Source organism: Chryseosolibacter histidinae, assembly GCF_018598225.1.
Classification (GTDB): domain Bacteria; phylum Bacteroidota; class Bacteroidia; order Cytophagales; family Cyclobacteriaceae; genus Chryseosolibacter; species Chryseosolibacter histidini.
Genome location: NZ_JAHESF010000026.1, coordinates 1 through 57671, shown reverse-complemented (window position 1 = coordinate 57671; position 57671 = coordinate 1). Strand labels below are relative to the sequence as shown.

Here is a 57671-nt window from a genome sequence, read left to right as displayed (position 1 = left end):
GCTCATGACAAACGGCTTGCCCGTGATCCTGGCGAGGTGAACGGCAACCTTTTCTGCATACCCGGGCGAAGCGGTGATGCCCGTGCCGATGGCCGTGGCACCCATGTTCTGCTCGCACAGGTATGTCTCCGAAGCACGAAGGCTTTTGATCTCGGCATCGAGCTGGTTGCCGAAGGCATGGAACTCCTGGCCCAACGTCATGGGTACTGCATCCTGCCCTTCGGTGCGGCCCATCTTCAGCAGCGACTTGAACGCATCGCCCTTTTTATGGAACGACTGCGAGAGCGCTTCCAGTTCGGTGATGAGCTTGTCATTGTGCAGCAACAGCGCCACCTTGATGGTGGTGGGGTAGGTGTCGTTGGTAGACTGCCCCATGTTGAGGTCGTCATGGGGCTCTATGTAGTGGTAGTCGCCCTTTTTATGACCGCTCAGCTCGAGCGCGATGTTGGCCAACACTTCATTGGTGTTCATGTTGGCCGACGTGCCGGCGCCGCCCTGGTACAGGTCAACGAGAAACTGGTCATGGTATTGGCCGTCCATCACGGCCTTGCATGCTTTTTCGATGGCGGCCAGCTTCTCCTGCGATAACCTTCCGTTCTCCGCATTGGCACGGGCTGCCGCAAGTTTTACGATGGCAAAGGCCTTCACATAGTCAGGATAGAATTTTGTAGGCATGCCGCTGATGGCAAAGTTCTCCAGTGCCCGCGCCGTTTGCACTCCATAGTAGGCGTTGGCCGGGATCTCTTTCTCTCCCAACAGGTCTTTTTCTTTCCGGTTCTGAGCGCGGGCGTTGCAGAGCCACAGCATCATCACAACCAGGCACAGCATTTTGAAGATCCGAAGTTTTTTCATGCGTGATGTGTTGGTGTGGTTCAGAGGCCAATAAAGGAAAACCCGACATTGAGCGCGAAATATGATTGCGGGTCAGACAGCTCGCTTCCCGCCTCAAAGCCGTGGTAGTACTTGCCTGAAACTGTAAAGGCAACGCCCTCGCCGATCATTGCCTGAACGCCCACTTCCGGCTGAAGCAGGAAATGCCATGCTTCCTGTTCCATGGTATACACATTCATGTCGGTATTTCTGCGCGTATACATCGTGCCGATACCGATCGTTGCAAAAGGATTTACAGGCCCGTCGGGTTGCGAGAAGTAGGTCAGGGTTGCCAGTATCGGCACCTGGTTGCTGTAGCGAAACTGCTTGCCGGTGAGCGATTGGTTCTCGGTGCTGTAAGTGTCGCGCCCTTTCTCCTCGTAGAAGGTGGTCCAGGCCACGCTGAACCCTGCGGCAATGTTGGGCTGGAACGCGTACCGGTAGTCCATGGACATGCCGCGCCAGCTTGTTTTGTCTATGAAATCGCCAAGGTCGCCGGTGCCGAAACCTACCGAGTAGAAAAGGGTGAAATTGCTCTGTGCCATTACGGTAGCACAGGCATTGAAGCAGAATATGATGATCAGTAATTTTTTCATAACGTGTTATTTAAGGTTCAGATAAGGTGACTGTGTAAAAGCCTGATCGATTCCCTCGCTGACCCGTGACAGGTCGTAGCTGTACGTGAGCAGACCGTTGGCGGCCGCGATCCACAATGCGGGCGACCGGTTGATAGGGCTTTGATTGGCCTGGTTCGGGTCTGCCACCACCATCAGCAGCGTACCGGTAGTGTAGGAGCTCACCGTATAATAAGGTGGATAATACCATCCATACCAGCCCCAGTATCCGCCATACCACCAGTCGTACCAGTAGCTGTAAAAATACGTGGTGGTGGAAAGCCCGGCGGGTGTCAATACGATGTCAGGATTCTGATCCACGTTCACCCGGCTCCATCCGTAGTTCTCCATATTCCGCTGGATGGCTTGTAGAATTGGCGTTGCATAGATCGGGTTCATGTATTCGATCAGGGTGTCTTCGCTGGTGACCTCAACGCTTACCGCGATCTTGTCAGGCATGGCAAACGTTTTTTGCGTCTTGAAATCATACGCCTGGTCGTAGACAGTGTATACCACATCGATGTCTTCAACATAGTCCGGGCCGTCTGGATAGCACCCGGCAAGCAATGCTGTTGTAAAAATGATAAGGAATTGTTTTTTCATAGATAGATCTGTTATGAATTCGTTTTTTTGCTGATTTGTTTCAAACTGCGTTTCTGGCCATGGCTTACGGTGGCTGACTGAAACACACGGCGTATATGCATAGCGTTGACATGATTTGAATTTTTTATTTAGATCCCGAAACGATACTGCAGCCCGCCCAGCAACTGCTGCCTTGACCCGAAGAACCCGATCTCCAGGCGAAGCATCCAGTGTTTGTTATACTGGTACTGGCTGCCCACAATGAAATTCCACATGTTCTTCTGGCGTTTGTCGAGCGAATACTGAACGGAGGCGTATTGTTCGTCATTGAGCGCCTGATCCAGGCTGTTGATGAACCTGCCCGCGGCATCGAGCGCGCGATTTGCTGTTTCATATTTAGCTGCGTTCACCGGATTTTTCTGCTCGGCGGGTGTCAGGCCACCCCACCAGGTATCTACCTGCTGACGACTGTCTTCAACCCTGACGGCCCCGTTGTCTACCTTTTGCTGCAGGTCCTGCGTGGGAAATATTTCGTTCAGCTGAACAGACCCGTTCGTTCCGGTATTGATGTGCAGCCTGAATCCGCCGACCCAGATCGCTATATTCTGATCCGGGCGCCTGAATTTGAACGATTTGCCCATGCGCGGGCCGAGCACTGTCGCAAAGGCCGGATCCTGAAGCTCCGGTATGTCGCTCCAGGTGAAGTTCATGTCGAGGGCGATCCATCCACCGCCAACGCCTATTGTGGGCGTGACCCCGAACCCGAACGTTGTGGCATTGAAGTTCGCCTCTGTGTTGAGCGACAATACATTGTTCCAGTTGCCATCCGCGTCAGGAACGTAGATGCCGAAGTCAACCTCCGTGGAAGGATTGCTCCTGGCGAAGATCCCATAGATGTTCAGAAAGGGGAGCAGCCAGAAGTCGGGCCTGATGTTGACGGCATTGGCGTTGGAGGTGGCGTCATCGAACCGTATGACCTCGCTCAGGTCATGCATAGGCCCATGGTTGAATCCTACCCGGAGATTCTCGATCACAATGTCTGAACGCTGCCACAGGTAGTTCACATTGATGCCCATGGGGTAGGGCAGGTTGAATCCCGCGCTGGTCGCTTTTTTTCCCAGTATCGGTAATGCGTAAGGCCAGGTGGTGTTTTTGATGCTGTCGATGAGAACCTCATTCTTTTTGCCAACCTCCTTGTTGGAATACACCTGGGCCACCAGGTTGCTACCGGCCAGCAACATGAGCGCTGTGACCATGATCTGTCTTATATCAGCCTTGAGGATGGCAATGTTCACTTTCATTGGTTATTGTGTTTGGTCTTGGATGGAAGCCGGCCTGGAGGGATTGAAGAACATCTTATACCGGAGCTGCACCACATTGTCTGTGCTGGTGAAGTCATCGTGGATCTTGTTGCGTGACGATTGCAGGGTGAAGATCAGCTCGAAACGGTTCCTGTAGTCCAGGCGGTAACCTGCGCCCAGCCGTGCGCGTCTCTTGTTGGAGTACCGCTCATTCAATTCCTGGTCGGTGACGAAGAACTCCTCGTAATCCACAATGGCGTACCAGAGCTTGTCGCGATAAAGATCCGGCGCATTGATGCTGATGGTGGCTTCTGCCTTTACCCTCGCCCGCGTACTGTTTTCCCATGCATCTTCGTCCACATTCAGGAAGTAGCGCTTTTCACCTTTCAATACGAGGCGGGTGTTCACCCGCTTGTTCTGGGTGAGGTGGATCCGGCCCTCGAATGATAACCGTGCCTCGAATGAATCGTAATCTTCGGTCTGCGCCGTATAGGCGAGTGGCACTGAAAATATCAGGTCTACGTTGTTGAAGAACTGGTACTCTAACGTTGGCGTAAAGTTGATGCTGCGCCAGGTCGAGTCGTTTGTTAACAGCCGTTGATAACTTGCCTCCATTTCAAATAAGTATTGGTTTGCAAAAGGATAATCCATGACAAGGTCCAGCCACAGCTGCGTATGTTGCGCGCGTACTGTACTGAAACAGGAACAAGTGATGCAGGCAATGCTTATCCATGGGCGCAGTCTTTTCAATTGGTGTCTTTGTAAAACGATTGCTCGAAGTTGTACTTGAAGGTGAACTGAACCTTGGTGATGGACGCGGTGAAGTCGTCGCGGAAATTGTGGCGGTCACCCCACTGGAGCTCGACGCCCGCCATCGCATTTTTCGTTGGGTAATAGAGCAGGTTTGCAACAATGTATTGTCCTTTGCTGAAGGCATTGTCTGCCTGCGCATCGGAGTTCTCGATGTCTATCATGGAGTAACCGACGGCGGTGGAGAATCTCTCGTTCCAGGTGTGATCGAGGAATGCCACAATACCAACTAAGGGCAGTGCCACGCCTTTTACGGGCGAGACTGTATTACCCGGTTGATTTTCTATGCCAACATCTACCGGGGCATCGTTCATGTAGTTCTGTACACCTTCGCCATAGAGGATCGAGCCGCGAAATACATCTTTGGTTCCGATCTTAACGTTGGTGCTCAGGTTAAGGCCCCAGCCGAGCGCATCGCCACTGAGCTGAAGGCTGTCTGTATTCTGATCTTCCCATTCGATGCGTCGTGCAATACCTGCGATCTCCACATAACCCCATGGCATAGCCCTGCGGTATTCTGCCGAAAGGTCGGGCACGCGAAATCTTGGCACAACGCCCTGCAGCTCCACACGCCCGGCATATACACCCTGGTCGGCACTGGCACCGGGCCTTTCCAACGCAATGGTTAAGCGCGTGTCACCCTTAATGGGCATCCATCGCACCTGTACGTTCCGGAAGAAAGCCATACCCGTCGGCCCCCAGTATTCTACTGTGTTGGGGAATACATCGATGTCCATGAACGGGCTCCAGTATTGTCCGGCGCCAAATTGTCCGAGCTCTCCGTAAGCATGCCGCAGACGGATGGTGGTTTGTCCTGCATCCACACCGGTACCGAACATCTCGAATTCGAAATGGGTGCGCAGTTGCCCCATCGGTGTCTCAAAATAGTTCTTGAAACCTAAACGCGTCTGGCGCACGCTGAAGTAGAAGTTGCCATCGGCCCCGTATTGGTTCTTGAATGACGGAAGCTTTGTTGGGCGAACAACGTCGAACCAGTTCGGGTCGATCTGGTCGAAGTTGTAGCCGGCATCCATCATGATGAATCCGTAGATGTCCATGGTTTTTTCTCTTTGCTGCGCCAATGTTGTGAAGCCGAGGAGGCATGCAGCGAATGTCATGAGATAATAGTTCTTTCTCTTTTTCATGTTGGCTTTTAGTTAGAGCTGTTGTTGGTATTGCGTTTCAGGTATTCATTTTACAGATCGATCTCAATTGCTTCGAACAGCTGGACATCGGCCAGGCGCCCCGTTGTTGTGCTTTCATACGACCCGAGGGTTTGGTAAGATCCTTTCACCAGCTGGTATTCCTTACTGCTCTTGAAAGCTGCAAGTGCTGCATCTGAATTCCACATCGAGAAAAGGTGATAGACGTTGGTTGCGAAAACGTCGCGGGCAAGATCATGAGCAATGCATCCGGCAGGCAGATGGTTAAATACGAATTGAATGGTTTGCTGAAATTCAGTATGCTTTCCCCAGCTGATGGTTCCGGTGATCTTAAGAAAATAGGTGTTGTTGGCCATGTTAACAAGGATTTCATATTGATGCGAGTTATGAGAATGCTGCCTGTATTCTTTACCAATGCTGTACCGGGCACCGGTTATCACGAACCCGCCAGGCATGCTGCGCTGCCACTGGCCATTTTTTGAGCTGTGAGCACGGGTAGCAAAAAAATACCCTGGCAAGCACTAGAAAAATTTGGCAACGCTGCTCACGACCCTGCGTGACGCTCACGAAATATCGTTGTGCAGTGTCTACTCCGTTGTTTCCCCTGAGCCGTTCCTGTGCTGGGGGCGCGTGATGCCCAGCCGTTTCATTTTCGAGCGCAATGTGTTGGGGTGCATGTTCAGGGTCTCCGCGGCGCCGTTCTCGCCGTTTATTTTCCAATGACACCGGGTCATTACAGACAGGATATGATCTTTTTCGATCCTTTCAAGTGTCTGGTCGGCATTGGCTGTTTCCTTACCACCCTGTTGCCACCAGTCGAACCTGATCTGCCGGCCTTCACTGGTAATAACGGCGCGCTCGATCACGTTCTTGAGCTCCCGGATATTGCCAGGCCAGGGGTAATCGATCAGGCGCTGCAGGTCTGCCCTGGATAACTGCTCGATCGATTTATTGTACTCCCTGCATTTGTTTGTAATGAAGTGGTTGATAAGATCGGTGAGGTCTTCTTTTCTGTTCCTCAACGCAGGGATGGTGATGGGGAAGACATTCAGGCGATAGTACAGGTCTTCACGAAAATTTCCATTGCTGACCTCTTCCGCAAGATTACGGTTGGTGGCTGCGAGCACCCGTACATCGACCTTGAGTGTTTTTTGTCCGCCCAGCCTCTCGAATTCTCCGTTTTGCAAAACGCGGAGCAGCTTGGGTTGCATGTCGATGGGAAGCTCTCCGATCTCGTCCAGGAAGAGGGTACCGCCGTCGGCGAGCTCGAACCGTCCTTTGCGCGCCTGCAGTGCCGACGTGAACGCGCCCTTCTCATGGCCGAAGAGCTCGTCTTCGATGAGATCTTTGGGCAGTGCGCCGCAGTTCACTTTGATGAAAGGTGTGCTGCGCCGCAAGCTGTTTTGATGAATGAGATTGGCAAATACCTCTTTTCCCACACCCGTCTCGCCTTCGAGCAATACAGGCGCATGCGTAGTGGCTACCTGCATGGCCCTTTGAAGCGCATACATGAAGGCTTCACTTTTGCCGATCACATTGTTGTCAAGCTCAAACTGTACAGGCTCCGTAGCCGTGATCTTCTCCTTTTCCAGCTCCTGCTGAAGCTGCGCCACCAGCCTGGCAATACTTTCCTCACCTGAAACATCACGGCCAATGCTCATCATGCTTTGGATCTCGCCGTCAGCTTCCTGTATGGCAAAATTCAACCAGCTCACGCTGAGCTCGGCACCATCCCTGCACCGCACCACGGTTTTGAAGGTATACGTGTGGAGCTTTCCGTTGAGGATCTCGGTGTATAGTTTTCTTGTAAGGGAAATGTCAGGGGCGAGCAGAAAGTTCTCAAACCAGCTGAGACCAACGAGCGCTTCAGGCGTGTAACCCAGCAACCTGGCGCCGAACTCGTTGATGTACGTCACGTGCCCCGCACAGTCGAGCTCCATCACCACAAGGGAGATGTTTTGCATAAACGCCTTCAGCCGTTTTTCATGACTGCGTAACTTTCTTTTGAGCCTGAATCTTTCAACATAGCTTGTTACCAGCATGATGACGAGCATCACGATCAGGAAAACAAAGGGAGCAGGTGTGGTTTCGATTTCGGCTGTCATATGGGGATGAGATTTTGATGTTTAATTCTTTCCGGCATTTTGAGCCTTGCCGGTGCCAATGGGAATGGATATGTTGATTTGAAGCGCCTGGTTTACCTGTTTTCCTTCCCGCGATTTCCAGATGTCGTTCAGCCCGTGGAAATATCGCAGCCCGAGGCCCATGCCCTTGTCCTTTTTCAGCTTGCACTCGAGGCCACCCGCCAGGCCGACCTCGAATCTTGTGAATTCATTCTTCAGCTCTGTTTCATAGGTAAGCTCGTTGCCGTTGATCTCAGCTGTGTAAACATCCCTGACCCGCAGTATCCAGTTGATCTGTGGCCCGGCTTCGGCAAACAGCAGGCCCTTGATGCGGTACTTGCATAAAAGGGGCAGGCTGATGGCCTTGAGCTTGCGATTAACCACACCGTTGACAAATAGAGCGTCAAGGCTGTCATTGCCCGTGGAGTAGGGGCTAAGGCCGTCTACGCCGAGCGACGCCTTCGGAGCAGCTTCGGGATGTAAAAAGAAATTTTTCGAGATCTTGATATCGAAATAGAGGCCCAGGCCGAGGCCGCTCCTGTAGTCGCCTGAAAGATTGGAGATGGTGCTGAAGGTAGGCGACACCACCAGCCCGAAAGTAAGCTTCTCGGTTTGCAGTTTATCTCCAAAGACCAGGGCGATCAGTACCTGCGCACAGGCCGGTGTTTTAATGCACAGGATCGATAAGATAACGGTGAGCTTTTTCATGGATGCTTGAGATTTTTCGGGTTCGCGATTGGGTGCGTGATAAACTTACCGGTGCATGATCCCGATATTCACAGAAAGATAGGATTGATCGCAGAGTGCGTTTGTCTCGAGGTTGTAGGTATACCGCAGTGACAGGTAGGTAGAGAAACTGAAGTCGTAGCCGATGCGGACCCCCGCTTCCGGCGCAAGCGTAAACTGCCATGCGTGAAGCCGGGTTTGATACGGGCCTGTTTTTTTGTCTATTCTATTGTACGTGGTGCCGATGCCAAGCCCGATGAACCGGGAGAGGAACCGTTCCGCATGCATGTAGTGGTCGATGGCCAGCAGAAATGGCACACTGTTCAGGTAACGATACTGCTTTCCTGAAACAGTAAGCACCCCGTTGGCGACGTCATGCGTATCGCGCATCTTCCTGTCAAAGAATGCCACCCAGCCGGAGCTCACGCCGATCCCTGTTTCCGGGGTAGGGTGGTACCGGTAATCCAGCGCAATGCCACGCAGGCTCATGTTGTTGATGAAAGCGTTTGTCCTGTCGAGGGGCAGGCTGATGGCATGCTGCACGGCAATGCTGTTCACACTCTTTTGGCTGTTCGCATTTGTGAGCGCGAAGCAGAGTAATAGAAAGGACGTGACAATAACCTTCATGCCGACGAATTGTAGAATGGAGCGCTGCAACCAGTAGTATAAAATTGCGCTTCTACAATGAGCCGGAAAAGTGTGATACGGTTATTTACGGTTGATGAGAATGGGGCAAGACCTCAGATGTTGTTTTTCTTATCATTCGTGAGCCGCAACTTTCTCAGGAGCCGCCTGATCATGGAGGCATCGGCAGAGTCTTCCACCATTTGTTCGCTCAAAGGATTTTCATCTTCATCGCCGATCAGCTTTCTGCCCTGGGCGATCGTTCCCACCACCAGGTACAATCCTGGCACCACAATTACGCCGAAGAGTGTGCCGAGTAACATGCCACCCAGGGATGAGGATCCAATGGTACGGTTTCCGATGGCACCCGGTCCTGTTGCAACCACCAGGGGGATGAGGCCTGCAATAAAGGCGAACGAGGTCATGAGGATGGGCCTGAAACGAACGCGGGCTCCCTCGATGGCGGCCTCCAGCACACTGGCACCCTGCTGATGTTTTTGAACAGCGAACTCAACGATGAGCACGGCGTTTTTGCCCAGCAAGCCTACCAGCATGATCAATCCCATCTGGGCGTAGATGTCGTTGGCAAGACCCATTACCTTCAGTAACAAGAATGAACCGAATACGCCGGCCGGGAGTGACAGGATCACCGCCAGGGGTATGATGAAGCTCTCATACTGCGCCGCCAGCACGAGGTAAACGAAGATCAGCACCACGATAAAAATGTACAACGCCTCACTTCCTCTTTTCGCTTCGTCGTAAGAGAGACCTTCCCATGCAATGTCATAACCCACCGGCAGCGTTTGTTCGGCTACCTCCTGGATCGCGCGGATGGCATCACCGCTGGTGTAACCCGGGGCGGGAAGCCCGCGGATGGAAGACGAGTTGTAAAGATTGAAACGTGTGATCTCGTTAGGCCCCTGCGTTTTTTTCATACGCATGAATGACGAGTAAGGCACCATTTCATCACGATCATTTTTGATAAAAAGATTGAGGATGTCAGAGGGTAACCTTCTGTATTCGGGTGCGGCCTGGGTGTAAACTTTGTAGAATGTACGGAACCGCGTGAAGCCCTGCTCATAGGTGCTGCCGATCAAAATATCGAGGTTCTCCATAGCCTTGCCAATGGAAACACCCTTCTGCATGGCGAGCTCGTTGTCGATGATGAGCTCATACTGCGGATAGTTGGCCGCAAAGAACGTGAACAGGCCGGTCAGCTCTTTTCGCTTACCCAGGGCATGCATGAACTCCGTATTCACCTTATCAAATTCCTGGTAGTCGGTGGTGGCGGCTTTGTCTAACAAACGCAACGAAAAACCGTCTGACGAACCATAACCAGGCACAGCGGGCGGCTCAAAGTACTCTACCACCGCGCCGAGATCTTTTGATTTCTGCTCGAGCTCTTCCACGATCTCATGTACGGATTGTTTACGCTCCGACCAGTCTTTTAAGTTGATGATACAGGTACCTGCATTTGAGCCGCGGCCTTCCGTCAGGATCTCATAACCGGAAAGGGATGACACGGATTGCACACCCTCTACGTCTTCCGCAAGCTTCTGCAGTCTTCTCGACAGGTCGTTGGTCCTTTCAAGGGTACTGCCGGGAGGCATCTGAAGAATGGCGTAGATCATGCCCTGGTCTTCACTGGGAATAAACCCGGCCGGAACCGTCTCGTTCATCAAAAAAGTTCCGATGGCAAAGAGGGCAAAGCTTCCATAGGTCACCGACCTGCGATTGACGATGTAGGCAAGCAGACCCGTGTATTTGCCTGTGACGTATTCGAACCGGTTGTTAAACCAGTCTATGAACTTATCCACCGGAGATCTGCGCCTGGGCTTACCGTGGTTGTTTTTAAGGATGATCGCACAGAGCACCGGCGTGAGCGTGAGCGCAACAACGCCCGAAAGCACGATCGCGCTGGCCATGGTAATGGCAAACTGCCTGTAAAAGACCCCGACCGGGCCCGTCATAAACGATACCGGAACAAAAACAGCTGTCATGATCAGCGTGATGGCAATGATGGCGCCGCTGATCTCGTCGAGTACCTTCACCGTTGCTTTATAGGGTGAAAGATTGTCCTCGTGCATTTTAGCATGCACTGCTTCCACTACCACAATGGCGTTGTCTACCACAATGCCGATGGCGAGCACCAGCGCGAACAGCGTGATCAGGTTGATGGTCAGCCCGAACATCTGCATGAAGGCAAACGCGCCGATCAGCGATACGGGAACAGCGAGTGTGGGGATCAGTGTTGACCGCCAGTCGCCGAGAAAAATGAACACCACAAGCGCCACAAGGATGAACGCTTCTATGAGGGTATGCATCACCTTTTCGATGGATGCATCCACGAACTTGGAGACGTCGTAGTTGATGTCGTATTGCATTCCCGGAGGAAAATCGCGTTCCAGCTCTTTCAGCTTGGCCTTCACGCCGTCAATCACTTTGGAGGCGTTGCTTCCAAAATTTTGTTTCAACACAATGGATGCTGACGGAAATCCATCCTTGTTGGAATAGATATCGAAAAACTCGCTTCCCAGTTCGATCTCGGCAACATCCTTAAGCTTCAGGATCTCACCTTCGGCGTTCGCTTTTACAATGATATTCTCATATTCTTTTGGCTCATTGAACCTTCCTTTGTACGTCAGCACGTACTCGAGCGACTGCGGTGTTTTTCCCGACGCCTGCCCCAGGCGCCCGGGTCTTCCGATAACGCTTTGCTCGCTCACCGCCTCCATCACCTCTTCTGTAGAGATGTTGTAAGCGCGCATCCGGTCAGGCTTCAGCCAGATGCGCATAGCGAACTGGCGGCTTCCCAGGATCTGGGCACGACCCATACCGCTGATGCGCTGAAGCTCGGGCAGGATGTGAACGCTGGCATAGTTGTACAGGAATTTTTCGTCGGCATTGGTGTCTGTGCTGTACAGGTTCACATACATCAGCATGCTGGGCTGGATCGGCGAGATGATCACACCTTCGCGCTGAACAAGCGGCGGCAGGTTATTCATCACCTGGTCAACCCGGGTTTTAACGTTTACAACGGCGGCATTAGGGTCGGTGCCAGGCTCGAACACAATTTGAACCGTAGCCTCGCCTGCGCTGGTGGCGTCAGAAATTATATACTGCATACCCTGCACGCCATTGATGGCACGCTCGAGGGGAATGAGTGTGGACTGCACCAGCACATCGGCACTGGAGCCCGGATAGGCTATGAAGATGTTCACCCGTGGCGGAGCGATCTCGGGGAACTGTGAAATAGGCCTTGTATACACGGCCAATAGTCCTATAAAAATAATGGCCAGTGATAGGGATATAGCGAGAACCGGTCTATGGATAAATTTGCTGAACATATTTTTTCCCTTTCATTATGCTGCGTGTGGCATCAGGTCTGCCACGCGGAGTTTGATCGCTTCGCTACAAGGATTTTGGCCTTGTACCAGATCGATCCTGCCGTTTTCTCCTGTACGAGAATGGGCGCAACAACGGATACGGACTTAGAAAACAGAAAAACTACACGAGTACTTGGGCCTTTGGCGAAGTCTCTTGACTATGAAAGTGGGGGAAAAGATCAAATAAGTAGTACGCAGTTGAGCTGGTGCACCGGCGGCCTCGCATCATACCGGAGGGTATTTACCGCAAGGTTGAGATCCGGAGAATGATACGCGGACAGAGACAGCGTGATCTGTGAAAAGTCTATCAGGACCACACGCAACAGGTATTTCTCCTCTTCAGTCTCTTCACTTTCCTCTTCGGCTTTTTCAAAAAGAATGGCATCGAGAACGGAAGACGTGAGTTCCTCTGAATATAGCGTAGCGCCCTGAGACCAGGGCAGAACCGTTACCGACGCCCCGAGGATCTCGAGGAGCATCAGCACAGCTACGAGCAAATTGATCGTTTTGGCTACTTTAAAATACATCTAAACCTGTTTCTAAGTAAAGATGTGAAAAAAAAATGGAACATTATTGCAATTTGTGTGCAGCGGTAGGCCAAACCGGTGCACAATCAACAGGATTGGCTAAGTCGATCAGGAAGAGGGGTAAACCTGATGCCGGCGCAACGAAGGTGATAGCAGGTGTCAGGCTTACCCTTAAGCAATAGCGCCGTTACAGCTTTTCGGCCTGAGCAGCCAATAACTCGATCTCTTCCTGGAGGCTTGCCAGCATTTGTTGTTTTGTAGATACCTCAGAAGCCTTGTAATCTTTCAATGATGCAACGAGCTTCGAAGGTTCCAATTTGCGCAGCAGCTGGTAACGAACCGAAGCGGCCGCTTGTGAAATGCGCCGCAGGCTTTCTTCATCGCTGGCGCCTTTTTCGATTGTCAGATCCTTCAATTGGCCGTCAATAGCAAGTGAAGATTTGGACATTTTTGCGATCACGGTTTGAAGATCGTTTCTCATAGTAGTGATGGCAGCCTCTTCTTTGTTGCCTGCGCCTGCTGTGCATAATTTTTTGTCGCAGGTCTGCGTGCATGACGGCGGGCATGGAGACGGGCATGACGGCGTACACGACTGTGCATGCGTAATGTAAGACGATACTGCAAACACGATCAGGGCAATGAGCTTTTTCATATTGAAATGGTTTAAATTGAACATGTGCAAATTTACGGCGGGGCACTGCCTGGGGTGAGCCAACGAAAAGTTAGAAGAGTGTTAATGAAAAGTTAAAATTCCGGCGAGGTCATCAAAAACGGTGTTCCTGCGAAAATTTGTGGGTATTTTTGCCCTGTAAATACAGCATTCTATGTCAAGGAATCGCGTTTGGATCTATGCCGTTGTCTTGTTCCTGCTGGTGGCAACCATTCTGACAACGCAGGTCACGTGGCTGATGCAATCGGCACGGATCGAGGAGAGCTTTTTGAAACAGCGTGTAAATATGGCGTTGTGCAGCTCCATGGACGTACTGTCTAAAGACTGCGGGCTGTGCACGAATGTTGAAAGTTGTATTTCCCGCGGCGCAGGCACGTTTGAAATTGCTTTCACAAAAGGTGATAAGGCAAAGATCGATTCTGTTATCGGGCGCCATCTGTGGGCCCAGAATATTCAAGTGCCCTTCCAAACCACATTGTCGCCCTACACCGGCGATACAACGGCGAGCCCCTTGTCATTGAGCCAGGCGTTGCTCTTTCCCGCCAAAGCAGGCAGGCAAAATGTATTGGTCCATATCGAGGTACCCTCACAGGCACAGCTGATCCGTTCGCAGATCAACGGCACCTTCATTCTCTCCATTATAGTGTTGATCTTATTGATCTGGATCTTCATCAGCACGGTGAGGGCATTGATCCGTGAGCAGAAGATCAGGAAAGAAACGGTGGATTTCATTAACACCATGGCCCACGATCTGAAGACACCCATTTCGAATATCTCCTTTGCCGTCAGCTTGCTGAATCGCGAGCAGGAGAGCAGCCATTCGCCAAAGAACCAGTTTGTTTCTATCATCGAAGCTGAAACGGCAAAGCTCAAAGACAGGGCAAAAAAGATCCTGGGAATGGCTTCTGTCGACGCGGTGCTTGAAGATTCCACTGACGAAAAAGAGATAGACATCCATGCGCTGATCGATCATGCAATAGATTCCTTCAAAATGAAATTGCAGGAAACACATGGGCGCGTGGAAAAACACCTGGAGGCGAGCCGTACCATGGTGAAAGGAAGCCAACTTCAGCTCTCCAGCGCCATCATGAACATCATCGACAATGCCATTACCTATTCACAAGCCGGCGCGGTGATCAGCATCAGAACCCGGAATGAAGGCAGTGGCATCAGCATCGAGATCGAAGACAACGGCCCGGGCATACCTTCTAATGAGCAGGAGCTGGTATTTAAAAAAGCATATCGCGTAAGGGCCGGAAACAAACTGCCGGAAGGCTTCGGGCTGGGGCTTTACCTTGCCAGGACCTCCGTTGAAAAAAATGGCGGTAAGTTGTCCCTTTCCAGTGATGGTGTTTCAGGAAGTTGTTTTGTGATCCAGCTTCCCTTGTTCTAGTCGGGTTATGGTAGATAAAATACTCATTGTAGAAGACGATGCCAATGCGGGGCTGCTGTTGCAAAACTTCCTGGCATCGGAGGGATACGAAGTAAAGCTGGCGGTAAATATAAAAGCGGGCCTTCAGGCTTTCCTCGGAGATGCGTATAACATGTGCATCCTGGATTGTTCGCTGCCAGACGGCGACGGCTTTTCACTGGCCAAAGAAATAAGGCACAGAAATGAACATGTGCCCATCATATTCCTCACGGCAAGATCACTGCTCGATGACAAGATCAGGGGCTTTCAATCGGGTGCCGACGACTACATCACAAAACCCTTTGAGACCTTTGAGCTGCTCTATAAGATCAAAGCCATCCTTCGCCGCTCTCAAGTCCAGATCACTGGAACAAAGGATTCGTGTTTCAATATCGGTGGTTATCACTTCGATCCTAAGAATCAAACACTCTCCATTGGCAATTCTGTGAAGCGCATCACCGCCAAAGAGAATGAGATCCTGAAGCTGCTTTGCCTGAAAAAGAACCAGATCACAAAGAAGGAGGAGATCCTTATTGCATTGTGGGGAGAAAGTGATTACTTCAAGGGGCGAAGCCTGGATGTGTTCATTGCCAAGCTCAGGAAGTATTTTGCTAATGATTCAAGTGTTAAGATCGAAAATGTTCACAGCGTAGGATTCATTTTATCGGATGGGGTAATTTCGGGCTAGCAACGCGGCTGAAAGGCAGGCGGTAAAATGAAGTTGCACAGGGAAAAGCATCAACATAGAGTTGGAGAACGGGACTGAAAGAAAAAAGATGGGTTTATATCAATTAGGCGCTTACAATCACAAGACCGATCTATCGGAACAGGCAATGATCATTCGGGATTTCGTTCTTAAAACGAATGACTATGACCCAATTAAAAAGTTAATAGAACAATTTGACTCTTTAGAGGAAGAATCGATTTTCATTTTGCGCGCCGCTATTCTTGCAGGCTTTTGGACGTCATATTATGGATTTAGCTGGACAGCAGATCAGGAAATTGAATTTTGGGAGATGGTTTATAACAAGAACCCAAATTCAGGAATTGCAATATTAACATTGGCAGAATCATATCGAGGAAATAAAGTAAAAGATCTTGAAGAAGTGATGCCTTTATATTTCAAGGCAATTGCGATAGATCCGATGCATTTTTATTCGCTTACGCAGGAGGGTGGTGAAGACCTGGAAAAATTAAGGAAGAATGTGGCGATGAATAAAAAATTATTGGGCCTGGAAATGGATATAATGAAGAATTTACACAATTACTCCAGGGAAGAATTCCTGGACCAGCAACCCTATCTTTTAAAGATGTGTTATAATGATAAAGAGCTTGAAGAATATGTTTCGATGAAGATCAACAGTTTGATTTCCAACCTTCCTTGAATAAGAAATTACGCAGACGAATACCCGCCATTTATTTTTGAATAGCAATGATGGTCTCCCAGACTGTTGCCGATGTCATTGAAATCGAGTCTTCACTCAGCCTGTTGAAGGTATCTGTTGGCTTGTGATAATGTTCAAAAACGGGGGCCTTTGAAAGGATCTCTACAAGGGTCTGCCTGTCAACCTCCAACGCCAGTGCCCTGAAATAATGTTGCGCGATCTCGAGGTCTTTGTCAGAGATGCAGGTGATGGTGAAAGCGTCTTGCAGGCCAGCCTCCCTGAAAGACAAATGGTCGGCGGTATTGGTTACGATGCGGTCAATTCTCCTGGTGACGATCTGCTTTTGTTTCGAAACCGATTCAAAGGTGTTCAGGATCTTTCCGCTGGCTTTTTCGTCTACAGGCCACAAGGCGAATTTATCGCCCAGACCAACCAATTCCATGTTGATCAGTCCCACCAGGTCATTTATGCCACGCTCCTTGGTGTATGCTGTCGAGCCTTTCAATCCTGTTTCTTCTTCGTCGAAGAAAAATATGCGGAGCCCGAGGTTGTCGTTTCCTGACTTTTTAAACTTTCTGATGATGTCGAGGCACACTGCTATAGCGGAGCCGTTGTCGTTTGCCCCAGCCGACTCCTGAACCCTGTCAAAATGTGAGCTCACGCCAATTCTTTTCCGGGCATGCCCCAGGTCAACGATCAAATTGGTGCCGCTGGCGTATTGTTGTTTGGAATAGGCAATCCCCAGCTGCTCGAGTTGCTGTATGATGATCTCGAGTCGCTCATCGTTGAGCTTGTTGTCTAATGCCTGTACCAGGTCGAGATGTTTCATAGGGTGATTGTGCGTCTGGAAATCCTCTGCTACCAAAACATGCAACCACGCAGGTGATGAGGATGCTGTTCCAAGATAATCAAAAGTTTTCCAGTTCCGCCACGGTAGTATGCTGCCATTCAGCGGAGAGCGATGTATCCAGTCAGGGCGATGTCACGCGCATCCACTAAAACGCTAAGAGAAAAGCTTGGAGAGGTTGGGTGTGCTCATTGTCAAAGGCAAGCTGATAGTCTTTGTTACTGATTTTAAGGTCATATTGAATAGTGATCAGTGAACGAAAAAACTATCATCATGCTGCGGCTATGTGATTCATCACCTTGTTTAAAAGATCTTTGGAATTGAACGGCTTGGGCAGCGCGTCATCGGCGCTGGCTTCTTGTGCCAGGTTGTTTATATCTGGGTTTGCGGAGATCATAATGACTACTGGCCGGCTGTTGGAACTCTCTTTTATTTTTTGACACAGGTCAAGCCCGCTTACTCCGCCCAGGTTGATATCAATAATGTAAAGATCCGCACCCTTGCCCTGCTTCAGAAAAGCATCTGCTTCTGAGAAACTTGTAACTTCAAACCTTTGTGCCACCAGCGCTAACGTCATCAGGGCACGCAGGTCCGGGTCGTCTTCAATTATTATGATCCTGATTTTTTCCATCGCACATTTCCCTTTCAAAAATAAAACACCAATCAGTTTCAACGCTCATCAAAAAAAATGCCTCGTCATGATCCGGGGAATCAGCCAGCATTACCTTTAACAAGCCTACCCTTGCGCTATGCGTCGGCCGGCTACTGAAAGACCCTCCCATTCATTACTTTTGGCAGCTGTAGCGTCGCTAGTGTGCAAAATCCAACCCTGTCGGTAGGCAACATCGTCAATTCGAGCTTAAATTGTGATGTTTTTCATACATCTACGGTCACTTTTAAGCCACCGTTTTTCCGCGTAATTATTTCTACATCGCATTTAATTCTATGGCTGTATCGTGCGGTCGCTTAGGCATACAGCTTTTATCATATAAGATTACCTGGCGATAAAATGCAGGAAGCTCGCCTGGATGGGAGTGATGGCGTACACGATCACTGAAGGTGCAAAAACGTTGGATTGCTCCTGAGCCGTTTGAGCGCTGCAGTTACAGGCGCTTGCTCAAAGATCCGAGCTCTTCCTTGAGAAGCTCTTTAGCACCCTCAGGGTCGGTAATGCTGAATTGATATAAGCACCAACCGCCGTTTTAAGTTTCGCTCAAGGTCTTAAATCGAAACGTTGACCTTAATAAAGCTATCTCAACGCAGTGCCAATCCGCAAATGTCAACTAAGGCAGTACCAGGAAAGGGAAACCAGTTACATCAGCGCATCAAAATGAATGGGTAGTTTATTAATACGCCGTCCTGTTGCATGGAATATTGCGTTGGTAATGGCTGCGGGCATAGCAATCATTCCGATCTCACCAACGCCTTTTACACCCAGTTCGTTAATAACTTCGTCTTTTTCGTCGGCAAAAATTACTTCGAGGTCATGTATATCCGCATGCACGGGAATATGGTATTCTCCAAGATTGGGGTTCATATATTTGCCCAGGTTTTCGTCAAGGATTGTTTCTTCGCGCAGCGCCTTGCTGATACTCCAAACCATTGCGCCTAAGATCTGACTCCGCGCGGTTTTTGGATTGATGATCTTTCCTGCTGCCACTGCTGTCACCGCTCGTGTCACGTTTATCGTTTTCAGGTCCCTATCAATTTCAACCTCAACGAAAGCTGCGCTGTGGGTGGCCTTGCTGTACTTTCTGAGCTTGAGAAAATGAGGTTTTCCCAAGTTGGTCGTTTTAATTTCCTTTCCTTTGTTGGCTGCAATAATCTCCCTGAAGGAAATAAGCGGTGCGTCGTCAGTTTTTAAAATGATATTTCCATCCGCGAATGAGATTTCATCATCTTCTAATTTTTTCAATCGCGAATTTGATATAGCTCTCGCTTTCTTCAGCAATTTTGCCTTTAACGCTTTTACCGCCATCACCACTGCTACGCCCGTGGATGCCGTTGTTGAGGAACCACCCTGAGAAGCAGAGAATGGGTTTTTGCTATCGCCATAACTAAAGATCACATCTTCGGGTAAGAGACCCAATTCATCCGCCGCGATCTGTGTCATGACTGTAAATGTACCAGTTCCTATGTCAGTAGTTGCATTGTGGATTTCCAATCTTCCTTCTTTGTTCAGGATTGCTTCAACCCGCGATGGGTATTGCTCGGCATCCCAAATTCCAGTTGCCATGCCATAGCCAATAAGCTTATTTCCATGTTGCATACTACCTGGCACCGGGTTTCGGTTACGCCAGCCGAATTTTTCTGCTGCCTTTTCATAACATTGTTTCAATTCCTTGCTTGTAAATGGCTTATCTTCTGCCGGATCATTTTCAGAATAGTTTATCAGCCGAAAATCGAGCGGATCCATATTCAGCTTGTAGGCCAGCGCATCCATTGTACACTCAATGGCGTGCATGGCGGTGCTGGCTCCCGGCGCGCGCATATCAAGTGGTGTGTGTACATTCAGCGGAGCGAGCTTATGCTGGAAAAGTGTATTGGGAGCCGGGTACAGCCGATGACTCCACGAAACCACCTCTTCGATCTTGTCTTCATATTCCGAAGTTTCACTGACAGCAATATGATTCATGGCCGTGATCTTGCCATCATTATTGGCACTGAACCGGGTTTTCTGATAGGTTGGTGGACGATGGCTGAATGGAAACATCTGATGCCTGTCGAGCGTCACCCGCACATTCCTTTTAAGGTGGAGCGCAGCCAGCACACAAAGGAACAGTTGATACTGCGGACGTAAGCCCGAACCGAAAGCTCCGCCAACAAAGGGTGCCAAAACACGAACATCTTTAAAGTGAAGCCCGAAAACATTCGCTACATAAACCTGGTTGTTTATGGTCCATTGGGTTTTATCATAGATCGTGAGCTTTCCTTCTCCTTCGTAAATAGTTGTTGTTGCAAAAAGCTCAATGGGATTGTGATGTTCTGTGCTGTGCAAATATTCTGCTGACACTTTAACGGGCGATTTTTCATACGCTTTTTCGAAATGGCCCGTGGGTTTCGGTGCGTTTTTTTGGTCGCGCGCTTTATCCAGGTTCGTTTCAAGACAGGTCTCGAAAGGTTCCGCCTCGTATTGAACACTGACCAGCGTAGCGGCATAACGCGCGGTTTCATAATCTTTCGCCACCACCAGGGCAATAGGCTGACCGCTGAATTTTATTTCCGCATCATGTAAAGGTTTCAACGCTGAGCCCGAGGGCGCGTCAATGTCCTTGTATTTGAGCTTCAGCCACGCAAGCTTGGGCCGGTTTTCATGCGTGAAGACTTCTACAACACCGTCAAACGCCTTCGCTTTTGTTGTGTCGATACTTCGGATTTTCCCCTTGGTAATTCTGCTGTTGACAACATACCCATAAAGCAGGTCAGGGACATTATACTCGCCCGCATACTTTGCTGCACCGGTTACCTTCGCCCTTCCTTCAAGACGATTGATAGCTTTTCCTACTGATAGCCCTGCCATGTTACGGTAATATTTTTTTCATGTAATAGTCTTTCTCCTGATCAAGGTTGCGCACCGGGTTTTTGTAACTCCGGGTGAAGGGACATCATGCAGTTTCGGATGATCGCTCGTTTTGCAAGCGCTATTTTAAATCGGTTGTATTTAAAACCTTGCGCTCCCTCGAGCATGAGATCCGCTGCCTGTTCGAAGCTCGTTTCGGTCACGGGCTTGCCACGAAGAGCGTCCTCGGCAGCTTTCACGCGCCACGGCTTATGGGCAACTCCGCCCAATGCAATTCGTGCCTCGCGGATCATGTCACCGTCCAGCGCGAGACCCGTTGCCACTGAGACAAGCGCAAAAGCATATGAATTTCTATCCCGGATCTTTAAGTACGCGTAGTTGGAAGAAAATCCGTTAGAGGGCAGGTCGATAGAAGTAATGAATTCACCGTGCTTCAGTGTATTGTCGACCTCAGGTGTACTTTCGGGTAGTCGATGGAAATCTTCGAATGGAATACTTCGCGTGCCATTCGCGTCAGACACATTGACAACCGCCTCGAGTGCAGCCAACGCCACGCACATGTCTGAAGGAAAAACTGCAATACAGTGTTCGCTATGCCCCAATATGGCATGCATCCGGTTGTAGCCGCTGATGGCTGGACAACCGGACCCGGGATGTCGCTTGTTACAGGGGACTTCCGCGTCATAGAAATAGTAGCAACGGGTTCGCTGCATAAGATTGCCCCCATTGCTGGCCATGTTGCGGATTTGCCCCGATGCCCCTGCAAGTATTGCGCTTGAGAGCAGGGGATAGCGCTGCTCGATCAAAGGATGGTAGGCAGTGTCTGCATTCGACACGAGCGCTCCGAGCCTTATACCGCCACCTTCAATTTCTTCAATGGTTTTATTTTCTTTTATTCGATTGATATCAACCAACAGCGCGGGATTAGTGACGTTATATTTCCAAAGATCAATCAGGTTCGTGCCGCCGGCGATAAAATTTGCCCGGTCGTTTCCGGTGACCAGTACACTCGCTTCATGCGTATTGGCTGCCTGTTGATAATCGAATTTATTCACGGGCACCTCCATCCTTCACTTCCATAATCGCATCGACGATACCAACATTCGCACCACAGCGACAAAGATTTCCGCTCATAAGCTCTTTAACGTCTTCCCGTGTTTTTGCTTTGCCTTCATTTAACATACCAACAGCACTGCAGATTTGCCCAGGCGTGCAATAACCACATTGAAACGCATCGTGATCGATAAAAGCCTGTTGAAGAGGATGCAATTGATCGCCGGTTGCGATCCCTTCGATGGTTGTTATTTCTGAACCATCTTTTATTACTGTAAGCGTAAGGCAGCTTAGAATCCTTTTACCATCACACAACACTGTACAGGCGCCACATTGCCCGTGATCACAACCTTTCTTAGTGCCTGTCAGGTTAAGACGATCGCGGATCGTGTCCAGCAGCGATACCCATGGTAAAACATCTACATCATACGGTCGCTCATTGATCTTTAGCTGGACGGTTGGCATGAGGAAATTCTGGTGTTAGTGTGAATGCGTAAAATTTAAAAAAAACAATACCAGTTAACCCGCGGTTAATGGGCTTTGGCTTTTTACAACCGCGCTATCCGGCCCAATCAACCTTTTCGTCTTCCAGTAGAACTTCCTCGCTGTTGATCGACCAGGGCACATGATTTTAACTTATAGGCTAATGGCCATGCGATCGGAAACAGGAAACTTTAAAGAAGACGGATACATCGAAGTTCAGGGAGCAAGCGAACACAACTTGAAGAATGTTTCGCTTAGAATTCCGCGCAATGCACTGGTGGTTTTTACCGGTGTCTCGGGCTCTGGAAAATCCTCGCTAGCCTTTGGAACCTTATATGCTGAGGCGCAAAGGCGTTATCTGGAGTCGGTATCACCTTATGCGCGCAGGCTCTTCCACCAAATGTCTGTACCCAAAGTAGAACAAATCACCGGACTTCCACCGGCTGTAGCCTTGCAGCAACAGCGCGGTTCTCCCTCTACGCGATCGTCTGTCGGTAGTGTCACTACACTGTCCAATCTTCTCCGGATGTTGTATTCACGCGCTGGCGATTATCCAAAAGGGCAATCCATTCTTTATGCTGAATCATTTTCTACCAACACGCCAGAAGGGGCATGTCCTAACTGTCATGGACTTGGCAGGGTGTACGATGTAACGGAGAAGTCGATGGTGCCTGACGACACATTATCGATCCGCGAGAAAGCCATTGCAGCATGGCCCTCGGCATGGCAGGGACAGAATCTCCGGGACATACTGACAACGATGGGCTACGATATCGACAAGCCATGGCGTGACATTCCCAAGAAAGACCGCGACTGGATCTTATTCACAGACGAACAGCCTGTGGTTCCGGTCTACGCCGGATTCAACGTTAAAGAGGTAAAGCAGGCAATAAAAAGAAAAATGGAGCCGAGCTATATGGGAACGTTCATCGGCGCGCGTAAATATGTGATGACCACCTTCGCGACCACGCAAAGTCAGCTCATGAAAAAGCGTGTTGCGCAGTTTATGACGAGCACGGAATGTCCGGTTTGCCACGGTAAACGACTGCGTAAAGAGTCTTTGCGTGTCAGGTTTGCTGGCCTTGACATCACCGAAATGTCCAGGCTGCCGATGATGCAACTTTCGGCCATCCTGAAAAAATTTGTCGCAGCGAAGGCCGGTGAAGAGGCGCAAGACCATCCGGAGAAGGTCATCGTTTCGCAGCGTATCTCGCAAGACCTGATCTCGCGATTGAACGTTGTGATCGATCTTGGGCTGGGCTACCTTACGCTGGAGCGCAGTACGCCAACACTGTCCCCAGGCGAGCTGCAGCGCCTTCGGCTTGCCACGCAGGTTCATTCTAATCTTTTTGGCGTTGTCTATATCCTTGATGAGCCCAGCGCGGGTCTTCACCCGGCCGACACAGAGGCGCTCCTTCGTGCACTTGACGGCCTGAAAGCATCGGGCAACTCCATCTTCGTTGTGGAGCATGAGATTGATGTGATCAGGCATGCAGACTGGATTGTCGAGGTCGGCCCCAAGGCGGGACAGGAGGGAGGGAAGATCTTATACAGCGGTGCTCCCGCAGGCCTCAAGGAAGTAGAAGCTTCACAAACCCGTCTTTTTGTTTTTGATAACAAAGCACATTACACCGACAATTTCAGAACACCATCTGCCTGGCTCAGGCTCAAAGGCGTGACGCGGAATAATCTGCAGAATCTTGACGTGGCGTTTCCATTGGGTGTGTTTACAAGCGTTACCGGAATTTCAGGCTCGGGAAAATCGAGTTTGGTAAGCCAGGTACTCGTAGAGCTGGTTGCTGCACAACTCGGATTGCAAGCGGTTCCGCTCTCTCATCCTGCCGAAGACAATCCCCTCGAAGAAAATATTGTCGAGACCCTGGGCGGAGAGATAGTTGGCGGTATGGAAAACATCAGGCGTATGGTGGTGGTCGATCAGAAACCAATTGGCAGAACGCCACGGTCAAACCTTGCGACCTACACCGCACTATTCGATCATGTCCGCAAGCTATTCGCCACCACCAAAATGGCGCGTGAAAGAAAATATGACGCGGGGCGATTTTCCTTCAACGTTGCCAAAGGACGCTGCGAGAATTGTGAGGGCGAAGGTTTTGTCATGGTCGAGTTGCTGTTCCTTCCCAGCGTATACGCGCCCTGTCCGGTATGTCATGGTGCGCGGTATAATTCCAAAACGCTCGAGGTAAAATATAAAGGGATGAATATTGCGGAGGTCTTGTCAATGACCGTGGATGAAGCATACGCGTTCTTTAACGAAGAAGAACATATTCACAGCGCACTGGGTGTTGTTCAGGAAGTAGGGCTGGGTTATTTACGTCTTGGACAGCCTGCAACTGAACTGTCGGGCGGTGAAGCACAGCGCATCAAGCTGGCGACCGAGCTTCAGCGCGGGCAGCGCGGCCACACGCTGTACGTGCTCGATGAACCCACCACGGGTCTTCATCCGAGTGATGTTCGGAAACTACTTATGCAATTGAACGGCCTTGTTGATGCTGGTAATACCGTGATCGTGGTAGAACATGACATGCATGTGGTAGCGTCCAGTGACTGGGTGATAGACGTTGGCCCCGGTGCCGGTGATGAAGGCGGTCAGATCGTTTTCCAGGGCACTCCTGCGCAGATGGCGAAGTCAAAGAAAGGATATACGGGCCAATATCTGGCGAGAGAAAGATAAAGGGACAGCAAAGTCCCTTTATTTTTTGCCCATAAGCACTCGTACCTCGTTATCATACTTCCTGACAATGGAGATACATTTGCCATCATGCATCTGGCAACCTCATCCGGTAGATCGCATAAGGGGTAGTCCTTTTATTTTCTCCTTCGTTATAATCCGGTTGTTTATTGATCTGCGAGCAACTGATGTACAGGTAACCATCGCCGGTGATTGCGTAACTGTCCGGCCAGATCAACCTTTCGTCTTCCACCAGATCTTCCTGCCTGCGTTCAGGCGTTATTTTTACCATTTTGTAGCTCCGATAGTCTCCGAGATAGAGGTTCCCATCTTTGTCAAAGATCATCCCATCCGTCACCGAGAATTTGCCCAGATCTTCTACCGCAGCCTTTCGTTCATCTTCTTCCAATGCTTCATCGCGCAAAAATTCAGTTTTGATCCGGTAGAGTTTGTTATCGGTAAGCGGTTCGTAATACAGCCATTCTCCGTCCCGGGTTAAGGCAATGCCATCGGATTGAAGGTGTACAGGTTCTCCGTTCTTTTGAAATTCTTTCCCATCGACTATCAGTCTAAAGGCCGGGTCGTGTTTCACCGAATAATGATTGCGCAGCAGTTCCCTGGCGGTTCCCGTTTCAAGATCAACCACAACAATTCCACCCTCATTGGAGTTGGTCAAATAAGCAACCTTTCTTTGTGTATCGACACGTACATCGTTGATATAACTTTTATTGCTGAGTACGCCATCGAACCTGTACACTTGTTCTATGCTATTGTTGGCAAGGTTGAACTTCACCAGCTTAAAACTGTTGTCATAGACTTCTTCCATGTTAGGGCAGGCCGGATCAACCACCCACAAATAGTTGTCATCATCCACATATACGGCCTGCACACAAACCCATTTGTTTTTTCCGTCATCGCCGTGCTTCCAGCTGTTCCACTTTTCATCCGGGTAAGGCGTGCATGCATCAGGCCCGACAATTTCAACAACGCCCCATTTGTGCGGACCGGGCCATAAGGGGTAGCAGGTAAAGACACGTCCTTCTTTTGATACGGCCACACCGGTCAGCTGATAAGTGTCGTCTGAGAACACGTGCTCTAATTCAACATGATTTATAGTTGCAACCGGTTCCGATTGAAAATTGCTTGTATTCATGATCGGTTAATTTAAATGTTTAAAATCGCGCAACACTAGGCCTGCCTTTTCTTCATAGAAGTATTTTCATCGTGTATTCCTTACTGAGGAGCTTTTATGACATGCAACGGCATCGGCGAAAAAGGGCAAAGAGATATCAACCCAAAAAGATTTTCAGGTGCCTTTTGAGTTGATACAACCTATGCTAGCTGTTCGCGAGCATTTTCTTACCCCTGCTTTTCCGCGTGATCAGCAGGATCCCGGCCGTGATAACCAACGTTGTAACTGCCATCCTTCCGAGAAAGGCAGGCCGGTTATGTTTCCATTCAGCCCTCCAGCCCCGTTCGATCCATGGATTAGGGAAAATGCCATGTTTCAGGTCGTTAAGCTTTCCTTGAATGACATCTACCCGATCCGCCAGTATGAGTGTCATCCAGTGCGTGGCCGTGGCTTCACTGAACTTATACGCATATCTGCGAATGGCGCCGCTCAGACCTGCGGGCGGCGTAGACGTTCCAAATACACGCGTAATATTAGGGCGCTCTATAGAACGCAAGACTTCGATGTTCTGACGCTGCTGCGGCGCCTTTACATAATTGAGACGCTCATGGTCCGCACCAGTCGAATGTTTCATCGGATAGGTGGGATCGTTGTCAGGATCTGCATCCATGCCCCAGCCCGGAATGTCCTGGACCCGATCGTTCATATTTCGATTTGCAATTTTCCGATCAACCGGGGGTTCAATAATATCTTCTAAAACGTTTTTCATAATTAAAAATTTAAGCTGCGAATGCGCGTGGTGGAATTAACAATGGTTTGATGATGTTGTCGAGCTTTTTGGAGAACATCCGGTAGGCATCTGACACTTCTTCGAGCGGAATGCGGTGTGAGATGATACCTTTTGGATTCAGCCTTCCGCTCATCACGTGGTCTATGAGCTTAGGCAGGAGGCGCTTGACGGAAGCCTGGTTGGCCCGCACGGTAATACCTTTGTTCATGATGCTTCCGATAGGAGCAAGGTTCCAGGGTGGACCATACACGCCGATGATGGATAAGATGCCACCTTTCTTAAGCGAGTTAACGGCCCAGTGCAGCGCGGTGCCACTGCCGGCCTGCAGCAGCATTCGACCTGTAATGTCTTGCAATCCATGGCCTACAGCCTCACATCCAACGGCATCGATACACACATCTGCGCCATACCAATCGGTGAGTTTTTTCACAAACACCACCGGATCATTCATTTCTTTAAAATTATAAGCCTCGCAGTAAGAATATTTTTTTGCAAACTCGAGACGATAATCAATGTGATCGATGATGATGACGCGTCCGGCACCAAAGAACCATGCGCACCGTGCTGCCATGATACCAATGGGACCTGCACCGAAGACTACCACCGTATCACCCTTTTGGATGCCAGCCTGTTCAGCTGCCTGATAACCCGTGGGCACCACGTCAGTCAATAGAACAGCATCTTCGATGTCCATGCCTTCGGGAATTTTTATCGGACTTACATCTGCATACGGTACGCGCACGTATTCGGCCTGACCTCCATCATAACCACCGCCGGTGTGTGCGTAGCCGAAAAAGCCGCCCACAGCTGTAGCTTCCGAATTCGCTTCATGACAATTTCCATAGAGCTCCTGCTTGCAAAAAGGGCAAGTACCGCAGGCAATGTTAAAAGGCACCAGCACATGGTCGCCAACTTCCAGGTTCTGTACACCTGATCCAATTTCTTCTACTATACCAGTAAATTCATGACCAAAGGTCATACCGACACGGGTATCCGGCACCAACCCATGGTATAGGTGCAGGTCTGAGCCGCAAACCAGTGACCGGGTGACGCGGACGATGGCATCATACGGATGCTCGATCTCCGGCATTGGCCTGTTGCGGTCGGGCCGGATTTGATACGGTCCGCGAAAATTCATTGCTAACATAGGCGTGTTTTTAAGTGTAACATTAAGGGCTTCCACGATTCGGGGCACGAATGAAAAATGTATGCCTGATTTTAAAAACACGCAGGCCTCATTGTACAAAAAACTTCAGCGTGCCGGCTTTATCCCGCTGTTTATGATTGTAAAGTGGTTGAGATCTGATGGCACAATTTCATGCCGGGCTTGGTTTGAGCTGCATAACTTTCAGGCGTAGCGGTCACGCAACAGCAAGTACCTCGAATTTTGAGGAGGGGCTGTAGCGGAACTCTGCCCAAACAATTGACCACAATATCATTTTGTTTTACAGCAGTATTATGCTCGCTGACATGATCTATGCAGATGCTGCGTCTGTAATTTTCTCACGGCACCCTGATCTGGCATCCCGCTCGTTATAAAAGATATATAGCTTGTCAGGAACGATCCTGAACGCTCCGAAATAAAAAAAGCCGCCCATTGTTGTGGGCAGCTTTTTTATCAATTGGAATTTTGTTCTTACTTATCCCACCAGGTTCTGGTGACAAGGTTGTCGGTACCCTGTATTGCAATAGCCGCATCATAATTTTTCTTATTCAACGACTTTTCAGGTGTTGGGTATCCTTGCCTTCTCGGTATTGATGAGATCGATCCATCTGCTGCCGGCGTAAGCACGGGGAAGCCGGTGCGTCTCCAATCAGCCCATGCCTCATAGCCGTTGAGGTACTGATGTACCCATTTTTGCATGATGATCTTTTGCAGGCCTTCTGCTGCGGAGTAAGTAACTGTTGCATTTGCAATGTAAGCGCTATATCCACTGGCCGTGTATACACCATTCTGCTCGAAAGATGCCTTAATAGCATTATAATAGTGAATTTCCGCTTGTGCGTCTCCGCCAGCAATATAACCTGCTTTGGTACCCTCCGCCAAAACGAAGAGTGTCTGAGCGTAGGTAAAGAGCGCAGCGGGTGAACCTGCACCGCGGAAGTCGTCGCCGATCCTGCTATAGGCGTTCGGAATGTTACGCGCGGCAGAAGAGCCGTAAGACAGGCCTTTTACCACGCCACCGCCGAGTACTTCGCCATAGAGGGGCAACCTGGGGTCTGACAAGGGTTGCATATAGGAGGTCATTGTCGTGCTGATGGCATAGTCGTTCCGGTTGCTTACCGAATAATTGGTATACCAGGGATTATAATTGTTAGGGTCACCTCCGATGTATTCATAGAAGATATTGTCGCTGTTGCTGCTCAGGATTCCGGCAGTGATAGCGGCATTGAATTCTGTCTTTCCCTTCTCATAATCGTTCTTGATCAGGCGCAATGCGGCATATAGCCTTACCGTGTTGGCAAACAACTTCCAGCTTTTGACATCGCCGCCTAACAGAATGTCGCCGACAGGGCCAGCCTTGGACTCGTCCAGCTGCGCAACGGCCTCGGTTAGCTCTTTAAAGATATCGTAGTAGATATCTTTTTGCAGATCGTAAGCCGGATAGAAATTCTTCGCTCCTGTGAGTGCCTGAAAATAGGGGATATCGCCATAGCGGTCGGTCAACCACCAGAAATAGTATGCTTTCAGGATCCTGGCTACCGCAATCTGGTTTGCCTTGGCGCCATTGACAACTTCATCTGCATTTGGATTATTCGCATTGTTATAGTCAATGATTGTCTGAAGGTTTGCCAGGGGGCCGTGGTACGTGGTGGCCCAGTCAAAATTCACAGTAGAATAGAGGGAAGCTCCGGGATACGGACCTTCCGACAGGTATTGTACGTAAAAATTGGATGTGTTATTGCCGAACATGGTTCCAGGCAAGCTTTGCAGTGCATTGGTGAGCAACGCCTTGGTGCTGGCGCTCGACACTTTTGTCGGGTCAACATTGAGATCTCCGAAGTCGCTGGGATCGCAGGCAACTGCTAAAAGCAGCACTGCGCCAACCAATAGTTTATTGAAATATTTTTTCATGATAATTTTTCATTAAATAAGATTCACTTGATCAATGCTTATAAGGTCAGCTTCAGGTTGAAACCAGTGGTGCGTGAAGACGAAAGCTGGCCGCCTTCGTACCAATAGTTTTCAATTTCTGAAGGATCAATGCCCCACTTCTTGGCCGGTGCCGCGATCAGCCAGGCATTGTTCACCATCACGCCAAAGTTTGCTTTTGATATGCCGAGCCTGGAAGTGATGGCGCTTGGAATGGTGTACCCCAAACGGATCTCCCGCAATTTGATATAGTCGGCATCCATAATAAAGTTGCGGCTATCCCGTTGCAGGTTTGTATAAAAATATCTCCTGGCGGGAACATACACTGTCAACGGAGTTTCAGCTGCGCCAATGACACCATCCATTCTCACACCACCTCCTGCTGCCGGATAGGTCCGTATATCATTGCCTAAATCGTTCACGCCGGTCGTGTATTTGGAAAGCCCTGCACCCACGTTATAAAGTTTGGTCAAAGAATAGAACATGCCTCCTTGCTGGAAATCAAGCGAGAATGAGAAGTCGAAGTTCTTGTAGCTTATTGTGTTGTACATGCCACCGGTGAGGGTAGGCTGGATGTTTCCGATCTTGTTTCCTGTTGTATAGGCAACGGTTCCATTACTGGATGAGAACACGGTCTGTCCGGCGGCGTTGGTCTGCCAGTTTCTGCCGTAGATATTTCCCCACTTTTCTCCTGCCTGTGCTTCAACACGAATGTCGGTACCGCTGGTAGCATACGTGTAGGTGCTCAATCCGTCGGCGAGCTCTTTTACGAACGAAGTATTGTGAGCCAGGTTCAGGGTGATATCCCAGTTGAATCCGCCCCTATTGACGGGTGTGGCGGAGACACTTGCTTCCCAACCTTTTCTTTGGATGTTACCTGCGTTGATCTGTGCATTAGAATATCCCGAGGTGGTAGATACGTCGAGGCTGAGGATCTGGTTGATGTTGTTGTCTTCATAATAGGCAAAATCAAGACCTACAAGACCGAACAATTTCATTTCAGTTCCAACTTCCCACGACTTGCTCAACGCGGGCTTCACTTCGCCCGTGCGATATTGGTTGCCGATCTCTACGGATGGCTGGCCATTGTACAGGTTTCCATTGGTAAGGGCCGTGTAAACCTGGTTATAGCCAAGATCCGATCCTACCTGTGCATACGATGCCCTTACTTTTCCGAATGACAATACACTCGAAGATGAAACATCGAGTAATTCAGAGAACACAAAGCTGGTGGAGATCGAAGGATACAAGTATGAGTTATTGTCAACCGGCAGGGTCGATGACCAGTCATTCCTGAGGGTACCATCCAGGAATATAAAATCTTTGTAGCCAAGGGATACTTTTCCGTAGACACTTCTCACTTCCTTCTCGCTCACTACCCGGGCCGTTGTAGGGCGTGCTATAGAAGCGGCGATGTCGAAATAATTGGGTGAAGAAAGGCCACCTTCCGTGCTGTTGAACAAATATTGAGACGAGTTCTTACGAAGGTTCGTTCCCACAAATCCGTGCAAGGAGATGGCATTGAACGTCTTCTTGAAATTCAGGTTAGCTTCATAGTTCGTCTCGTTGTCGTACATCTGATAGATCGAGTAGTCGTCAAGTTGCAGGCCGCCGGTTGCAATGCGCAGGTCGCCCACCGCATTGTAAGCGTTGATCCTGGCAAAACCTGTCAGGTTGAAGACTTCGCTCAGCTTATAGTTAAGACCGATATTGCCTGACAGCCGGGTTCTTTTTTCTGTCATGTAGTTTTCGTTCTGCACAAAATAAGGACTATCCCAATATTGGGGCTTCTGGATCTCCTTAAGGTCTCCGGAGCCGTTCGGGTCGCCAATATTCCATGACATGAGGTCGCCCTCAGGTGTTCTGTAATTTTTGAGGCGCGAGATATCGAGCTGACGCTGGAACCACTGGTTGAAGTTTTGAGTAACGTTCAAACCATCGTTCCTGTAAGTTTCCACGGGCCGGCCTTTTGTATAGCTGCTGGTGTACATCACGTCAGTAGACACCGTCAGCTTACCGATATCGTGAGAGCCGGTAAGACCGATCTGGTTCTGGTCACGATAAGCGTTGGGAAGCGTGAGTGTTCTGTGCTGATTGGCATACGTGATGCGGTATTCGGTGTTGCTGCTGCCACCACTTACCGAAACGGAGTTGTTGAAGTTCACACCTGTTCTGAAGAAATTTTTCACGTTATCCGGCCTGGCCACAAGCGGTTCGGTGGTGCCAAATTCGGATCCACTGTACCACGAATAATACGGCCTGTATTGCTGACCATTTATTTTTGGCCCCCAGCTCTCGTCTGCGCCGTATTCCAGCATGCGCTGCCCTTCAAAAGCAGCCCATGCATCGGGATGGATCGTGGGGTCGTAGCGGAAAATGTAGAAGCCCTCATCGTCGAGGTAGCCGGCACCAAGCGCGTTCTTGTTGGCGTATGACGACGAATAACCGCCGGCATACTCATTCTGATATTCCGGCATGATATACAGTTTCTCGAACGACACGCCAAGGTTCATCTCAACCTTGGGTGTATTGTTCCTGGTTCCGCGCTTCATGGTGATCACCACCACGCCGTTGGCAGCCCTGTTGCCATAGAGGGCGGTAGCTGAGGCACCTTTCAGTACGGTGATACTTTCAACGTTGTCCATGATGATGTTGCCCGGATCAGAAGGTGTACCGTCAACGATGTATAGCGGACCACTGGGTGTGTTGCCAAACGTGGTACCGCCTGCGCCCGTTGCGCTTGCCGGTGTATTCGAGCTGGCTACCGTTGGAGCGAGCGTGTTAACACCCCGGATGATGATGTTGGCGTTGTCAAAGCTCGAGCTGGGTGATCCGGTCAGCTGCACACCCGCCACCTTGCCCGCCAACGCGGAGTTGATATCGGTTGACTTGGCAAAGGTAAGCTTATCGCCCTTTACCTCCTGCACCGCATAACCGATGGCTTTCTTTTCACGCTTTTCACCGAGGGCCGTTACGATGACTTCGGTGAGTTGCGTGACGTCTTGTTCCATGTCAATGTTGATGGCCGTTCTGGAACCGATCTCTACTTCTTGCGTGGCAAGACCGATAAACGAGAACACGAGGATCGTACCAGAGTTTGGTACTGAAACTGAATAGCCACCGTCGGCATCGGTGGTTGTACCAACGGTGGTACCTTTTACGATCACGTTAATACCAGGCAGTGGTGAGCCGTCCTCTTTGGACGTCACCTTACCGCTGATTGTTCTGTCCTGTGCCCACAAATCGCTACCAGCGAATGAGAGCACCGCTGTTAAGCATAGCAGTACAATTCTCCTCATAGAGTTTAGGTTAGGTTTAGGTTATTAAAAATTTAGGTAACCGAAACTAAGAAGATTTTCTGAAGGTAATACCCCGTTTTGGAGGATGAGGTAGGGGCCGGGTTGGCGCAAACGAAATCACTGAACACTGCAACGATTGCTATGACTGAAAAAAAATTACGATGATCTTCTAATCTCGGCAAGTTCATCGTTGATCGCAGAAGCCTTCAACGTTCGTCCTGCTTCTTCGCTCCAAAATTTCGGATCAATAAACAGTTTGGGTAGCCAGTTCTAGGTTGCGGACCGCGTCCGCCGTAGCTCGCCTTACCAAAGCGCTATTTTGAAAATGTACTGGTGACCTCTCGCCGGCGCTCCCAGACGGAGCGGCTTCGTAAGTGTTGTTGCTATGGCGAGCGAAGGCGGAGAGACAGGGATTACCTTCGGTGATCCCTCGAAGGGGAGGCTTAGATCCAATATCAGCGCGGCACTGTCGTGCCTTTTTATTTTTTATTCCTGGGCTTTTGCTCGAGCAAAGCTCGGCTTAGCGTGCCCAACCCGTTGGATGACGAAGGGAACGCCCATCGAAGGACTTCAGGTTTACTGTGTATCGATCCCTATACAAAGCTGCTGTAAAGACTGTTGTCTGCAATTGCAATCGGTATTACAATGTTAGTTTAGTGACCGATATCCAACAGGCGTGAGACCTGTAATTTTTTTAAATGCTCTGGTAAAGTGTGCGGGATATTTGAACCCCAATTCGTATGCGATCTCATTGACGGTTTTCTTACTATCTAACAGTTTTTGTTTAGCAAGAGCCGTCACTTTTAATTGGATATATTCTAAAGCTGTTTTGCCTGTTTCTTTTTTGATTAGATCACCAAAATAGTTTGTAGACAGATTGAGTTGCTCCGCACAATAGGTGACGCTGGGCAAGCCTACGGTTTGCGGCTTATCGGATAGAAAGAATTCGTTCAATAACTTTTCAAACTGACTAAGGATGTCACTATTCGCTTCGTTTCGGGATATGAACTGGCGCTCATAAAATCGCACGCAGTAGTTCAGGAATAATTCAATATTAGCAGCAATCAACATTTTGGTATGCTTGTCAACACCACGTTCGAGTTCGTATCGGATTTTTTCGAAACAGTCCAATACAATCTTCCACTCTTTTTCAGACAAGTGCAGCGCTTCATTCGATTGATAAGAGAAGAACGAATAATCATCAATATGCTTCCCCAGCGGCGTGCCACGCAACAGGTCTGGATGGAACAACAACGCGTAGCCTTGAGGCTTGTAATCTTTGTTTATATCAACATGAATGACTTGGCCTGGAGCAACAAAAACTAAAGTCCTATCTTGATAATCATAGGTATGGCGTCCATACTTCATATCGCCGCACATTACTTCCTTTAAATACACGGCATAAAAACCGAAATTCATTTTAGACGCATAGATGTCCGGCACTCTACCGTCAAAATTCATAATGCTTATAAGCGGGTGTAGATTTTCTTTATGATAAAAAGCATCATGTTCACTAACCGTATCGATTCTTAAGATTTCTTCCATTTTAGTCGCTTATAAAATCATTCAAATTTAGCCTATTAGCCACTTCCTTGTAAGCCGATCCGTGAAGATCAGTGGAAATGGTAGCATTATCTGTGGATTGTATATGACCCACTTGTAAGCCAAATGTGACCTTTGTCAAGTCGATTTCCTCATGGGTGACCATTAGGTTCCGACAGTTCCAAATAACAAAATTTAAGACGAATTGATTTATGAGACTTATGGAAAACAAAGTAGCTCTCGTTACGGGGGCAGCGCAGGGTATCGGATTTGCGGCAGCAAAGGCATTTGCTGAAGCGGGTGCATCGGTTGCATTGGCCGATTGGGACAAAGAACTTGTAAACAAAGCAGCAGGTCAACTTAAAGCAGATGGGCATAAAGTGCTTGCCATTGCTTGCGATGTGTCAAATGATTCACAGGTGCAGGAAATGGTCAGTAAAACCGTGGAAGCCTTTGGGAAACTGGATGCAGCCTTCAATAATGCAGGTATTCAAAACGTCCTTGCTGATGCAGCTGACCAGACTGCAGAAGACTTCGACAGAGTGATGGGTGTGAACTTGCGTGGCGTATGGAGCTGTATGAAGTTTGAACTCCCAGCAGATGCGCAAGCAGGGCAATGGTGCGATTGTAAACTGTTCTTCGATCGGAGGAATTCTGGGCGGCCCGCAAAGAGGAACATACCATGGAGCGAAGCACGGCGTCATCGGACTTTCGAAAAGTGCAGCGCTCGAATATGCAGCGCAAGGAATTCGCATCAACTCCATTTGTCCTGGCATCATTCATACGCCGATGGTTGACAAAATGATGGCGGGAGGTCAGCAAGAGATACTTGATATGATGATTGCAGCGGTACCGGCTAAGCGTTTGGGGCAACCTAAGGAAATAGCCGATGCAGTGCTTTGGCTTTGCAGTGATATGGCAAGCCTCGTAGTGGGACACACTTTGGTAGTGGACGGAGGTTATAGTATTCAGTAAAAGCAAACGTTGTACGGTATGGGAAATCAAAAAAACATTAATCAATATCCAAGACGGAAGTTCTTGCAGAACTCTGCCTTGCTGGGGTCCGCAGTAATGTTCTCTGGTCCGATTGAATTATTAGCTAATCAACACTTAAACATAATGGCTTCAAACATAAAAGCTAAAGGGTACGCTGGCAAACACGAGAATGGCAACCTAACACTTTGGAATTTCGAGCGCAGGCCTGTTGGTGACAACGATGTACTGATTGAAATAAAATACTCAGGCATCTGTCATTCTGATATTCACACGATTAAAGGTCATTGGGGTAAGCAACCGTATCCGCAGGTGCCAGGGCATGAAATAGCGGGAATCGTGACGGCAGTTGGAAAGAATGTAACCAAATTCAAAATAGGCGACAAAGCTGGAGTTGGTTGCATGGTCAATAGCTGCCTTGAATGTGAAAGCTGTAAGAAAGGCGCGGAGCATCATTGCCAAACAACGGGATTCACCGGGACATATGGTAGCCCCGAAAAAACGTCTCCATCTGGTATATCTCAAGGAGGATACTCAAACAATATCGTTGTACGTGATCACTTTGCGATCAGAATTCCGGACAATATGGATTTAAAACATGCTGCGCCATTATTATGTGCAGGAATCACTACCTATTCGCCAATGATGCAATACAAGATCAAGCGCGGTGACAACGTTGGTGTCGTAGGTATTGGAGGATTAGGGCATATGGCAGTTAAGCTTGCTAAATCGAAAGGTGCTGAAGTGTATGCTTTCACCACATCTGCTTCGAAAGTTAATGACATCAAGAGTTTCGGCGCAAAAGAGGTGATTGTGGTTGATAGTGCAGATAAACTGAAGCCATGGAAAGGCAAGCTTGATTACATGATCTCAACCGTTCCTTACGCATACGAAATGTCAGGTTACATAGACTGTGTTAAACCCTACGGAAATTTCACACAAGTGGGCATGCCAGTTAATGGCGCGTTGTCGATCAACAACTTCAATATGATCTTTAATCGCGTTAACTTCAACGGATCGCTTATAGGAGGAATTCCTGAAACACAGGAAATAATGGATTATTGCGCAAAGAACAACATCCACCCGCAAATACAAATTATTAAAGCCGAAGAGATCAACGATGCTTGGAACAAAGTTGTGAATAAGGAAGCTCGTTATCGGTATGTCATAGATGCAAGTACATTCTAACGATCAAACGTTCTATGACAAATCAAAGTACATCGTTGAAGTCTTTGTTGGAAAAAGTAGCCCTTGCCGATGATCTTCATATATCGCCATTTCGAGAGGATGGAATTACGTATGGAACTCCAACCTGGATATGGTCAGTCGTTGTGAACAATGAACTTTACGTTCGCCCTTATCACGGTCAGAAGTCAAAATGGTATCAGGCAGCGTTGAGCCAAAGGGCAGGAAGGATTACGGTTGCAGGAAAAGCTTTCGAGGTTTCCTTTGCTCCAGTTAGCGGAGAAGTGAACAAAGCTGTTGATAACGCATACCGGAAAAAATATGTTGGCAGTCCTTACTTGAATTCAATGGTTAGTGAGAAAGCACGATCCGCTACAGTCAGAATTGATACACGTTGATAATGCTGATAAGATCATTAGGTACCTCACCGAATTACTCGCCAACAACTTGAGTTTTGATGAACAATTTGGTGTGTCTCTAAAAGCAAAAGCCTGAAATTCATACGAATTGCAGGGCTTTGATTTTGCTTGATATTGAAATCGCGGAGCGGGCGGGATTACCTTCGGTGATCCCTGAAAGGGGAGGCTTCAAACAATCACAAACGCGGTCGCTCCGCTCCCTTTATTTTTGTTTTCTCCGTAATTGCTCAAGCAAGCTCGGCAACTACTCCAAAAACAAAAATGTCCAGCCTTTTGGGCTGGACGCGTTTGTGATTGTTTGGCGGAGAGGGCGGGATTCGAACCCGGCCCTAAACGCTTTGATTTTCAATATTTTGCATGCGGTGTAAAACTGCGCTCACCAGTTAGCTCACCACGTTTTTGTAACTGCAATACAGGAATTCAATTTAACTCAAAGCATATTAAAACTCAAAATCACCGTGCTGAAAAGTGCGCGTTACCCATGGCTTAGAGTTTGATATCTATTAATATATTCGAACACCCACCGGCGGCAACTTAGCATGATTTATGTTTGGCATAAAAAGATTTGTAGGCAAGTCTTCACCTGTTGCTAATAAAAGTGTACAAACAACGTCACCATGTCTTGGATTCTCTAAAACACTATTTACAACATTATTTAGCTTATTCGACGTTTGATTGCGGTGAGGAGTTTCTTTGCAAAAGAACTTGAGATTCTCTCGGTATATATCATTAGGCGGAATAACAATTGGTTTCTTTGCAATCGTCTCATGGATAAACACAAGTTTTTCATCACCCAAATCAAACTGCAAAAAGATTTTGTAGACCGCTAGAACCCTTGTACCTCTATTCTCAATCAGTAGTGGCCTTTCCAAAGTATGTGTAGCGACTCGGTTATTAACGTCGGTTGAAAAATGGAATCCATGAAAATTAATTGAAACATCTGCTTTCCGCTCAACAAGGATCGTATTTCTCTCGATATACATTCTATCCAAGTCACCCTTTGTCGGTGAAACTTTCGCAGAACCGCTTCTAATGAAAATTGCGTTTTCTTGCGCCCTCCCTTTGTTGTCATTAACATACTTAACAATGACATGGGGTTTATCTAATGAAGGGTGCAGATAAATAAAGCAAAGATTTTTGCCATTTACGTTTACATGGTCAACATCAAACCTAAATGGCTTGTCCACATTCGCATCGATAATGTCTTTTATGGAGGCGGAATCTTTATAGCCAGAATCCTCGATTTTTGTATCAAATAATTCTTTGCTTTCAGCAACACCAAACACAATAAATGCATTCTCGCCCCCATAGGAATTAATAATTGCGGTAGCATCTCTGAGAAATTCATTCTTACCATGGCTTTCGCGAAGGTTATACCACTCCCTTTTCAGTTCAAACTTATTGGTCTCAAGTCTCCCAAAAGAGAGGTACTGGAGTACTTTAGCCCTTACCTCGTCCCTGATTTCATCATTCATAGCAATTCATTTGATTCACAATTAATCTGCCAAGCCCATTGCGATATTTATTCAACTTAGGCCTTAAGAGGATACTTAATTTCATAATTTATTATAAATCCCCTGTGATGACCTACATTCTTTAAAGGTACACCATTTGCCAAATCCCAATCGCTCAGACTCCTTATTAGGTCCAATTCTGATTCCATCAACTTCAATTCTCTATTCTCGTTGGCGTCAGAAATTAACGTCAGATGGTAGAACAAGAAGACTTTCTCTTGTTGTGTTACATACGCCTTAATAAGGTCAAGGTATTTTTTTTCGGCTTCTGGCTTTAATCTACTGTTCTTCACAAATTTGTAAATTGCTAACAAACTTTTTAAGTATTGTGAGAATGCTACCCCCACTGCGGCAAACAACTCATTGTATTTACCCATGTATTGCGGCATAACAGTAACATTAAGTTGAGGCAATGGCTCAACAAGTTCCTGAAATCTCATAAAAAAATATATAAAAGCTTCTGCCCCAGAAAAAGTCCAATCTTTTGTTGGAGTTATCTTTGTATTTCTTACTGTTTCTAAATGGATGTTTAAGAGCGTGAAGAAAGCTGCTTCTCGTCTTTGACGTTGAATTGCTGACAGTTCTCGCGAAAAGTTCTTCGCCTGTTCAATCGAATCTTGATGTTGCACGTATATAGTGTAAACAAGCCCACAAAACGCGAGACCTGAGAATAGTGAATTAAAAACCCCAAAGCTATCACCAATTTGCCCAGGTATTTCGTATCCATCGTAGAGTCGGTGCAGTACGTATGTTCCAAGTCCCCAGAGTAGGGAAATCATTAGACATAAGAAGACCAATTTTAACCACCAGGGAAATAGCTTTTTACCATTTTGTTTTTTCTCCATAAACTGAGAAAGATTACTATGTTCTGGGATTGTTTTATAGTCGATTTCCGTGAATGGAGATCCTTATTGCTTCGTCACTTCTCGGTAAGATTTATCATTGAAACTTCCAATCTAAAGTTATCTATTAAGAACCAACTACCGTCCCGTTCCCATCTACCAATATTCGTTGCATCTCGGTTCATGTAAATCCATCTAAAGTTTAGCTCCTTTAACACAGAAACGTTGGCCTTGCTAAACGTAACCGATGTTTTGACTTCAGTAACGGCTGGAGCCTGGTCATCTATTGATAACAATTCGTAAGAAATAACGCTTAGTGTCTCAAACGCTTCCCGTAGTTCTCCGGCTATTTTTTTATTTGTCAAACCCAGATTTTCGTATCGAACAATCATTTCCGACATTTTTCCAAAATTCTTTTTTGTCCAATAAAACAGAAATTGCATCGTAGCCCGCTCTGGTGTATTCGCTTCGTATTCATCTATTGTACCGGTCTTCGGCAACTCAACTCCCAACACAATCTTCCTGGGGATCCATTTATCGAGCAATTTATTGGACTGCTCAATTTTTCGTAGATCTTCGATTGATTCTTCGATAGTCCTTTCGGCTTTCTCTTTTGGTTTTTGCTTTCTCCTGGCAACAATCCAGTCTCTAACGGCAAAAAGCAAGGCCCAGGTTTTTGCAGCAACCGCTATGTTATCATAGGCCAGTTCCTTGCCGTGTAGTATACCGTTTCGATATGGAATCGCTATCAAATCCGCATTTGTCTTTTTTCTGCTACCACTTAGCAACTTGGACAACTTTCCAAGTCCATTTTCATGGCCCGAAATTGAATCCCAGGCTGATATATCTACATTCTCAGCAAATAGCCCGAAATCTTTAGTAACATCGTTGACAGTTCCATCGATCATCATTAACAAAACGGGAACGCAAGCATGAAATCTTTCTCCTATATAGTCATCCAGCGCCAGATCAATAAGACGCATTCGCGGCTCAAACTCTTTCACGCCTCTTATGTAATTTATTCGGAATTTTAATTTTTCCGGATGATAGTATTCTACTAACACTGATTCTCCGTCATCAATTCTTCCAACTCTTGCCAGTTCAATAGCAGATTCTATGACTTTAGATTCCATACTTTCATAGGCAATCCATCCTCGTTCACTGTAATAATTATTGAACTCTTCAGGAGTATTCGCAATCTGTTCGAGTTGTTTTTGGAATTCGGGCACTTTATTCAATACGTTTAATAGATCAGGAAATTTTTCGCCCGTGGGATCTAATAGCTGTATGGCCTTCCTGAATTCCTCTGCCTGCTGCATTTCCGTCCTCAGCCGCTGATAAGATGGGTTTTCTGATATCTTTTTTGACATACTTAAAATCGATTTAACGGTAACAACACTTTCTAACTGCCAGCCAACGCATTATTTTAAAAATTTCATTTGATAAGTAAATCTAATAATATTAGATTTTATATCTTTATACACATCTAAGTTTATTAGTCACTAAATCAGCCAGAATCGCAGGCACGGTAAAGCATATTGAAGAGGTCGATAATAACGTCAACCCCTCAGAATACGGGAAATATTGTCTGAGCACCGCTCGGAATTGATCATGCGGATACTCAATGACCTTCCAACGTACCTTCAATTTAAGTTTTATACGAAGGCGGACAAAGAGATGCAGCGAATTTTGAGGGACAAACTTTTCCCCCTTTCGAACTTGAAATCATGGCAAGAGCCGTGTTGCCATTGCCGGGCAGCGACACTTGCTTGTAAGCCGATAAACTAGCTTTCCTTATTCCTCGCTTTTCAAATAACTCATAGCTAAAGTATAACCTGTTAGTTCACTGGGTGTGACGACTTCGGCAGCATCCGGCAGGTTTTCAATAAGGCTCACTCTTAAGGTATTGTACACCTGTTCATCTACTATGGCAAATGCACATTCATTAATTAGCACTGATCCCAGATCAATAACCAATCCCTTTTTTATTTCCGGCATGCCACAAAGATAACACCTCGAAGGCTTGGCTATTACGAATAAAAGCGGTGGTCCACATAATCGTCCCCTTGGGATTGATCACATTAGGAAGATCGTCGGTTAAGCGGATACAACGTAACCAAACTCGTTCATGGCCTCATCGTTGTGTCCCGATTTATAAATCGGGACACATTTTATCCAATATTTTGTTCCTGATATTTCACTACCATTGACATTAGCATTGATCCATACCTGCAGCATTGCGATATTTGAATGGTATGCCCATGTACCGGAAGCATCAGTTCTTGTTTTATAGGTCACACCCTGCAGTTCGTTTGTGAAGTCTTCCGTAAGCGAATTGATCTTTCCGCGCAGTGCAAACCTATCAAGATCATGCGACGAGGGATCGAAAAAGAATCGGAAAATCCGCTTGTTCAACGGCAAAGAGCCTATGATATTGTTAAGATCTTCACTCTTAACAATATCTGCGTCCAGCAGTATAGCGTTCAGTTCTGCGAGCGTGTCAATATCTTCTCGTCTCAGATAGTTAAGAGCCAGGATGATGTTATAAAGCTTTTCCAAAGAATTTGCCGCCACTGGCACATTTCCCCTGATCCCATTAATGGCAAGAATAGTTTCCTCGCTACTCATTAAATCGGCGTCGATAAGCAAGGCATTCAGCTTAGCCAAGGTATTCAAATCGGTTGGCTTAAGTCCACCGCCTGAACTCTCAAGCTTCTGGTAGATGCCGAATAGCAATTCTTCGATGGCACTGTTAAAGGGCGGCTGCGGTATCATACTTAATCATCAAATCTCAAAATCAATCCTATCGCAATGCCAGCGGCAATGGTGGAAGCCGTTACTATGCGCTTCAAGGTCACGCGGCTCATTGCCCGAAAATCAATCAAGGTATATGTGAAAGCATTGCCGTACAGTTCCTTATGCCTTTCGCATAGTTCTATAAATTCATCGAACTCTTCCGCATCCTGGAATACCTGGCATCCTGCGGAATAGTTGTCAATGTACTTGGTTGCTCCGGAGCTTTCTGCCCGGTGAATGTTGATTCCGAAATTTCCGGTTTGCCTAATACCGTTGTAAAAATCCAGAACGGAATTTCGGTCATAATCCCGCATGACTGTAACCGGCTTCACCTGTACCAGAGCTGTATATAATCCTCGATGAAGACCTATTGCATAAGCATCCTGGTACTGCCCCTGATCCAGTATTGCAGTACCTTCAGGGTAAGCTGGATTATTTAACCAGAAAGTGCCTGGATCTGTGGTAACCTGGTAAACATGGTAGTTCCATTTGCCATCAGGCTTCGTATAAAATACATGCATCTCATCGTCGAATGAGTTTGCGACCGTACTTCTAGCCCTGAGTCCTGCAATGTTGAGCTTGTAGGGGGCAGAATGTAGAACGTAGCCATATTGCCGAAATATTGTCTTGATACGAGAAAGCATAGACCTGTGTGTTTACGATGCTATTCGATACTCTTTGTTCCTTACTGCAATTTGGAACTTGTCTGGCAGAAGGTCGTACAGCTTTGTTAAGGTAGTAGCTGAGTTCGCGACATCAACCAGTCCGTCTCTGTTTAAGTCGATGTGCCTATCGCCGACAAGTATGCAGCCAAGTATTTGACTTGAGTAGTTGCCTGTATGAATGAGGATGAATGTTCTATTGGGAACATCAGTGATATGAAAGTGATTGTACTTTCTTTTCGCATGGGCAAGCCTTTTAACTACTGTATACGTTCCCTCGGGTATGCAGCTCTTATTCCGTTCATTATGGAGCCATTGAAGTTCTAGAGTTTTGCATATCTCAACTCCGTCAATCACCAGCTCCCCGATGGTTTGTTTGGGCTGGTACGTTCTTAAAATCTCGATTAACATATGCTTTACATTTTAGTGGAATACTTTACATCCTGGGTCGGTACCTGAAGAACGCCATTGTCGACTGACCGGAACCAGGTCATGCCGTTGGCAACTTGAATTTCGTCGCCAACAATGGTGTTTCTCTTAACCGGAATTTTATAGCCTCTTGAATCAGTAACTACCGTGTCCCGTATCGTAATCAGATCGCGATAAAGGCCGATACCTTGTAAGCTCCATCTTCCCGAACCATCGACCTTCAAACCAATTCGTAGCAGTTCCTGACGGATTCTCAATTTACCAGGCTCACTTGTCTTAAAGGCATAGTCCAAAAGGTCCGTTACAATGGTTCTTGAAATAAAGGTTGGTATACTCTTGTAGTACTCATTTACTGCAGAGTATTCCGTGACCGACCTGATCTCCTGAAGAGAAACAATGACTGCCTCTATGTTCGCAGACTGGGCGGCACGATAAAGCTTGTTAGCAATATCCTGGGCATCAAAAACCGTCTTAATACTTGACCCTTGCGACCGTCCTGTGATCTTATTGAAGATTGCCTCATCAACAACTTCCGGATAGCCAGCCATCTTCAGCGCATTTGCTGTACCAGGGCCAAATTGGCCATCGACTCCACCATTGGCTTTCATAGCAATTTCTCCGATGATGTTGCTAAGTGCCTGCTGAAGCATAGTCACGAGGGTACCCCGGCTTCCTCGCTTTAAAGGAAATTGGTTCGTCACAGGGATGATGGCCCTCGCAGAATTAGAAGTTGCAGATGGTGGAATATTATTGTTAATGATGATTGCATCTCTGCTGTCATTTGCTGGATTAAGAGCAAGTTGGCGTCTATTTCTTATCCTATCGTAAAGCAAGTATGCTCCACCTGCCGCCGCCATGGTTCCAAAGGCAAGCAGAAATACAGTCGATGGTTTTACAGTTTTTTTAGCCTTCTTCGACTTGCCTACGTTTGTTTTTCGGTTCCCCTTCTTGCTTCTTCCCGTCATACCTTATGCCTTTGCATTCAATATCCTGATCAATTCATTGTACTCTTCACTGCTCAACTCGTCTTCAAGATCTGCATTCAGACTCTTGCCATAGATATTCATATATTCACGCTGAACTTTAGAATACATGGCTTTCGAAGGAATGGCCTCGAACACGCTTTGCACAACTTTCCAATTAGTGCCCCACCCAAAGTAATTGTCATTGTCAAAGGCCATCTTTAGTTGCTTGGCAAACGTTGCTGGATCGCCTTCTTCCAGGCTACGTTTCTCTGAAATGTTAGCTCTGGCCTTCTTGATAAAATGCCGACCAAGAAAAAACAGACCAGTTGCTGATCCAATACCCGCGACTGAGTAAATCGCAATGGTCTTTAACTGTCTTATTTTCTTGTCATCCATAACCTAAAGTCCGAGGTACTTCTTTGCCAGAGCGGTTTTCACCGGGTCGTTCTTCACAATTTCTGCTAGCCTTGCTATCTCGTTCGGCCGCAGCTTTTGCATAAGCGCGGCCGCGGACTTTAATTTCATTTCAGCGTCCTTCTGCGTTTCGGCCTCGATTGTTATGTCAAATGAAAATTTGGTCATGGCTGCTACTGTTTAATGTTAACATGATTTAGGATCAGCTCAATCTTACTTTTGTCATCGGCAAGTGTCTGCAGAATGACCAAAACCTTGTCGAACTCATCCTTTGCAAATTTTGCCTTGAGCTGGTTAACGAATGTGATCGCTGTTCGGTCTTCTTCACTCAAGGCAGGCGTCTCTGATTTTGCCTGAAAGCTCACGGAGGAGTCACTGAATGTTTCAGGCGGTTCAGTGCCGGTCTTACTGTTATCAATAAGGCCTGCAAGTGCTTCACCACCGGGAATGCTTTTCAGCACTTGAGGATTCCTTTTTAAAAAACTCTCAACGAAGCTCGCGCCAGCCTGGCCTAAAAATTCCTGAAGTGGCGACTGGCTGTCAAGCAGTTCCCGCTTCTCCGTCTCCATCCGCCTAACCTGTTTTTCGAGGTCTGCAACTTGCTGCTTCAGGCTTTCATTTTCTTTCTGTGCTTGCAAATACTGCCATTCCTTCTTGTGAGTTTCGATGCCTTCCTTAACACCCTCTCGTACACGAGCATCAACTTCAACACCGCTCAGGCCGACTTCCTTCTCGTCGGGCACATCGCCGAAGACGAACATTCGCTTTTCGTTTACATTGCTGGAACCGACGTAGAATAAGACTTCCAATGCCTTTGAGTCCGGCGTTATGAAATTTTCGAAGATGAAGAACATATCGGGGTCGTTTGTCCGGCGTACAACCTTAAGGCCATCTATGAGAATTTCATAGTCAAATGGCTGGCCCCGGTCATGATATATTCGTACCAGGTCAGCCAGTCTTTGAACTTGAGCCGGATCATACTTATGTTTGCTTACATGTCCCATAAATCGTCAATTCACAATTATTACCTGCAAAAACTTAATTCTTCTTTTATCGTTGCCCGGGTTACTCACCAGAATTTCGCCTCGATGTTGATGTACGTTCTCCACTGGAGGATCAATCGAGTCATATAATCCATAATCAGATGCGACTACAATCCCCGGCGGATCACCTATGATGAAGAACACCTCGTTGTAGGCAGCTATGCTGAGACTATCGTTTGCTTCGACGATCATGTCTCTATAGCGCAGGTGGTACTTCTCATATCCAAGTGCACGCATGCGCTGCGGTATATAATTCAGAATGAAGTCCTCGGTCATAAATAAACCTCTTTCGGCTGCTCTTGATTTTCATTGGCTTCCTGATCTGGTGCCACCTCGATCAATTGCTCTACTTCTTCATACTCCAGATAAACCGTGATGCAGAATGACTTCTCAAAATGTTCACCTTTAAACCAGGCTGATATGATTGAGTTATCTCCATCAACATGCACATCCTTGAACTTTGGTACCTTGCCAGTAACCCAAGCATGATCGCTTTCAAACTGTGCATCTTCAATGTTCAGAAGCGATTCGTCAGACATGCTTATTCCATTTGCCCATACTTCGGCGACGAGAAAAACATCGGCCTTATCCTGGGCCTGGAAGTTCATTGTGCCTAGTCTTTCCATGTTGCTGATGCCGTTACAAGAATCCCTGTTACTTTCTTCACATTCGCCGGAAGCTTGATTTCTATGGGCCTAAACCGTTCCAGTTTGATCACCTGTATTTTTGTGACAATGATCTTTCTCTTAGTTATCGTCGAGATCATGGCTTATTTCATTTCACATTGAAGCGTGATGATCACCCGGTAAGGCGTGAATGGAGCGTTCGGGTTGTGAGTATCTTTGTATTGGATTTTCACTTCACCGTTCCCAGCCACGACACCATTGCCAAGTTTCCGAAACTTGTTATCAGGAGGCACCGATATGCCGGACATCAGAATTTTGCTTTCATAGTCCTCAGGAAATATCTCGTCTCCGCTGATTTCAATTCTTTGAGAGCCCCGGTAGAAAAGAAGATTAGGCCGGTCTGAACTTAAGAGTATGCCATGCACAACCTTTACGTTCTTGTCCAGGTCAAATTTCTTACTGACGGGAACTCCCTCGGAATCAGCCAAAAAGCTGAAAAGCTTATCCAACAACCGCACTTCCATAACCGACTAAGGGATAGTTGCTGTACCAACCAGGCCAACGAAGATCACCGTGTTGGGATCTACTCCCTTGATGGTGCCCAACTCGATCTCAAACTCAATGTCCACGTCATCGTGGATAAGGCGTGGGTTAGCAAGCTTGTAGAATCCCTTTGGTACCATGTCAAACGTGGCGGTCACAAAGTTCCTATTAGACGTATCGCTTACAAGCTGTTTCTTGTTCGCCTTCAACTTGAATTCGCCATTGGCTAAAGCTCCAACCGTTTCGATCGTGTCGAACTCTGTGATCTTCACATCGTCTATATCAAGTGTTGTTGCTTTGCCCTGAAGCATATAAATGCCGCTTACCAGCAAGGCCATATTCTTTGGAAGTTTCGCGTTGCTGATGTTTCGCAAGTTGACCTCCTTCACATCCTGGCTTTCGAACATTTTGATCGTCTTCGCGCCCCGTACCGGTTTAATCGTATAGATCAGGTGGTCAGCCAGGCGTAACTTTCCTTGCAAAAGCTGCTCCTTAATGTGTTTTGGAAGTTCAACGAAGAACTTTTCAAACTCAGCACGTGACCCTTGTGAAGGGATATGGCGCTTAACCATTTTGTTTACGGCCTTGGCGCGTGCCACAGGATTCAAAGCATTGAGGTATCCCAATAACTCTGCGTCCATCTCTCCATTCAATCCCAACAATTCTGTGGGATTTGTGTACTCACTCTCCATGAGTTGTCCTAATGCTCCTAGCATATTTGTAGTTGTTAAATTGTTATTGTTTAAAACTCACGATCTGTTTCATTCAAACCGGAAGTACCGGTCCTATTCATTTCAGCGATCTGCTCCTGAATGCGGTCAATGGCTGACATATCGAGCTCCTTATTGCTGTAAGGATTAACGAAGTAAGTAACCTGATCATCACCTAGCCCGGCGGTGGCAGATTGCTCAGTTGGCTTTGGCAGATATAACTTATCGGCAAAGTTTTTAAAGAACGTTGTCACGCGATCCGTTGCCTCGGAGGCAATTTGTTTCATATCGAGTGCACCAATGCCCTGTGTCGTAACTGGTGGTGCCTTTGGCTGAAACCCGTTTGACAACGTCAAGCCCAAGCCTGCGGCGATGATGTATTTGTTTCTCTTGTGTACTCCGAATAAGGTAATCGGAATTCCTGCGATCAAAGAATGCTTTCCAATTGCAGCACCGGCGCCTCCGGCGGCGATTGCAGCGAGGAGCATCAAGCCACCCTGCTTAGCCGTATCGAGATAAGTCTGCTCTTGCGAAACTGCGGCGCCAGAAAGTGCGTCTTTCTCTTTTTTAGTCTTTCCCATGATCATTATAATTTTATGCTTTGAATCTTCGTTTGCTTTGGCTTTGCTTTAGCCTGGTTAGCTTTCTTTCTAGCCTTCGGTATTCCACTAACCGCGCCTCCGTTCTTTCTGGATTTTAAAGCATTGACGAGCAAATACCCACCTCCAGCTACTGCGCCGGCGATTAGTAGTGTCTTCCCCGGATTTTCCTTCACCCACGATGTGCTTTTTTCAAGAAAGCCCTGGGGTTTCGCGCCACCCGTTGTGTTCTGAACCGAAGTATTCTGCGTTGCCTGCTCAGGTATAGCCGGCATCCTTCTATCGGCAGCATCAGCGGAAGCTGGTAATGTTGACTGACCAGATGGAGCAGGACTTGTAACAATTTGTTGAACTTCATTGCTTGCCGGTGGTAAATAATAGGTTGGAGGCTCATGGTATGTTTGCGTGACAAGCTGATCCTCGTCCTCTGAAATATTTGCAGGTGCCGACTCGGTAGATCCAGCATTATCCGTAGAGCTTTGAAAGGCAGCTTCTTCCGCACCTCCCTTGCTGAAAAGACCTTTCACCTGAGACAATGCGGTAGCAATTGCTGCTACGGCACTGGTCGCCGCTGCAATGGCGGTACCACTTGCTATCTCACCCAGTCCTTGGATGTTGTCATAGTCTGCATGAATAATGTTGTACTCATCCATATCCTGGTATATGTCACCAAGTCCAAACAGGCCGCTAAGAGGTACTTTCTTGTCCTTGTTGCCTTTGCCACTCAGAATAGCCTTCTTAAGATTTTCTTTCTTTCCTCCGGCCTGCCAATACACCGTCTCAGCCCGATCTTTGACTGTACGAAGCTTGTTCAGCGCACTCAGATCTATGCCCAGTTGTTGTGCCTGTGCGTCGGTTAAATAGGCGTATCTTAGCCTGCCACCGGCATTCATTAGGTTGATCTTCATTGCCAGGAGGAAACCGTTACGCAAAAGGATCGTTGCTGGGTTTACGAACCTGTTGACAGTCCTTACTACGTCGCCGACTTTGTCACTAACATCTTTTGCAAGGACTGGCGCGGTCTTTTTCACGTCTTGTACGACAGTCTTTACTGCGCTGCCGACCTTTTGAGCGGCAGTCTTTACTGCGCTTCCAATTTTCTTAAAAATGTTCCCTAGCTGGTCATCATCGTAAACTGACGCCAGGTCCGCCAGGTCAACTGAATCAGGCTGATCGTATTCAAATACTTCCTGTTCCGTTTCCTGCTCTTCAATTCCATCCAGAAATTCCAGTTTCATAACGTAATCTTTTGCCTCTAAAAATGGTTGTTCACTATTGTAGCTATTCTTCACACAGTCGATGACTATGTAATCGTCTCGGTTTACGAGATTTCTGTCGAGTTTTCCGTCTTTGGGTACCACCGGATAAATGTGTTGCCACTGTGGTATCACCGGAGACTTTTTAGGATACTTGGTTATTCGAGCTTTATGAGGGATCTCCAGGTTAAGAAGGATGGAGCAGATAAACACTGTGCAACAATCACAGTCAACGCCCACTTTTCTTTCCCACCAGGTCCTTCTAGGGCTGCGAACTTGTTCCACCCCATCCTTATCCCTTTTGTATTGAATATGCTCATATACAAAGCGCCAGATATTTCCACATGTTTCATCCAGTGTCCCGCCTTTCAGTACCTTTGCAATCTTCTCTGTTTGCCACAACAATTCTGGCAAACGCTTTCGAATCAACCCGACGGTATCATCTACACTCGCAGTCCGTTTGATTGACCGGTCCTCTAAAGATGGCGGCGGAAATAGGTGGTCGAACTCTTCACCTCCTTTAATCATTCGTCTTGTGTTCGCTTCCATACTTTACCATTCTTATTTACACATCACCTTGCCTACGCGCTTAGGCTTGTTTTCCGCCGCCAATATTTAAAGTATCTGTTTTTGAGTAGGGAAAACTGTCATTGATCGTTGTAACAGTTCTCACTTCCAGTGTCATCATTCCTGAACTCCGATATTCATTAAGCAGCGCCGGCACTTGGGTTGCCAGCGAAATGAATCCCAGTTTGATCATCACCGGCTCCATGGTCACTTCGCTGAACTTTGGAATCAGAATATTCACATCCTTGACTTGGGATGAGGCGATGGTGCTACCCTTATACATCATCTTTACAAAGGGATGCTTTACATTGATACTTCCCCCGGAAGGGTTCTTCAAGGTCACATCAATTCGCAACTCTATGCCGTCAAGCGTAACCCGGTGAATATTGATCTTGGTCATAGTCTCAAGTTCTGCCGAAAGTCGATTCAACTTCAGCAGATAAGTTGCACCGTAGGCAAGCGCTGCAACGGCACCAACGCCGATCGCTATGTTCCTAATCCTTGCCATGTGTTTTCTTTCTTTTATGAAACTTTGGCTGCGAATCTTTCTTCAGTATTCTGTTTGCAATGATTTGGAAGATCAGCCAGATTACACCGCCTATGACGGCGATTATCGCGTGTTCTAACAGCATGTTGAAGTTGATACTGGCGAGCACATTAAAAATGGCTCCCAAAAGAAATGCAACCCAGTTACCAGTTCCTTGATTGTGTTGTATGTCCGTGTTCATGGATCAAATGTGCAACGGTCGCAGAACTCACTGTTAGGATTTTTTACGATTCAGATCGACTAAGATGGGATTAGATGGATTTTTTACGATTTCAGAAGCATATTTCCTTTGGTGTCTGATCTTTAAGATTTAAATTCGACTGGTATCTCCAATTTGCTTCGCGTAGTATCAAACAATGCTTAGAATGCTAGCTTTATGAAAGGAAAGGTAGTCGTGATCGCTATTACCATTTGGTTGGTGAGCTTCCTTGTGGTAGGATATTTTCTATTTTTCCATACCACAACTTTGAGTAAGTCTTTTTCAACAACTCCGTCAGTAAGTCTATTAGACAATACGTCCATACCTGATGCAGCGTATATTGCTGCCATGAAATCATTTGATGAGAAAACTTCTGAGCTAAACAATATTGACTCTATTAGCCAACCGTTGCGAAGTGTTGAAAAGAATAGGCCTGATAGTAATCAAAGACCCATTATTTATCAGAGCAACCTAGATACGTATGAAAATTCCTTCACTCGCCTAGACGACATGGAGTATAACAGCGATGATTTTGTGAACTGGATACTAGCAAGCATGGACAAAGATTCAACCGAAATAATGAAAAGACTCCAAGATAGTGCGACACCTGGGTCAGTTACTTATGCATCCTATAAAGCATACAAGGCTTCCGTTTCTCTCGACATGAAGGCAATTAGGAAAAATCTACTTGAACATGGATTAAAAGATCCTTATGCTAAAAGGGGAGCATCTAAAATTTCCAAACTTTTTAAAAGTAAGATACTAAAAAGAGCAACAGTGTTTTTTGGTGTTGGGTCTGCAATATTAACAACCGAAAGTTTGCTCTTCCCTAATTTAACTTTTTGGCAACGTATCTTTATACCAGCAGCTATCGCCACTCTTTTATTAGTCCTTTATATCGTCGCCCAGAGCAAAGGAATTTTTGAATAGTGGCTCCCGCATTTTCAAGTAAGAGCGAAGTAGTTCAAGGGCACATTCGTGATGCCAATTTCGAACCCACAATTAAGATTCATTTTTTAGTGCAAATCCATACGCCGAATGGGAGAAAATAAAGGATCTCAGTTCGCTTTGCTATAATTCCCATGATCTGTCTCCGGCCAGCCAAAATGGTTGAAAATGATCTCGACTTGCTTAGCACTCCAGAAGTGGCCGTCCTTCTCACCGAGGAGATGGGATATCCTTCTTAGCCAACGTTGCAGCGTCGGCCATGATACGCCATACAAAAGGTTGTATTTATCTTAAACGTTAACGTACCATCATTTGTAATAACGGTGTTACGATTCTTCACGATTTTTTAGGAATAGGATTGATTTTTTAATCTTTTTTTAATCCTCACACACGCAGTGAGGGCAAATCGCCCTCACATCTGAACTTTGACTCTCTGGGCTCGAATGGCTATCTAATATAATTCCAGCAAAGGTTCAATACAATTTCTTTGCCCATTTTTTTGAATTTGTATATCTATCATTGATAACAAAACGTTTAAGTATGAGGGCGATTTGCCCTCAGGGGGTATTCTGAAAACTTATAACATCATGGCTAGAAAGTTGAGTAAAAAAACTTCATTGATAAACACGAGGTTTCTGAAGATAGCCGATACTATTCTCCGAAAAAATACTGCCAGTGGATTGAAACCGGACAGTGAGCGTGCACTCAGTGTAGTCATCGACTCGGACTCGACGGCGCTAAATAAAATCCGAAGAGGCGAGCGAAATGCTACTCCGCAGCAGATTGCTAAACTTGGAGACCACTTCAACCTGGACTTCAATTACTTCTTTCGTAACCTTCCAATCAGGTATGAGGTATATAATGATAAAATATTTTTGAAGGAGAAGAATGAAGAGTTGGTTGGCAGAATGACCGATCGTTTTCAGCTGGAAGTTAACAGAATGGCACAGGTCATCCTCACGTTCGCTGACGAGATCAAAAAACTTGAAAGTGAAAAAGGCAATTCATCAAATACAAAACAAGCAAAACGGACATTGGCCGAAGGTAAAACAAAACTTTTAGAGACTTTTAGAGATTTGACGTTTTAACATTTTGACATTATTCAAAATCGCACCGCTTACTTCCCAGCGCAATGAATAGAGTTAACCTGATGCAAACGCCCTATGTTACCATTTTCATCGATGCATTCAATGGAATAGTTGTAGCAAAGTGGACTGGTTTTTTGACACTTGAAGAAGTGAGGGCAGGCTGCGGCTTTATGACGCATTTGTTCAAGGATCTTGAAATCAAAATGCACATGAGTGAGCATAGGGACCTCGGCATCCTGTCTTTGGAAGTTCAGAACTATTTGGTCAGAGGTTGGTTTCCTGAGATAGAAAACATTGGTGTTAGAAAAGTGGGAGCCGTCGTTGCTAATGACGTGTTTGCCGAAGCTACCGTAAGAAGGGTCAATAGTGAGGCTTCAAATAGGAACCTGACGATTCGGATGTTTACTACGACAGAAGACTGTGTGCAATGGCTTTTAACCCCTTGAGATTCGCCAGGCTACATCACGTTTTAGCAATAAAGCCAAACGGTTGGCGTTAAAAATCCGTTAATAGCCATACACGGGACCGTAAGTGAAGTATGGAGCTTTTGCACAAGGCGCATAACATAGAGATCTACTACGACAGTATCGACAGGTATCTGTATTGTAATTGGATTGGCTACCAATACCAGAAAGACCTGGTACACTCCGGCTTCATTATCTTGGAACAGCTAAAGCAAAAACGAGTGATAAAGGTCCTGAATGACAATTCGAGGGTGGAAGGTCCGTGGACGGATTCTTCTGAATGGACCGCCAATAGGTGGTTTCCTGATATGGCGAACGCAGGCTTGCGCTACTTTTCCTGGATACTTTCGCCGGACGTCTTTGCAGAAATATCAGCAAGAAAAGCCGTTCCACTCGGTGGGATCGTAAACATCAGGTTGTTTGATTCCTGCAATAATTCATTTAACGAGGCTTTTGCATGGCTTCAGTCTCACCCCGATAAGAGTGCTACCCCGTCTCAAGATCTAATCGTCAAATCCTGGTAACCCTTTGAGCATCTCGCTAGGATCAGCCCCATAAAACATACAAAGGCTGGCCAGCTTATCTGCATAGAGATCTGCCCTTCCTTTTTCCGCAAGAATCAATTCAGCAGGCGAAATTTTTACTTCCCGGACTACAACAGCAACATTGATATTTCGAGACAATCTGAGTGATCGCAGTTTGGCTCCGAAAGTTTGCAAGTACATTTTGCGATTAAATTCTTTGGGCATGATCATTAGATGGTTGGAGTGTATCAAAATCTGAAAGTCAGTTTAGAAGCTTGTTTTTTTCCTGTCTCAACCGGTTATAAATGGCATATGCCTCTTCAATAGGGGTGTCATTTTCGTGCGTGACCTTATCACAGTACTCGTCCAGCAATTCAAAGTAGTATTCATACAACTCATTGGGGCGATCATCAAACCCCGCAAAAGCGAGAATTACATCACATAAGTCTGGCGTGCAGAAACAGGTTTCGCATCCAATACTGGCCAGCGAATTAGTCAATTTCCGCGTCTTGAGTTCTGCGGCGATCAGGAAGACTGTGACTTGTGTTTTGGCATCCTCAGGAATGTCATAAAGGTCTAAATTGAGATATTGGAGATTCATAAATGAAAATTTATTACATCTATAAATCTACATAATTTAATTGTTAATCTCCATAACTTGATGATTAATAATTAATACGGGTAGATTTTTAACTGCTTAAGGCACTGACTGACAGGAAGTTGCTTTTCATTAATGAATCCAATGATTTATATTTTGTCTTAATTCATTGGATTCAAATGGCCGAAAAGGAGAAAATTAATCGTTTAAAGCTAGTCTTGGTTGAGAAAGAAATAGCTCAGAAGGACTTTGCCGAGAATGATTGGTGTTTCTCCTAATACTATTTATAGGTTTTGCAAAAATGAGTCGCAACCATCGCTTAAGCTTCTGCGCAAGATGGCAATCATATTAGGGATCAACATCCATGATTTAATAATACCAACGCCTGTGAAAGACAAGTAAGATGATTGATTTTACGTGATGCAATTCTCCTGATAGGTTTCATACGGTTGTTCTTCGGCAAGAATAGCAAATGCTCGACAGAAAAACGCCTAACTTAGCGATGAGTATAATCCGACCTAGACTAAATGACTTTCACCGAATACCAGTTACGCAAGAAGATGTAGATTTTGCTATTCCTTTTATCGACGAGGACATCCCCTTATATGTAGACCCTTTCCTATTATGGAAATCGCCCTCCCAACAAGACAACTCACTACATTTAACAATTACAAATAGTTTCAATTTTCTAGGCAGCCTAATAACAGCTGGAAATGAAAAACAGGCGATTGAAATTTTAATCAGGGCTTCAGAATGCAATGAAGTTGGATTAGGAAATTCCAAGACCAAGACAGGTAAGAAGATTGGAGAAAAGCTAGCAAGAAGTGTTTTAAGCGTTTTTAAACACATTCCACAACTGGGAAAAGTAGGGTTTAGCCATTTCGAAGAGATTCAATTATTGGTGGACAGCTTTTCTAAGGATCGCGTCAGTGACATCGCCTGCAATTACCTTCAATCATTCCTTATTGACTTTACGATTGAACAGTCAGAAAAACATGGAATTCCAATAGAAAAAGTGATTCTCGAAAATGTTTATGACGTTAGGAGTAACAAGTTCAACTCGGAGAAAACATACCTACCAATTAATCCAAACACTAGTTCTCCAATACTATTTGTTCCTAAAAGGTGGTTAAAGTTTAGTCCTTGGATAAATCCTGACGATTACTTCGATAACTATTATGTAAAAAACATTCATAAGGAAGGTGACGAATTTCCAAACAGGGTAAGGCTTTTGAATTTTAATAGAAAAAATTATGACATCGTTCAGACTTATACGAAAATAAAAGAAAAGCAAATAGAGCAGTGCAAAAACGATCCATTATTTAATCAAATTCCGATAACATCGGCAAAAGGGAAGTTGGCCACAATAATCAAACTTCCAACTGGAAAGACGGAGAATGCTGACAGAAAATATGAAGATAACGTTTGTCAACTAATGGCATCGCTAGTATATCCACATTTGGATTTTGCAGCAGAGCAAAGTCGGACTGATTCAGGTGTATTAATAAGAGATCTCGTTTTCTACAATAACAGATCACTGGATTTCTTGAAAGAAATTTATGAAGCTTACGACTGCAGGCAAATTGTGATGGAGCTAAAAAATGTAGAAGAACTCACAAGAGATCACATATTTCAATTAAATCGATACTTAAATGACCAATTTGGGAGATTCGGAATAATAATAACCAGAAAGGCCCCTTTGTCAAAGATATTCAAAAATACAATCGACCTTTGGTCGGGTCAAAGAAGATGTATATTGATACTGGATGACTCAGATCTGTCGATGATGACCCAAGTGTTTGAAAGCAAACAAAGATACCCGATCGAAGTTATAAAAAAGAAATACATTGAATTTATTCGGGCATGCCCTTCATAAAACATGCAATTATGAAAATGACAGCGGAAAGAATTAAACAGTTTGAAAAGGTATCTGGTCAATTGGAAGCATTTCATAGCGAGATAGGCGCACTTTCTCAAAAATTCCAAAATGATGCCTTAAACAAGTTTAAATTGAGCCTCGTAAACCAGGTTTTGATAGAAGCGAATGCAATATTGGGTGACACATATCGGCCCTTTCCAGGTTTCCAATCCTTCGACGCAGATCAACTTCCCTCAAACAGCGATGTCGTTCTTGTTATCGCTCAATATATACAATGCATGGAAAACTTACGAGTCGAGAATATTCAATCTAAGGTTGAGTACAGCGCTGCCGGCAAAATTGATAAGACATACTGGTATTGGAAAGGCACCGAAAAGGAAACATTTTCTCCAAAAAAAATAAAATAATATGGCTAAATCTCAGGCAGATCAGTTCCCTTCAGATGCAGAAGTCGATCAGTTTTTGATGTTGTCAAAACTCATGGAAGCCGTGTATGAAGAAATGAAGGACTTTTCTAAAAAGAAACCTGACGAGCCACTTAATAAATTCAAAGTTAAAAATATCAACAGAGTTCTCTTACAGGTTAAAGACATGCTGAAAAGTCAACCCACTAGCCAGTTCCTTGATTTGCTCAATGACGAGTCACTACCAACCAATAGTGATGCTATTTTGGTAATTGGTCAGTTTAATGCGGCAATGGAAAGCTTTAGGGCACGATATACCAACGAATACCGCCGTTGGAAGACCAAAGAAAACCCAAGTGCTGCCAATCGACAGTAACGATCTTTCCCATTAATTTTTCCAGTAGTACAACAGAAAGCTTCGTAAAGAAGACTATGAACTTCATGACTATTAAAGTGCGCCTGCTGCTATTCTTTCGCTCACCTATTTTTGTACTGATTAAAACAGCATCACCTCACCTTCGACGTGGTCAGAGTAGCCTGGCAGCATGAACCACAAACTACTCTAAACTAGTAAAACTATGAGTAAATTCACGTTACCTGATGGGGATTGGATCATTCCGAGTAATTGTAAAGGAAAAAGATAAGGACGAGTTCCTCAATTCATCCGTGTAGAGTGAAAAACGGAGTAATACCTTCAAAGCAAAAACGATTACCTATTTTGGCAAAAAGAGAGGTGTATTAGCTATTCCTGCGAGCATTGACCCCTCATTCCATTTTTGATTGACCCCCTGTTGCTGCAAGTTGACCCCCCGGATT

The 57671-nt window shown here is 46.7% G+C and carries 58 protein-coding genes and 1 pseudogene (1 of these 59 running past the window's edge); 15 read left to right on the top strand and 44 right to left on the bottom strand.

Features of this window, described 5'->3' with window-relative positions; all coding sequences use genetic code 11:
* From KK083_RS21675 to KK083_RS21615, 13 genes are all read right to left on the bottom strand, one after another.
* Positions 1 to 852, bottom strand: partial view of an aspartate ammonia-lyase gene (locus KK083_RS21675; RefSeq protein ID WP_254167527.1) — the 5' portion only. The gene continues 609 nt to the left of window position 1, outside the view; 852 of the gene's 1461 nt are visible here — the first part of the coding sequence; the start codon lies at positions 850 to 852; its stop codon lies beyond the left edge, outside the window.
* Positions 853 to 872: 20 nt separating this feature from the next.
* Positions 873 to 1466, bottom strand: a complete 594-nt coding sequence (locus KK083_RS21670) for an outer membrane beta-barrel protein (protein WP_254167526.1) — start codon at positions 1464 to 1466, stop codon at positions 873 to 875.
* A 6-nt stretch (positions 1467 to 1472) separates the two neighbouring features.
* Positions 1473 to 2087, bottom strand: a complete 615-nt coding sequence (locus tag KK083_RS21665; protein ID WP_254167525.1) for a DUF4136 domain-containing protein — start codon at positions 2085 to 2087, stop codon at positions 1473 to 1475.
* Between the two features lie 128 nt (positions 2088 to 2215).
* Entirely contained in the window at positions 2216 to 3367 is a 1152-nt protein-coding gene (locus tag KK083_RS21660; RefSeq protein ID WP_254167524.1) for a hypothetical protein, read from the bottom strand.
* 3 nt (positions 3368 to 3370) lie between these two features.
* Complete coding sequence (locus KK083_RS21655; protein WP_262899586.1) at positions 3371 to 4117, bottom strand: DUF2490 domain-containing protein; 747 nt, start codon at positions 4115 to 4117, stop codon at positions 3371 to 3373.
* Positions 4114 to 5322, bottom strand: coding sequence for a DcaP family trimeric outer membrane transporter (locus KK083_RS21650; RefSeq protein ID WP_254167522.1), 1209 nt, complete (start codon positions 5320 to 5322; stop codon positions 4114 to 4116). Before KK083_RS21650 ends, KK083_RS21655 begins: the two co-directional genes overlap by 4 nt.
* A 50-nt stretch (positions 5323 to 5372) precedes the next feature.
* Complete coding sequence (locus KK083_RS21645) at positions 5373 to 5696, bottom strand: antibiotic biosynthesis monooxygenase (RefSeq protein ID WP_254167520.1); 324 nt, start codon at positions 5694 to 5696, stop codon at positions 5373 to 5375.
* 231 nt (positions 5697 to 5927) lie between these two features.
* Complete coding sequence (locus KK083_RS21640) at positions 5928 to 7445, bottom strand: sigma-54 interaction domain-containing protein (protein ID WP_254167518.1); 1518 nt, start codon at positions 7443 to 7445, stop codon at positions 5928 to 5930.
* A 21-nt stretch (positions 7446 to 7466) separates the two neighbouring features.
* Positions 7467 to 8171 carry an outer membrane beta-barrel protein gene (locus tag KK083_RS21635; RefSeq protein WP_254167516.1) on the bottom strand — a complete coding sequence of 235 codons (705 nt, stop codon included), beginning with the start codon at positions 8169 to 8171 and terminating at the stop codon, positions 7467 to 7469.
* 45 nt (positions 8172 to 8216) lie between these two features.
* Positions 8217 to 8816 carry a hypothetical protein gene (locus tag KK083_RS21630; protein WP_254167514.1) on the bottom strand — a complete coding sequence of 200 codons (600 nt, stop codon included), beginning with the start codon at positions 8814 to 8816 and terminating at the stop codon, positions 8217 to 8219.
* Positions 8817 to 8929: 113 nt separating this feature from the next.
* Entirely contained in the window at positions 8930 to 12160 is a 3231-nt protein-coding gene (locus KK083_RS21625; RefSeq protein ID WP_254167513.1) for an efflux RND transporter permease subunit, read from the bottom strand.
* Between the two features lie 218 nt (positions 12161 to 12378).
* The gene (locus KK083_RS21620; protein ID WP_254167511.1) at positions 12379 to 12726 is read right to left on the bottom strand and encodes a hypothetical protein; all 348 of its coding nucleotides are present in this window, start codon (positions 12724 to 12726) and stop codon (positions 12379 to 12381) included.
* A 187-nt stretch (positions 12727 to 12913) separates the two neighbouring features.
* Complete coding sequence (locus tag KK083_RS21615) at positions 12914 to 13378, bottom strand: hypothetical protein (protein WP_254167509.1); 465 nt, start codon at positions 13376 to 13378, stop codon at positions 12914 to 12916.
* A 172-nt stretch (positions 13379 to 13550) separates the two neighbouring features.
* Between KK083_RS21615 and KK083_RS21610 the strand changes: the two genes are divergently transcribed.
* From KK083_RS21610 to KK083_RS21600, 3 genes are all read left to right on the top strand, one after another.
* Entirely contained in the window at positions 13551 to 14789 is a 1239-nt protein-coding gene (locus tag KK083_RS21610) for a sensor histidine kinase (RefSeq protein ID WP_254167507.1), read from the top strand.
* Between the two features lie 7 nt (positions 14790 to 14796).
* Positions 14797 to 15495: a response regulator transcription factor gene (locus KK083_RS21605; protein WP_254167505.1), complete on the top strand. Its 699-nt coding sequence runs from the start codon at positions 14797 to 14799 to the stop codon at positions 15493 to 15495.
* 61 nt (positions 15496 to 15556) lie between these two features.
* Complete coding sequence (locus tag KK083_RS21600; RefSeq protein ID WP_254167503.1) at positions 15557 to 16192, top strand: hypothetical protein; 636 nt, start codon at positions 15557 to 15559, stop codon at positions 16190 to 16192.
* A 31-nt stretch (positions 16193 to 16223) separates the two neighbouring features.
* Here KK083_RS21600 and KK083_RS21595 read toward each other — a convergent pair whose 3' ends face one another.
* The 5 genes from KK083_RS21595 to KK083_RS21575 form a co-directional block, all read right to left on the bottom strand.
* Positions 16224 to 17021 (bottom strand): M28 family metallopeptidase, encoded by a 798-nt coding sequence (locus KK083_RS21595; RefSeq protein WP_254167502.1) that lies wholly within the window; start codon positions 17019 to 17021, stop codon positions 16224 to 16226.
* 289 nt (positions 17022 to 17310) lie between these two features.
* Positions 17311 to 17670: a response regulator transcription factor gene (locus KK083_RS21590; protein ID WP_254167500.1), complete on the bottom strand. Its 360-nt coding sequence runs from the start codon at positions 17668 to 17670 to the stop codon at positions 17311 to 17313.
* Positions 17671 to 18351: 681 nt separating this feature from the next.
* Positions 18352 to 20559: a xanthine dehydrogenase family protein molybdopterin-binding subunit gene (locus tag KK083_RS21585; protein WP_254167498.1), complete on the bottom strand. Its 2208-nt coding sequence runs from the start codon at positions 20557 to 20559 to the stop codon at positions 18352 to 18354.
* A gap of 41 nt (positions 20560 to 20600) precedes the next feature.
* Positions 20601 to 21614, bottom strand: a complete 1014-nt coding sequence (locus tag KK083_RS21580; RefSeq protein ID WP_317195241.1) for an FAD binding domain-containing protein — start codon at positions 21612 to 21614, stop codon at positions 20601 to 20603.
* Entirely contained in the window at positions 21607 to 22077 is a 471-nt protein-coding gene (locus KK083_RS21575) for a (2Fe-2S)-binding protein (RefSeq protein ID WP_254167496.1), read from the bottom strand. The genes KK083_RS21580 and KK083_RS21575 overlap by 8 nt, the downstream gene beginning before the upstream one ends.
* Before the next feature lie 181 nt (positions 22078 to 22258).
* Between KK083_RS21575 and uvrA the strand changes: the two genes are divergently transcribed.
* Entirely contained in the window at positions 22259 to 24787 is a 2529-nt protein-coding gene (uvrA, locus tag KK083_RS21570) for an excinuclease ABC subunit UvrA (protein ID WP_254167494.1), read from the top strand.
* An 85-nt stretch (positions 24788 to 24872) separates the two neighbouring features.
* On the opposite strand, the gene KK083_RS21565 is transcribed toward uvrA, so the two are convergent.
* The 6 genes from KK083_RS21565 to KK083_RS21540 all read right to left on the bottom strand — a co-directional run bounded on the left by KK083_RS21565 (position 24873) and on the right by KK083_RS21540 (position 34644).
* Positions 24873 to 25937 carry an L-dopachrome tautomerase-related protein gene (locus tag KK083_RS21565; protein WP_254167492.1) on the bottom strand — a complete coding sequence of 355 codons (1065 nt, stop codon included), beginning with the start codon at positions 25935 to 25937 and terminating at the stop codon, positions 24873 to 24875.
* Between the two features lie 184 nt (positions 25938 to 26121).
* Complete coding sequence (locus KK083_RS21560) at positions 26122 to 26622, bottom strand: hypothetical protein (protein ID WP_254167490.1); 501 nt, start codon at positions 26620 to 26622, stop codon at positions 26122 to 26124.
* Positions 26623 to 26695: 73 nt separating this feature from the next.
* Entirely contained in the window at positions 26696 to 27853 is a 1158-nt protein-coding gene (locus KK083_RS21555; protein ID WP_254167488.1) for a zinc-dependent alcohol dehydrogenase, read from the bottom strand.
* A gap of 489 nt (positions 27854 to 28342) precedes the next feature.
* Positions 28343 to 29782, bottom strand: a complete 1440-nt coding sequence (locus KK083_RS21550) for a SusD/RagB family nutrient-binding outer membrane lipoprotein (RefSeq protein WP_254167486.1) — start codon at positions 29780 to 29782, stop codon at positions 28343 to 28345.
* A 38-nt stretch (positions 29783 to 29820) separates the two neighbouring features.
* Positions 29821 to 33099: a SusC/RagA family TonB-linked outer membrane protein gene (locus KK083_RS21545; RefSeq protein WP_254167484.1), complete on the bottom strand. Its 3279-nt coding sequence runs from the start codon at positions 33097 to 33099 to the stop codon at positions 29821 to 29823.
* Between the two features lie 648 nt (positions 33100 to 33747).
* Positions 33748 to 34644, bottom strand: coding sequence for a helix-turn-helix domain-containing protein (locus KK083_RS21540; RefSeq protein ID WP_254167483.1), 897 nt, complete (start codon positions 34642 to 34644; stop codon positions 33748 to 33750).
* A gap of 209 nt (positions 34645 to 34853) precedes the next feature.
* Between KK083_RS21540 and KK083_RS21535 the strand changes: the two are divergent.
* The 4 genes and pseudogenes from KK083_RS21535 to KK083_RS21525 all read left to right on the top strand — a co-directional run.
* A pseudogene (locus KK083_RS21535) lies at positions 34854 to 35240 on the top strand (SDR family NAD(P)-dependent oxidoreductase); the annotation flags it as partial.
* Between the two features lies 1 nt (position 35241).
* Positions 35242 to 35616, top strand: a complete 375-nt coding sequence (locus KK083_RS32785) for an SDR family NAD(P)-dependent oxidoreductase (protein ID WP_369074975.1) — start codon at positions 35242 to 35244, stop codon at positions 35614 to 35616.
* A gap of 18 nt (positions 35617 to 35634) precedes the next feature.
* A complete protein-coding gene (locus KK083_RS21530) occupies positions 35635 to 36822 on the top strand; it encodes an NAD(P)-dependent alcohol dehydrogenase (RefSeq protein ID WP_254167481.1) in 1188 nt (395 codons plus the stop codon).
* A gap of 14 nt (positions 36823 to 36836) precedes the next feature.
* On the top strand, positions 36837 to 37217 hold the full coding sequence (locus tag KK083_RS21525; RefSeq protein ID WP_254167480.1) for a DUF2255 family protein: 381 nt from the start codon (positions 36837 to 36839) through the stop codon (positions 37215 to 37217).
* Between the two features lie 524 nt (positions 37218 to 37741).
* On the opposite strand, the gene KK083_RS21520 is transcribed toward KK083_RS21525, so the two are convergent.
* From KK083_RS21520 to KK083_RS21435, 18 genes are all read right to left on the bottom strand, one after another.
* Positions 37742 to 38713 carry an AlbA family DNA-binding domain-containing protein gene (locus tag KK083_RS21520; RefSeq protein WP_254167479.1) on the bottom strand — a complete coding sequence of 324 codons (972 nt, stop codon included), beginning with the start codon at positions 38711 to 38713 and terminating at the stop codon, positions 37742 to 37744.
* A 56-nt stretch (positions 38714 to 38769) separates the two neighbouring features.
* Entirely contained in the window at positions 38770 to 39597 is an 828-nt protein-coding gene (locus KK083_RS21515) for a putative phage abortive infection protein (RefSeq protein ID WP_254167478.1), read from the bottom strand.
* 74 nt (positions 39598 to 39671) lie between these two features.
* Positions 39672 to 40964 (bottom strand): hypothetical protein, encoded by a 1293-nt coding sequence (locus KK083_RS21510; RefSeq protein WP_254167477.1) that lies wholly within the window; start codon positions 40962 to 40964, stop codon positions 39672 to 39674.
* A gap of 424 nt (positions 40965 to 41388) precedes the next feature.
* A complete protein-coding gene (locus tag KK083_RS21505; protein WP_254167475.1) occupies positions 41389 to 41592 on the bottom strand; it encodes a hypothetical protein in 204 nt (67 codons plus the stop codon).
* Between the two features lie 99 nt (positions 41593 to 41691).
* Positions 41692 to 42369 carry a hypothetical protein gene (locus tag KK083_RS21500; protein ID WP_254167473.1) on the bottom strand — a complete coding sequence of 226 codons (678 nt, stop codon included), beginning with the start codon at positions 42367 to 42369 and terminating at the stop codon, positions 41692 to 41694.
* Between the two features lie 2 nt (positions 42370 to 42371).
* Positions 42372 to 43034, bottom strand: a complete 663-nt coding sequence (locus tag KK083_RS21495; RefSeq protein WP_254167472.1) for a hypothetical protein — start codon at positions 43032 to 43034, stop codon at positions 42372 to 42374.
* A 12-nt stretch (positions 43035 to 43046) separates the two neighbouring features.
* The gene (locus KK083_RS21490; RefSeq protein WP_254167471.1) at positions 43047 to 43463 is read right to left on the bottom strand and encodes a DUF5675 family protein; all 417 of its coding nucleotides are present in this window, start codon (positions 43461 to 43463) and stop codon (positions 43047 to 43049) included.
* A gap of 5 nt (positions 43464 to 43468) precedes the next feature.
* Positions 43469 to 44446: a peptidoglycan-binding domain-containing protein gene (locus tag KK083_RS21485; RefSeq protein WP_254167470.1), complete on the bottom strand. Its 978-nt coding sequence runs from the start codon at positions 44444 to 44446 to the stop codon at positions 43469 to 43471.
* A gap of 3 nt (positions 44447 to 44449) precedes the next feature.
* On the bottom strand, positions 44450 to 44842 hold the full coding sequence (locus KK083_RS21480) for an annexin (protein WP_254167469.1): 393 nt from the start codon (positions 44840 to 44842) through the stop codon (positions 44450 to 44452).
* A gap of 3 nt (positions 44843 to 44845) precedes the next feature.
* Positions 44846 to 45028, bottom strand: a complete 183-nt coding sequence (locus KK083_RS21475; RefSeq protein ID WP_254167468.1) for a hypothetical protein — start codon at positions 45026 to 45028, stop codon at positions 44846 to 44848.
* A 5-nt stretch (positions 45029 to 45033) separates the two neighbouring features.
* Positions 45034 to 45864 carry a hypothetical protein gene (locus tag KK083_RS21470; RefSeq protein ID WP_254167467.1) on the bottom strand — a complete coding sequence of 277 codons (831 nt, stop codon included), beginning with the start codon at positions 45862 to 45864 and terminating at the stop codon, positions 45034 to 45036.
* A 6-nt stretch (positions 45865 to 45870) separates the two neighbouring features.
* Positions 45871 to 46179, bottom strand: a complete 309-nt coding sequence (locus tag KK083_RS21465; protein ID WP_254167465.1) for a hypothetical protein — start codon at positions 46177 to 46179, stop codon at positions 45871 to 45873.
* A complete protein-coding gene (locus tag KK083_RS21460; protein ID WP_254167463.1) occupies positions 46176 to 46529 on the bottom strand; it encodes a hypothetical protein in 354 nt (117 codons plus the stop codon). Before KK083_RS21460 ends, KK083_RS21465 begins: the two co-directional genes overlap by 4 nt.
* 143 nt (positions 46530 to 46672) lie before the next feature.
* Positions 46673 to 47053 carry a hypothetical protein gene (locus KK083_RS21455; protein ID WP_254167461.1) on the bottom strand — a complete coding sequence of 127 codons (381 nt, stop codon included), beginning with the start codon at positions 47051 to 47053 and terminating at the stop codon, positions 46673 to 46675.
* Positions 47054 to 47059: 6 nt separating this feature from the next.
* Positions 47060 to 47788 (bottom strand): hypothetical protein, encoded by a 729-nt coding sequence (locus tag KK083_RS21450; RefSeq protein WP_254167459.1) that lies wholly within the window; start codon positions 47786 to 47788, stop codon positions 47060 to 47062.
* Positions 47789 to 47814: 26 nt separating this feature from the next.
* Positions 47815 to 48363 (bottom strand): hypothetical protein, encoded by a 549-nt coding sequence (locus tag KK083_RS21445; RefSeq protein ID WP_254167458.1) that lies wholly within the window; start codon positions 48361 to 48363, stop codon positions 47815 to 47817.
* Positions 48364 to 48368: 5 nt separating this feature from the next.
* Positions 48369 to 50186 carry a hypothetical protein gene (locus KK083_RS21440; protein ID WP_254167457.1) on the bottom strand — a complete coding sequence of 606 codons (1818 nt, stop codon included), beginning with the start codon at positions 50184 to 50186 and terminating at the stop codon, positions 48369 to 48371.
* 40 nt (positions 50187 to 50226) lie between these two features.
* Positions 50227 to 50712 (bottom strand): hypothetical protein, encoded by a 486-nt coding sequence (locus tag KK083_RS21435; RefSeq protein WP_254167456.1) that lies wholly within the window; start codon positions 50710 to 50712, stop codon positions 50227 to 50229.
* Positions 50713 to 51127: 415 nt separating this feature from the next.
* On the opposite strand from KK083_RS21435, the gene KK083_RS21430 reads away from it, so the two are divergent.
* The 3 genes from KK083_RS21430 (at position 51128) to KK083_RS21420 (ending at position 53432) form a co-directional block, all read left to right on the top strand.
* Positions 51128 to 51880 (top strand): hypothetical protein, encoded by a 753-nt coding sequence (locus KK083_RS21430; protein ID WP_254167455.1) that lies wholly within the window; start codon positions 51128 to 51130, stop codon positions 51878 to 51880.
* A 605-nt stretch (positions 51881 to 52485) separates the two neighbouring features.
* Complete coding sequence (locus KK083_RS21425; RefSeq protein WP_254167454.1) at positions 52486 to 52986, top strand: hypothetical protein; 501 nt, start codon at positions 52486 to 52488, stop codon at positions 52984 to 52986.
* Between the two features lie 44 nt (positions 52987 to 53030).
* Positions 53031 to 53432 carry a hypothetical protein gene (locus KK083_RS21420; protein ID WP_254167453.1) on the top strand — a complete coding sequence of 134 codons (402 nt, stop codon included), beginning with the start codon at positions 53031 to 53033 and terminating at the stop codon, positions 53430 to 53432.
* Positions 53433 to 53953: 521 nt separating this feature from the next.
* Here KK083_RS21420 and KK083_RS21415 read toward each other — a convergent pair.
* Both KK083_RS21415 and KK083_RS21410 read right to left on the bottom strand, forming a co-directional pair.
* Complete coding sequence (locus KK083_RS21415) at positions 53954 to 54199, bottom strand: helix-turn-helix domain-containing protein (protein ID WP_254167451.1); 246 nt, start codon at positions 54197 to 54199, stop codon at positions 53954 to 53956.
* A 37-nt stretch (positions 54200 to 54236) separates the two neighbouring features.
* Complete coding sequence (locus tag KK083_RS21410) at positions 54237 to 54575, bottom strand: hypothetical protein (RefSeq protein WP_254167449.1); 339 nt, start codon at positions 54573 to 54575, stop codon at positions 54237 to 54239.
* Positions 54576 to 54830: 255 nt separating this feature from the next.
* On the opposite strand from KK083_RS21410, the gene KK083_RS32780 reads away from it, so the two are divergent.
* From KK083_RS32780 to KK083_RS21395, 4 genes are all read left to right on the top strand, one after another.
* Positions 54831 to 54974 carry a helix-turn-helix transcriptional regulator gene (locus KK083_RS32780; protein ID WP_369074976.1) on the top strand — a complete coding sequence of 48 codons (144 nt, stop codon included), beginning with the start codon at positions 54831 to 54833 and terminating at the stop codon, positions 54972 to 54974.
* 100 nt (positions 54975 to 55074) lie between these two features.
* Complete coding sequence (locus tag KK083_RS21405) at positions 55075 to 56448, top strand: DUF8370 family protein (protein ID WP_254167447.1); 1374 nt, start codon at positions 55075 to 55077, stop codon at positions 56446 to 56448.
* Positions 56449 to 56459: 11 nt separating this feature from the next.
* Positions 56460 to 56858: a hypothetical protein gene (locus tag KK083_RS21400; protein ID WP_254167445.1), complete on the top strand. Its 399-nt coding sequence runs from the start codon at positions 56460 to 56462 to the stop codon at positions 56856 to 56858.
* A gap of 1 nt (position 56859) precedes the next feature.
* Positions 56860 to 57231 carry a hypothetical protein gene (locus KK083_RS21395; protein WP_254167443.1) on the top strand — a complete coding sequence of 124 codons (372 nt, stop codon included), beginning with the start codon at positions 56860 to 56862 and terminating at the stop codon, positions 57229 to 57231.
* Positions 57232 to 57671 lie beyond the last annotated feature (440 nt).

Bases quoted from the DNA above. Each gene is read 5' to 3' on its own strand.
- KK083_RS21670 (WP_254167526.1), bottom strand. From the start codon at position 1,466: ATGAAAAAATTACTGATCATCATATTCTGCTTCAATGCCTGTGCTACC.
- KK083_RS21665 (WP_254167525.1), bottom strand. From the start codon at position 2,087: ATGAAAAAACAATTCCTTATCATTTTTACAACAGCATTGCTTGCCGGG.
- KK083_RS21660 (WP_254167524.1), bottom strand. From the start codon at position 3,367: ATGAAAGTGAACATTGCCATCCTCAAGGCTGATATAAGACAGATCATG.
- KK083_RS21650 (WP_254167522.1), bottom strand. From the start codon at position 5,322: ATGAAAAAGAGAAAGAACTATTATCTCATGACATTCGCTGCATGCCTC.
- KK083_RS21645 (WP_254167520.1), bottom strand. From the start codon at position 5,696: ATGGCCAACAACACCTATTTTCTTAAGATCACCGGAACCATCAGCTGG.
- KK083_RS21640 (WP_254167518.1), bottom strand. From the start codon at position 7,445: ATGACAGCCGAAATCGAAACCACACCTGCTCCCTTTGTTTTCCTGATC.
- KK083_RS21635 (WP_254167516.1), bottom strand. From the start codon at position 8,171: ATGAAAAAGCTCACCGTTATCTTATCGATCCTGTGCATTAAAACACCG.
- KK083_RS21630 (WP_254167514.1), bottom strand. From the start codon at position 8,816: ATGAAGGTTATTGTCACGTCCTTTCTATTACTCTGCTTCGCGCTCACA.
- KK083_RS21625 (WP_254167513.1), bottom strand. From the start codon at position 12,160: ATGTTCAGCAAATTTATCCATAGACCGGTTCTCGCTATATCCCTATCA.
- KK083_RS21620 (WP_254167511.1), bottom strand. From the start codon at position 12,726: ATGTATTTTAAAGTAGCCAAAACGATCAATTTGCTCGTAGCTGTGCTG.
- KK083_RS21615 (WP_254167509.1), bottom strand. From the start codon at position 13,378: ATGAAAAAGCTCATTGCCCTGATCGTGTTTGCAGTATCGTCTTACATT.
- KK083_RS21610 (WP_254167507.1), top strand. From the start codon at position 13,551: ATGTCAAGGAATCGCGTTTGGATCTATGCCGTTGTCTTGTTCCTGCTG.
- KK083_RS21605 (WP_254167505.1), top strand. From the start codon at position 14,797: ATGGTAGATAAAATACTCATTGTAGAAGACGATGCCAATGCGGGGCTG.
- KK083_RS21595 (WP_254167502.1), bottom strand. From the start codon at position 17,021: ATGAAACATCTCGACCTGGTACAGGCATTAGACAACAAGCTCAACGAT.
- KK083_RS21590 (WP_254167500.1), bottom strand. From the start codon at position 17,670: ATGGAAAAAATCAGGATCATAATAATTGAAGACGACCCGGACCTGCGT.
- KK083_RS21585 (WP_254167498.1), bottom strand. From the start codon at position 20,559: ATGGCAGGGCTATCAGTAGGAAAAGCTATCAATCGTCTTGAAGGAAGG.
- KK083_RS21575 (WP_254167496.1), bottom strand. From the start codon at position 22,077: ATGCCAACCGTCCAGCTAAAGATCAATGAGCGACCGTATGATGTAGAT.
- uvrA (WP_254167494.1), top strand. From the start codon at position 22,259: ATGGCCATGCGATCGGAAACAGGAAACTTTAAAGAAGACGGATACATC.
- KK083_RS21565 (WP_254167492.1), bottom strand. From the start codon at position 25,937: ATGAATACAAGCAATTTTCAATCGGAACCGGTTGCAACTATAAATCAT.
- KK083_RS21560 (WP_254167490.1), bottom strand. From the start codon at position 26,622: ATGAACGATCGGGTCCAGGACATTCCGGGCTGGGGCATGGATGCAGAT.
- KK083_RS21555 (WP_254167488.1), bottom strand. From the start codon at position 27,853: ATGTTAGCAATGAATTTTCGCGGACCGTATCAAATCCGGCCCGACCGC.
- KK083_RS21550 (WP_254167486.1), bottom strand. From the start codon at position 29,782: ATGAAAAAATATTTCAATAAACTATTGGTTGGCGCAGTGCTGCTTTTA.
- KK083_RS21545 (WP_254167484.1), bottom strand. From the start codon at position 33,099: ATGAGGAGAATTGTACTGCTATGCTTAACAGCGGTGCTCTCATTCGCT.
- KK083_RS21540 (WP_254167483.1), bottom strand. From the start codon at position 34,644: ATGGAAGAAATCTTAAGAATCGATACGGTTAGTGAACATGATGCTTTT.
- KK083_RS32785 (WP_369074975.1), top strand. From the start codon at position 35,242: ATGCGCAAGCAGGGCAATGGTGCGATTGTAAACTGTTCTTCGATCGGA.
- KK083_RS21530 (WP_254167481.1), top strand. From the start codon at position 35,635: ATGGGAAATCAAAAAAACATTAATCAATATCCAAGACGGAAGTTCTTG.
- KK083_RS21525 (WP_254167480.1), top strand. From the start codon at position 36,837: ATGACAAATCAAAGTACATCGTTGAAGTCTTTGTTGGAAAAAGTAGCC.
- KK083_RS21520 (WP_254167479.1), bottom strand. From the start codon at position 38,713: ATGAATGATGAAATCAGGGACGAGGTAAGGGCTAAAGTACTCCAGTAC.
- KK083_RS21515 (WP_254167478.1), bottom strand. From the start codon at position 39,597: ATGGAGAAAAAACAAAATGGTAAAAAGCTATTTCCCTGGTGGTTAAAA.
- KK083_RS21510 (WP_254167477.1), bottom strand. From the start codon at position 40,964: ATGTCAAAAAAGATATCAGAAAACCCATCTTATCAGCGGCTGAGGACG.
- KK083_RS21505 (WP_254167475.1), bottom strand. From the start codon at position 41,592: ATGCCGGAAATAAAAAAGGGATTGGTTATTGATCTGGGATCAGTGCTA.
- KK083_RS21500 (WP_254167473.1), bottom strand. From the start codon at position 42,369: ATGATACCGCAGCCGCCCTTTAACAGTGCCATCGAAGAATTGCTATTC.
- KK083_RS21495 (WP_254167472.1), bottom strand. From the start codon at position 43,034: ATGCTTTCTCGTATCAAGACAATATTTCGGCAATATGGCTACGTTCTA.
- KK083_RS21490 (WP_254167471.1), bottom strand. From the start codon at position 43,463: ATGTTAATCGAGATTTTAAGAACGTACCAGCCCAAACAAACCATCGGG.
- KK083_RS21485 (WP_254167470.1), bottom strand. From the start codon at position 44,446: ATGACGGGAAGAAGCAAGAAGGGGAACCGAAAAACAAACGTAGGCAAG.
- KK083_RS21480 (WP_254167469.1), bottom strand. From the start codon at position 44,842: ATGGATGACAAGAAAATAAGACAGTTAAAGACCATTGCGATTTACTCA.
- KK083_RS21475 (WP_254167468.1), bottom strand. From the start codon at position 45,028: ATGACCAAATTTTCATTTGACATAACAATCGAGGCCGAAACGCAGAAG.
- KK083_RS21470 (WP_254167467.1), bottom strand. From the start codon at position 45,864: ATGGGACATGTAAGCAAACATAAGTATGATCCGGCTCAAGTTCAAAGA.
- KK083_RS21465 (WP_254167465.1), bottom strand. From the start codon at position 46,179: ATGACCGAGGACTTCATTCTGAATTATATACCGCAGCGCATGCGTGCA.
- KK083_RS21460 (WP_254167463.1), bottom strand. From the start codon at position 46,529: ATGGAAAGACTAGGCACAATGAACTTCCAGGCCCAGGATAAGGCCGAT.
- KK083_RS21455 (WP_254167461.1), bottom strand. From the start codon at position 47,053: ATGGAAGTGCGGTTGTTGGATAAGCTTTTCAGCTTTTTGGCTGATTCC.
- KK083_RS21450 (WP_254167459.1), bottom strand. From the start codon at position 47,788: ATGCTAGGAGCATTAGGACAACTCATGGAGAGTGAGTACACAAATCCC.
- KK083_RS21445 (WP_254167458.1), bottom strand. From the start codon at position 48,363: ATGGGAAAGACTAAAAAAGAGAAAGACGCACTTTCTGGCGCCGCAGTT.
- KK083_RS21440 (WP_254167457.1), bottom strand. From the start codon at position 50,186: ATGGAAGCGAACACAAGACGAATGATTAAAGGAGGTGAAGAGTTCGAC.
- KK083_RS21435 (WP_254167456.1), bottom strand. From the start codon at position 50,712: ATGGCAAGGATTAGGAACATAGCGATCGGCGTTGGTGCCGTTGCAGCG.
- KK083_RS21430 (WP_254167455.1), top strand. From the start codon at position 51,128: ATGAAAGGAAAGGTAGTCGTGATCGCTATTACCATTTGGTTGGTGAGC.
- KK083_RS21425 (WP_254167454.1), top strand. From the start codon at position 52,486: ATGGCTAGAAAGTTGAGTAAAAAAACTTCATTGATAAACACGAGGTTT.
- KK083_RS21420 (WP_254167453.1), top strand. From the start codon at position 53,031: ATGAATAGAGTTAACCTGATGCAAACGCCCTATGTTACCATTTTCATC.
- KK083_RS21415 (WP_254167451.1), bottom strand. From the start codon at position 54,199: ATGCCCAAAGAATTTAATCGCAAAATGTACTTGCAAACTTTCGGAGCC.
- KK083_RS21410 (WP_254167449.1), bottom strand. From the start codon at position 54,575: ATGAATCTCCAATATCTCAATTTAGACCTTTATGACATTCCTGAGGAT.
- KK083_RS32780 (WP_369074976.1), top strand. From the start codon at position 54,831: ATGATTGGTGTTTCTCCTAATACTATTTATAGGTTTTGCAAAAATGAG.
- KK083_RS21405 (WP_254167447.1), top strand. From the start codon at position 55,075: ATGAGTATAATCCGACCTAGACTAAATGACTTTCACCGAATACCAGTT.
- KK083_RS21400 (WP_254167445.1), top strand. From the start codon at position 56,460: ATGAAAATGACAGCGGAAAGAATTAAACAGTTTGAAAAGGTATCTGGT.
- KK083_RS21395 (WP_254167443.1), top strand. From the start codon at position 56,860: ATGGCTAAATCTCAGGCAGATCAGTTCCCTTCAGATGCAGAAGTCGAT.